Annotated in this window: 54 protein-coding genes, 2 tRNA genes and 2 pseudogenes (1 of these 58 cut by a window edge); 24 read left to right on the top strand and 34 right to left on the bottom strand. The window is 64.1% G+C overall.

The window, feature by feature from the left end; all coding sequences use genetic code 11:
• The 5 genes from BLU54_RS17120 to queC all read right to left on the bottom strand — a co-directional run.
• Nucleotides 1–534: the 5' portion of a DUF3005 domain-containing protein gene (locus tag BLU54_RS17120; RefSeq protein ID WP_170845201.1), read on the bottom strand. 90 nt of this gene lie to the left of the window's left edge; only the first 534 of its 624 coding nucleotides appear in the window; it begins with the start codon at nt 532–534; the stop codon falls past the left edge of the window.
• Between the two features lie 489 nt (nt 535–1,023).
• Complete coding sequence (locus BLU54_RS23835; protein ID WP_170845200.1) at nt 1,024–1,200, bottom strand: hypothetical protein; 177 nt, start codon at nt 1,198–1,200, stop codon at nt 1,024–1,026.
• A 93-nt stretch (nt 1,201–1,293) separates the two neighbouring features.
• Nucleotides 1,294–1,737, bottom strand: coding sequence for a 6-carboxytetrahydropterin synthase QueD (queD, locus tag BLU54_RS17110; RefSeq protein WP_091911098.1), 444 nt, complete (start codon nt 1,735–1,737; stop codon nt 1,294–1,296).
• An 11-nt stretch (nt 1,738–1,748) separates the two neighbouring features.
• The gene (gene queE, locus BLU54_RS17105; RefSeq protein ID WP_091911095.1) at nt 1,749–2,381 is read right to left on the bottom strand and encodes a 7-carboxy-7-deazaguanine synthase; all 633 of its coding nucleotides are present in this window, start codon (nt 2,379–2,381) and stop codon (nt 1,749–1,751) included.
• Nucleotides 2,378–3,154 (bottom strand): 7-cyano-7-deazaguanine synthase QueC, encoded by a 777-nt coding sequence (queC, locus tag BLU54_RS17100; RefSeq protein WP_091911092.1) that lies wholly within the window; start codon nt 3,152–3,154, stop codon nt 2,378–2,380. Before queC ends, queE begins: the two co-directional genes overlap by 4 nt.
• A 402-nt stretch (nt 3,155–3,556) precedes the next feature.
• On the opposite strand from queC, the gene BLU54_RS23830 reads away from it, so the two are divergent.
• The 6 genes from BLU54_RS23830 (at nt 3,557) to BLU54_RS17075 (ending at nt 10,444) form a co-directional block, all read left to right on the top strand.
• Nucleotides 3,557–3,724: a hypothetical protein gene (locus BLU54_RS23830; RefSeq protein WP_170845199.1), complete on the top strand. Its 168-nt coding sequence runs from the start codon at nt 3,557–3,559 to the stop codon at nt 3,722–3,724.
• 365 nt (nt 3,725–4,089) lie between these two features.
• On the top strand, nt 4,090–4,605 hold the full coding sequence (locus BLU54_RS17095; RefSeq protein ID WP_170845198.1) for a sigma-70 family RNA polymerase sigma factor: 516 nt from the start codon (nt 4,090–4,092) through the stop codon (nt 4,603–4,605).
• Between the two features lie 23 nt (nt 4,606–4,628).
• Nucleotides 4,629–5,702 (top strand): FecR domain-containing protein, encoded by a 1,074-nt coding sequence (locus BLU54_RS17090; RefSeq protein WP_170845197.1) that lies wholly within the window; start codon nt 4,629–4,631, stop codon nt 5,700–5,702.
• Nucleotides 5,703–5,976: 274 nt separating this feature from the next.
• Nucleotides 5,977–8,544, top strand: coding sequence for a FepA family TonB-dependent siderophore receptor (locus BLU54_RS17085; RefSeq protein ID WP_328586143.1), 2,568 nt, complete (start codon nt 5,977–5,979; stop codon nt 8,542–8,544).
• Between the two features lie 22 nt (nt 8,545–8,566).
• Nucleotides 8,567–9,619 (top strand): alpha/beta hydrolase, encoded by a 1,053-nt coding sequence (locus BLU54_RS17080; RefSeq protein ID WP_091911087.1) that lies wholly within the window; start codon nt 8,567–8,569, stop codon nt 9,617–9,619.
• 417 nt (nt 9,620–10,036) lie between these two features.
• On the top strand, nt 10,037–10,444 hold the full coding sequence (locus tag BLU54_RS17075) for a VOC family protein (RefSeq protein ID WP_091911084.1): 408 nt from the start codon (nt 10,037–10,039) through the stop codon (nt 10,442–10,444).
• Between the two features lie 63 nt (nt 10,445–10,507).
• Here the strand turns inward: BLU54_RS17075 and BLU54_RS17070 are convergent, their stop codons facing one another.
• Nucleotides 10,508–11,392, bottom strand: a complete 885-nt coding sequence (locus BLU54_RS17070; RefSeq protein ID WP_091911082.1) for a LysR family transcriptional regulator — start codon at nt 11,390–11,392, stop codon at nt 10,508–10,510.
• Nucleotides 11,393–11,546: 154 nt separating this feature from the next.
• Between BLU54_RS17070 and BLU54_RS17065 the strand changes: the two genes are divergently transcribed.
• The 7 genes from BLU54_RS17065 (at nt 11,547) to BLU54_RS17035 (ending at nt 17,701) form a co-directional block, all read left to right on the top strand.
• Nucleotides 11,547–12,185: a glutathione S-transferase family protein gene (locus BLU54_RS17065; protein WP_091911079.1), complete on the top strand. Its 639-nt coding sequence runs from the start codon at nt 11,547–11,549 to the stop codon at nt 12,183–12,185.
• Between the two features lie 25 nt (nt 12,186–12,210).
• Nucleotides 12,211–12,981 (top strand): enoyl-CoA hydratase/isomerase family protein, encoded by a 771-nt coding sequence (locus tag BLU54_RS17060; protein WP_091911077.1) that lies wholly within the window; start codon nt 12,211–12,213, stop codon nt 12,979–12,981.
• A gap of 70 nt (nt 12,982–13,051) precedes the next feature.
• Entirely contained in the window at nt 13,052–13,726 is a 675-nt protein-coding gene (locus BLU54_RS17055; protein WP_091911074.1) for a peroxiredoxin-like family protein, read from the top strand.
• Between the two features lie 45 nt (nt 13,727–13,771).
• Complete coding sequence (locus BLU54_RS17050; RefSeq protein WP_091911071.1) at nt 13,772–14,488, top strand: SDR family oxidoreductase; 717 nt, start codon at nt 13,772–13,774, stop codon at nt 14,486–14,488.
• 528 nt (nt 14,489–15,016) lie between these two features.
• On the top strand, nt 15,017–16,033 hold the full coding sequence (locus BLU54_RS17045; RefSeq protein WP_091911068.1) for an ABC transporter substrate-binding protein: 1,017 nt from the start codon (nt 15,017–15,019) through the stop codon (nt 16,031–16,033).
• 3 nt (nt 16,034–16,036) lie between these two features.
• Nucleotides 16,037–16,873, top strand: coding sequence for an ABC transporter permease (locus BLU54_RS17040; RefSeq protein ID WP_091911065.1), 837 nt, complete (start codon nt 16,037–16,039; stop codon nt 16,871–16,873).
• A 6-nt stretch (nt 16,874–16,879) separates the two neighbouring features.
• Nucleotides 16,880–17,701 (top strand): ABC transporter ATP-binding protein, encoded by an 822-nt coding sequence (locus tag BLU54_RS17035; protein WP_091911062.1) that lies wholly within the window; start codon nt 16,880–16,882, stop codon nt 17,699–17,701.
• Between the two features lie 184 nt (nt 17,702–17,885).
• On the opposite strand, the gene BLU54_RS17030 is transcribed toward BLU54_RS17035, so the two are convergent.
• The 5 genes from BLU54_RS17030 to BLU54_RS17010 form a co-directional block, all read right to left on the bottom strand.
• A complete protein-coding gene (locus BLU54_RS17030) occupies nt 17,886–19,115 on the bottom strand; it encodes an MFS transporter (protein ID WP_091911060.1) in 1,230 nt (409 codons plus the stop codon).
• Between the two features lie 45 nt (nt 19,116–19,160).
• Nucleotides 19,161–20,183, bottom strand: a complete 1,023-nt coding sequence (locus BLU54_RS17025; protein ID WP_091911057.1) for a zinc-binding dehydrogenase — start codon at nt 20,181–20,183, stop codon at nt 19,161–19,163.
• Nucleotides 20,180–21,331 carry a flavin monoamine oxidase family protein gene (locus BLU54_RS17020; RefSeq protein ID WP_091911055.1) on the bottom strand — a complete coding sequence of 384 codons (1,152 nt, stop codon included), beginning with the start codon at nt 21,329–21,331 and terminating at the stop codon, nt 20,180–20,182. Before BLU54_RS17020 ends, BLU54_RS17025 begins: the two co-directional genes overlap by 4 nt.
• A gap of 4 nt (nt 21,332–21,335) precedes the next feature.
• Nucleotides 21,336–22,004, bottom strand: coding sequence for a cupin domain-containing protein (locus tag BLU54_RS17015; RefSeq protein ID WP_091911053.1), 669 nt, complete (start codon nt 22,002–22,004; stop codon nt 21,336–21,338).
• Between the two features lie 195 nt (nt 22,005–22,199).
• Nucleotides 22,200–22,973 carry an SDR family NAD(P)-dependent oxidoreductase gene (locus tag BLU54_RS17010; RefSeq protein WP_091911051.1) on the bottom strand — a complete coding sequence of 258 codons (774 nt, stop codon included), beginning with the start codon at nt 22,971–22,973 and terminating at the stop codon, nt 22,200–22,202.
• A 208-nt stretch (nt 22,974–23,181) separates the two neighbouring features.
• On the opposite strand from BLU54_RS17010, the gene gcvA reads away from it, so the two are divergent.
• The gene (gene gcvA / locus BLU54_RS17005) at nt 23,182–24,096 is read left to right on the top strand and encodes a transcriptional regulator GcvA (RefSeq protein ID WP_091911049.1); all 915 of its coding nucleotides are present in this window, start codon (nt 23,182–23,184) and stop codon (nt 24,094–24,096) included.
• Nucleotides 24,097–24,207: 111 nt separating this feature from the next.
• On the opposite strand, the gene BLU54_RS17000 is transcribed toward gcvA, so the two are convergent.
• The 7 genes from BLU54_RS17000 to BLU54_RS16970 all read right to left on the bottom strand — a co-directional run bounded on the left by BLU54_RS17000 (nt 24,208) and on the right by BLU54_RS16970 (nt 32,765).
• Nucleotides 24,208–25,017, bottom strand: a complete 810-nt coding sequence (locus BLU54_RS17000) for a class II aldolase/adducin family protein (protein ID WP_091911047.1) — start codon at nt 25,015–25,017, stop codon at nt 24,208–24,210.
• Nucleotides 25,014–26,471, bottom strand: coding sequence for an amidase (locus tag BLU54_RS16995; protein WP_170845196.1), 1,458 nt, complete (start codon nt 26,469–26,471; stop codon nt 25,014–25,016). Before BLU54_RS16995 ends, BLU54_RS17000 begins: the two co-directional genes overlap by 4 nt.
• Nucleotides 26,455–27,837 carry an MFS transporter gene (locus BLU54_RS16990; protein WP_091911407.1) on the bottom strand — a complete coding sequence of 461 codons (1,383 nt, stop codon included), beginning with the start codon at nt 27,835–27,837 and terminating at the stop codon, nt 26,455–26,457. The genes BLU54_RS16995 and BLU54_RS16990 overlap by 17 nt, the downstream gene beginning before the upstream one ends.
• A gap of 93 nt (nt 27,838–27,930) precedes the next feature.
• A complete protein-coding gene (locus BLU54_RS16985; RefSeq protein WP_170845195.1) occupies nt 27,931–28,854 on the bottom strand; it encodes a LysR family transcriptional regulator in 924 nt (307 codons plus the stop codon).
• Between the two features lie 261 nt (nt 28,855–29,115).
• Nucleotides 29,116–30,606, bottom strand: coding sequence for a M81 family metallopeptidase (locus tag BLU54_RS16980; protein WP_091911039.1), 1,491 nt, complete (start codon nt 30,604–30,606; stop codon nt 29,116–29,118).
• Between the two features lie 85 nt (nt 30,607–30,691).
• Nucleotides 30,692–32,029: an MFS transporter gene (locus BLU54_RS16975; RefSeq protein ID WP_235838001.1), complete on the bottom strand. Its 1,338-nt coding sequence runs from the start codon at nt 32,027–32,029 to the stop codon at nt 30,692–30,694.
• Nucleotides 31,974–32,765 carry an aspartate/glutamate racemase family protein gene (locus tag BLU54_RS16970; RefSeq protein WP_170845194.1) on the bottom strand — a complete coding sequence of 264 codons (792 nt, stop codon included), beginning with the start codon at nt 32,763–32,765 and terminating at the stop codon, nt 31,974–31,976. Before BLU54_RS16970 ends, BLU54_RS16975 begins: the two co-directional genes overlap by 56 nt.
• A 90-nt stretch (nt 32,766–32,855) precedes the next feature.
• Between BLU54_RS16970 and BLU54_RS16965 the strand changes: the two genes are divergently transcribed.
• On the top strand, nt 32,856–33,764 hold the full coding sequence (locus BLU54_RS16965) for a LysR substrate-binding domain-containing protein (RefSeq protein ID WP_091911033.1): 909 nt from the start codon (nt 32,856–32,858) through the stop codon (nt 33,762–33,764).
• Nucleotides 33,765–34,158: 394 nt separating this feature from the next.
• Here BLU54_RS16965 and BLU54_RS16960 read toward each other — a convergent pair whose 3' ends face one another.
• From BLU54_RS16960 to def, 9 genes are all read right to left on the bottom strand, one after another.
• Nucleotides 34,159–34,524, bottom strand: a complete 366-nt coding sequence (locus BLU54_RS16960) for a TonB-dependent receptor domain-containing protein (protein ID WP_091911031.1) — start codon at nt 34,522–34,524, stop codon at nt 34,159–34,161.
• Nucleotides 34,525–34,646: 122 nt separating this feature from the next.
• Nucleotides 34,647–34,722 (bottom strand) — tRNA-Phe (locus tag BLU54_RS16955).
• Between the two features lie 113 nt (nt 34,723–34,835).
• Nucleotides 34,836–35,546 carry a response regulator gene (locus BLU54_RS16950; RefSeq protein WP_091911028.1) on the bottom strand — a complete coding sequence of 237 codons (711 nt, stop codon included), beginning with the start codon at nt 35,544–35,546 and terminating at the stop codon, nt 34,836–34,838.
• Nucleotides 35,547–37,880 (bottom strand): sensor histidine kinase, encoded by a 2,334-nt coding sequence (locus tag BLU54_RS16945; protein WP_091911025.1) that lies wholly within the window; start codon nt 37,878–37,880, stop codon nt 35,547–35,549.
• A complete protein-coding gene (locus BLU54_RS16940) occupies nt 37,870–38,457 on the bottom strand; it encodes a DUF4390 domain-containing protein (RefSeq protein ID WP_407919439.1) in 588 nt (195 codons plus the stop codon). The genes BLU54_RS16945 and BLU54_RS16940 overlap by 11 nt, the downstream gene beginning before the upstream one ends.
• Before the next feature lie 163 nt (nt 38,458–38,620).
• Complete coding sequence (rsmB, locus tag BLU54_RS16935; protein ID WP_091911022.1) at nt 38,621–40,186, bottom strand: 16S rRNA (cytosine(967)-C(5))-methyltransferase RsmB; 1,566 nt, start codon at nt 40,184–40,186, stop codon at nt 38,621–38,623.
• A gap of 480 nt (nt 40,187–40,666) precedes the next feature.
• Nucleotides 40,667–41,530 (bottom strand): zinc metalloprotease HtpX, encoded by an 864-nt coding sequence (htpX, locus tag BLU54_RS16930; RefSeq protein ID WP_091911020.1) that lies wholly within the window; start codon nt 41,528–41,530, stop codon nt 40,667–40,669.
• A gap of 230 nt (nt 41,531–41,760) precedes the next feature.
• Nucleotides 41,761–42,762: a methionyl-tRNA formyltransferase gene (gene fmt, locus BLU54_RS16925; protein WP_091911017.1), complete on the bottom strand. Its 1,002-nt coding sequence runs from the start codon at nt 42,760–42,762 to the stop codon at nt 41,761–41,763.
• An 85-nt stretch (nt 42,763–42,847) separates the two neighbouring features.
• Entirely contained in the window at nt 42,848–43,345 is a 498-nt protein-coding gene (gene def / locus BLU54_RS16920) for a peptide deformylase (RefSeq protein ID WP_091911015.1), read from the bottom strand.
• A 245-nt stretch (nt 43,346–43,590) separates the two neighbouring features.
• Here def and BLU54_RS24575 point away from each other — a divergent pair.
• From BLU54_RS24575 to BLU54_RS16905, 5 genes and pseudogenes are all read left to right on the top strand, one after another.
• A pseudogene (locus BLU54_RS24575) lies at nt 43,591–44,040 on the top strand (DNA-processing protein DprA); the annotation flags it as partial.
• Between the two features lie 252 nt (nt 44,041–44,292).
• Nucleotides 44,293–44,655 (top strand): annotated as a pseudogene (locus BLU54_RS24285) (DNA-processing protein DprA); the annotation flags it as partial.
• Nucleotides 44,656–44,979: 324 nt separating this feature from the next.
• Nucleotides 44,980–45,189, top strand: coding sequence for a DprA-like winged helix domain-containing protein (locus tag BLU54_RS24280; RefSeq protein WP_235838011.1), 210 nt, complete (start codon nt 44,980–44,982; stop codon nt 45,187–45,189).
• A gap of 336 nt (nt 45,190–45,525) precedes the next feature.
• Nucleotides 45,526–45,903, top strand: coding sequence for a thioredoxin family protein (locus BLU54_RS16910; protein ID WP_091911398.1), 378 nt, complete (start codon nt 45,526–45,528; stop codon nt 45,901–45,903).
• A 182-nt stretch (nt 45,904–46,085) separates the two neighbouring features.
• Nucleotides 46,086–48,695, top strand: a complete 2,610-nt coding sequence (locus tag BLU54_RS16905) for a DNA topoisomerase III (protein ID WP_091911013.1) — start codon at nt 46,086–46,088, stop codon at nt 48,693–48,695.
• A gap of 483 nt (nt 48,696–49,178) precedes the next feature.
• On the opposite strand, the gene BLU54_RS16900 is transcribed toward BLU54_RS16905, so the two are convergent.
• Entirely contained in the window at nt 49,179–50,177 is a 999-nt protein-coding gene (locus BLU54_RS16900; RefSeq protein ID WP_091911010.1) for a LysR family transcriptional regulator, read from the bottom strand.
• Between the two features lie 537 nt (nt 50,178–50,714).
• Here BLU54_RS16900 and BLU54_RS16895 point away from each other — a divergent pair.
• On the top strand, nt 50,715–51,722 hold the full coding sequence (locus tag BLU54_RS16895) for a D-2-hydroxyacid dehydrogenase family protein (RefSeq protein ID WP_091911008.1): 1,008 nt from the start codon (nt 50,715–50,717) through the stop codon (nt 51,720–51,722).
• Nucleotides 51,723–51,795: 73 nt separating this feature from the next.
• Nucleotides 51,796–51,871, top strand: a tRNA-Lys gene (locus BLU54_RS16890).
• A gap of 559 nt (nt 51,872–52,430) precedes the next feature.
• Here the strand turns inward: BLU54_RS16890 and BLU54_RS16885 are convergent.
• Both BLU54_RS16885 and imuA read right to left on the bottom strand, forming a co-directional pair.
• On the bottom strand, nt 52,431–52,685 hold the full coding sequence (locus tag BLU54_RS16885; protein WP_091911006.1) for a hypothetical protein: 255 nt from the start codon (nt 52,683–52,685) through the stop codon (nt 52,431–52,433).
• On the bottom strand, nt 52,682–53,362 hold the full coding sequence (imuA, locus tag BLU54_RS16880) for a translesion DNA synthesis-associated protein ImuA (protein ID WP_268874527.1): 681 nt from the start codon (nt 53,360–53,362) through the stop codon (nt 52,682–52,684). Before imuA ends, BLU54_RS16885 begins: the two co-directional genes overlap by 4 nt.
• 163 nt (nt 53,363–53,525) lie before the next feature.
• Here imuA and BLU54_RS23460 point away from each other — a divergent pair, with 163 nt between their 5' ends.
• Both BLU54_RS23460 and BLU54_RS16870 read left to right on the top strand, forming a co-directional pair.
• On the top strand, nt 53,526–54,371 hold the full coding sequence (locus tag BLU54_RS23460) for a histidine kinase (RefSeq protein ID WP_139169739.1): 846 nt from the start codon (nt 53,526–53,528) through the stop codon (nt 54,369–54,371).
• Complete coding sequence (locus BLU54_RS16870; RefSeq protein ID WP_170845191.1) at nt 54,352–54,687, top strand: STAS-like domain-containing protein; 336 nt, start codon at nt 54,352–54,354, stop codon at nt 54,685–54,687. The genes BLU54_RS23460 and BLU54_RS16870 overlap by 20 nt, the downstream gene beginning before the upstream one ends.
• Before the next feature lie 163 nt (nt 54,688–54,850).
• Here BLU54_RS16870 and BLU54_RS24570 read toward each other — a convergent pair whose 3' ends face one another.
• The 4 genes from BLU54_RS24570 to BLU54_RS16855 all read right to left on the bottom strand — a co-directional run.
• Nucleotides 54,851–55,357, bottom strand: a complete 507-nt coding sequence (locus BLU54_RS24570) for a lysis system i-spanin subunit Rz (RefSeq protein WP_407919441.1) — start codon at nt 55,355–55,357, stop codon at nt 54,851–54,853.
• An 86-nt stretch (nt 55,358–55,443) separates the two neighbouring features.
• Nucleotides 55,444–55,950 carry a glycoside hydrolase family protein gene (locus BLU54_RS16860; protein ID WP_091910996.1) on the bottom strand — a complete coding sequence of 169 codons (507 nt, stop codon included), beginning with the start codon at nt 55,948–55,950 and terminating at the stop codon, nt 55,444–55,446.
• A complete protein-coding gene (locus tag BLU54_RS23455) occupies nt 55,943–56,191 on the bottom strand; it encodes a DUF7940 domain-containing protein (protein ID WP_139169738.1) in 249 nt (82 codons plus the stop codon). Before BLU54_RS23455 ends, BLU54_RS16860 begins: the two co-directional genes overlap by 8 nt.
• A 39-nt stretch (nt 56,192–56,230) precedes the next feature.
• Nucleotides 56,231–56,467 (bottom strand): hypothetical protein (locus tag BLU54_RS16855; RefSeq protein ID WP_170845255.1); only part of this gene is annotated, 237 nt, incomplete at its 5' end.

Raw genomic sequence — 56,467 nt, 5'->3', positions numbered from 1 at the left:
GGGCTGGCCGACCGAGTTCGCCCTGTCGTCTTCCTCGACGACGCCCTCGTACACGACGGCGCTGCCATCGCGGGCCATGATCGCGGGCTGGTTGCCACCTGGCCGGCTGTCGATGCCGCCCAAGCCAGCCGGCGGCGTCGGCACCGCGTCCTCGGTGCTCGCATTGCTGACGATCACTTGGTCGACATCAGCCCGCCCGAAGCGCGCATCGCGACCCTTGCCGTCGGTGTCGACGGTGCTGTCCGACGCATTGTCGTTGAATTGATCGGTCCCGCGCGGCTGCGCGCCTTCGATCGTCTTCGACTTGCCCAGGGTATGGTCGGTCTCATTCCCGTACGGCTGGTCGGTGCTGCCCGAGGCCGTCGGCTCGCCGCCGTGGTCCTTGCCCGCCGGATCGCCGTGGCTGCCGCCCGAGGCGTTCGCCACTTCGCCGGGGCTCAGATGCGAAGTGTCGTGCTCCGGCCGCTTGACCGGGCTCTTTCGTGCCTGCTCTTCCTGTTCCTGGCGCGGCGGATTGTTCTCTAGATTGCTCATCGATAGCCTCCTGATGGACCGCAAACGGTCGCGCGCGAGCGCGCGTTGCGCGTCACGTCCGACCCTGCTCATGACGTGCGACGAGCAAAAGTCGGACCCGCGAACGATTCCGGTCAGTCTGACGCGCCCCTTCGCGGTCACTTTGCTAGAGACCGGCTCGATGGCGACCGCCGCGTTGCGTGCGTCGCCGCGCTGCGTGCGGCTGCCGCTTCAGCGCACGAAGGCTTGCTGCGCCAAGGCGCCGGCATGGCGAGGCGCCGTCGTCCAGAGACCAGCGCGGCAGCTTCGGCAACGACGCGCGTTGCCGTGCTCGGCCCTTGTGCCGGATGTCACGGCGGCACGTCGGCAGTGGCGGCATGGCTGGCTCGGCGAACGCCGGCCAGCCAAAATGAAAAAGGAGGCGCAAGGCCTCCTTTCTTTACCGATGGCATGACGCGACTCCCACCGCAGCGCTGGCGACCCACCGCGGCAGGCGACTCATGGCAGGGATCACCCGGTCGATTCGCCCGGGCCGACCTCCTCGCCGTTGTCACCGATCTTCGTGACGTTGCTGCCAGCCGGCGTCGGATCGCTGGCCGGGAAGGTCAGTTCGACGTTTTCGTCGATCTTGCCTTCCTCGTCCTGCTTGGCGCGGTCCGGATGCGGATCGATCTTGGTATTTCCCATCGCGAGTTCTCCGTCATTGAAGGGGCACACAGCATCTTGCAACGCGCGTGCCCGTCACCGTGCCCGCCAAGCAACGGCGGCTTCGCCGACGCCTCAGGCTTGCGCGTCGGCCCAGCAGTTCGGCGTCTCGTAAAGGCGGAGGCGCGTCAGCGTCAGATGACGGCCGTAGTGTCCCGCGAAGACCGGCGCGAGAATCTCGAATGCGAGGCGGGCAAGGTTTTCCACGGTCGGGATGCGATCCAACACCACCGTCTTGTGACCCGGAAGCGAGGCAAGGAAGTGAGCGACCTCGGTGTCGCCCTGATAGACCAGGAATGCGTGATCCCAGCGTTCGACGAGGTGTTCATTGGCAAGCGCCTTCACCGCCGAAAAGTCCATGACCATGCCGCGCTCCGGCGAGCCTGCCTGATCGTCGAGTTCGCCGGTCAATGTGATCTCGATCGCATAGCGATGGCCGTGAAGATTGCGGCACTGGCTGCGATGGTCCGGAATACGGTGGCCGGCATCGAACTCGAGCCGGCGGGTAATGGTCAACACTGTGCTGCGCCTCAGGGAATGTTCAGATATTTGTGCGTCTGCATCGACAGGCGCCAACGCGGATGCGCCTTGCACCATTCGATCGCCAGCCGCGTGTTCTCATCGCGGCGCGGATTGTCCATCGGTTGCACCAACAGATGGGTGAACGCGAGCGATTCGTACCAGTCCATCGGCTGACCGGCCTGCGGCATCACCACCTTCAACTCGTCGCCACGGACCACGACCAGTTCGCTGCCCGCCTTCGGGCTGACACAGATCCAGTCCACGCCAGCCGGTACCGGCAGCGTGCCGTTGGTCTCGATGGCAATCTCGAAATCGAGCGCGTGCAGCGCCTCGATCAACGGCGTATCCAACTGCAGAAGCGGCTCCCCACCCGTCAACACGACGAAGCGGTTGCCCTGGCCGGTCGGCCAGAAGCCGGCGACCCGCTCGGCCAGCGCCCGTGCGTCGCGGAACTTGCCGCCGTTGACGCCATCCGTGCCGACGAAATCGGTATCGCAGAAACGACAGACCGCGTTGGCACGATCCACCTCGCGTCCCGACCAGAGGTTGCAACCGGCAAAACGGCAAAAGACCGCGGCACGGCCTGCATTGCCGCCCTCACCCTGCAAGGTGTAGAAAATTTCCTTGACCGCGTATGTCATCGACCTTCACCTGTCCCCGCGTCCGCATCAGGGAATGCCTGCACGGTGTCGCGCGCGGCCGCGTACTCGCGGTAGCCGCGTGCACGCAGCGCACAGGCCGGGCAGGTGCCGCAACCATGTCCCCAGTCGTGCAGTTCGCCGCGCTCGCCCAGATAGCAGGTGTGCGTGCCGGTGCGAACCGCCTCCACCAACGGCAGGCCGCCCACTGCCTCGGCGAGTTGCCACGTTTGCGCCTTGTCGAGCCACATCAACGGCGTCTCAAGCACGAAGCGCGTGTTCATGCCGAGGTTCAGCGTGGCCTGCAGCGACTTGATCGTATCGTCGCGGCAATCCGGGTAACCCGAAAAATCCGTCTCGCACATGCCGCCCACGATCACACGCAGGCCGCGCCGGTACGCCAGCGCCGCCGCGGTCATCAGAAACAGCAGATTGCGGCCCGGCACGAAGGTGTTCGGCAGGCCGTCCTGCCGCGCCGCGATCTCGATATCGCGCGTCATGGCGGTCTCGCTCAGGCTACCCAATAGCGCGAAATCGAGCAGATGATCGTCGCCGAGTCGCGCTTCCCATGCCGGGTTCAGCGCCAGCAGTGTCGCGCGGAACGACTGCCTGCACGCAAGCTCGATGCGGTGCCGCTGGCCATAGTCGAAGCCCACGGTCTCGACGCGTTCATAGCGCGACAGCGCCCACGCCAGGCAGGTCGCCGAGTCCTGGCCGCCGGAAAAAAGCACCAGCGCGCCGCCACCAACAGGCGCTGAGAGAGGGGAGGAAATCATCACTACCAGTCTTGATAAACAGATCGATCGGCGAGGCAGGGTGCCGGCCGGAAAACGCAGCGGGGCGCCGGTGTAACGCGGCCGATACGACCTGGCCGTACAGGGCGCGGCCGCAGGCCGGGCAGACCGCCCGTGTGCCAGTGCAAAGCCAGTCAGTACGAAGCCGCGGGCACGCTCGTGCGGCATCAACGCAGTCGCACGCAATCGGAACGTCGGCGCGAGGCAGCCGGTCAGTCGCCGTGCAGCCCGCATTATCGCTCCACGCCGGGATTTCGGCAGCCAACGGTGCGGGAGCGGTAGCCATTGCCTGCCTCCAGCCACGGAAAACGCCCCGAACGACACAAAAGTGACGCTTTCGGGACACGATGTGGCATCGCTTGTAACACGCAGACGCGCCACCGAATGTTTCAGACCGACGCAGGTCGTCAACTCGCGCTTCAGGCAGGCTGTCCCGCACGGCGCCTGCGCGTGCCCGGGAAGCGGTTGCCCGCGTACCAGCGCACGGTCCGCGATCCGGTCCGCGATCCGGTCAGCAATCCGGCCCGCAATGCCGTCGAGGACGCCAACTGAAATCGGTATTGACCATCGCCACCGGGAAGCACGCGGCAGTGCTGCTGCGACATGCCACCGGTCTGCTCGCGGGCCGTGGCGCGATGCAGCGCCACGGCCAATCGACGGCTGCCGAGGCCGCGCTAAAGGCAGTCGTGCCGCTTCGTCCAGATGGGGTCACCGCATGCAATTGCAACCGCAACGGCAGTGTCCCGGCCAGGCAGCACCTGCTCGCCCACGCACATCGACTTCTTCCCGCCCGGCGAACCGGCCGGAGCTGCGCCGCCGGTCCGTCCGGTAAAAACGGATTTGCAAGAAAACGACTTTTCTCTCAAAATGCTAATGATTCTTATTAATATCTGTAGCGGTGATATGCCGACGTTGTGATGGCCATGCTCAATCAGGTCTCCTCGCAGGACGTCGAGACGCTCTACTTCAATCACCACGGATGGTTGTTGGGGTGGCTACGGCGCAAGCTCGACAACTCCTTCGATGCCGCGGATCTGGCACACGACACCTTCGTTCGCGTACTCAGGAAGCGGGAGCTCGAAGCGCTCCGTGAGCCACGCGCCTACCTTTGCGCGATCGCACGCGATCTTGCAGTCAGTCACTGGCGCCGGCAGGCGCTGGAACAGGCGTGGCTCGAAACGTTGGCAACACTGCCGGAGCCAATCGTGCCCTCCCTGGAGCAGCGCGCGCTGATCCTGGAGACGCTGGAACAGATTGCCCTCATCCTCGACGCGCTGCCAATGCGGGTGCGGCAGATCTTCCTGCTTTCGCAGATCGACGGCCTGACCTACCCGCAAATTGCGGCGCAACTCGGCGTGAGCATCAACGTTGTTCAGAAGGCCATGGTGCGTGCCCTGATGCAATGCTACAAGGTGCTGTACCGGGGCGGATAGGGGCGGATGAGGCCCGCATACCGATGACAGATTCAAGACATCCGCCGCGCATCGCTGCCGGCCGCGGGACTGTTTCCAGCGCCGGTCTCGCCGGCTCAGGCGAACCGATCTCCGAGGCCGTCGTCGAACAGGCCATCACCTGGTACGTGAAGCTCGCAACTGGCGTCGATACCACGCGGCAACAGGCTGCGTTCGCGCGCTGGTACGCGTCCGATCCCGAGCATGCGCGCGCCTGGCAGCGTGTCGAAGGCATGAGACAGCGCCTGCAAGGCGGTGAGCGGAACGATTCCGCAGCGCTGACGCATGTCACGCCGACCTTGCTGACCTTCTTCAGTCGCCGCAAGACGCTCAAGCGCCTCGCCTGGCCCGGCGTGATCGGCGCCGGTCTGATCATTGCCGACAACGTGGTGCCATGGCGTCGACAGCTAGCGATCGCGTCCGCCGACGTCCATGCGCCGGTCGGCGAAAGCCGTAGCGTGACGCTGCCCGATGGCACCCAGCTCAAACTCAACACCGATACCGCCATCGACCTGCGTTTCGACGCCCGCGAACGGCGCATCGTCCTGCGGCACGGCGAAATCCTGGTGGCGACGCACAAGGATGCCGCCGGCCGACCGTTCATCGTCACGACGCGCGACGGCGACTTCATGCCGGTCGGCACCCGCTTCACGGCGCGCGCGGTCGACTCGGCCACGCAGGAATGCTTCACTCGCCTGCTGGTCGTCGAGGGCGCGGTAAAAGCGCGGAGCCGCCAGTCGCGCTCGGTGGGTTCGGTGTTGGTCCGAGCGGGGCAGCAAGTCTCGGTCACGCGGCAAGCGGTCGGCGCCGTCACGCCCGCCAATGGCGAACTGCTCGCGTGGATCGACGGCATGTTCGCCGTCGAAAGGATGCGGCTTGAGGATGTGCTGGCCGAGTTGGGTCGTTACCGAAGCGGGTGGCTGCATTGCAGCCGGGAGGTCGCCGACTTACGCATCACCGGCGTTTGGCCGCTCGATCAAGCCGACGCGACGGATCGCATACTCGAATCGCTTGCCCGCCGGCTTCCCGTGCGGCTCCGTCGCTTCACACGGTATGCGGTGGCCATCACTGCGGCCTGAGCAGTGGCCCGCGCCGCGCGACCCCGGAACAATTTGTTACAAACAAGACGGCAGGTTTTTTCATCTCGCGCGGCTTATCTGGCAGAAGCCCTGCGGTATGAACTGTCGCAGTTCCTCCAGGTGCTTTCATCCGACCACAAGCATCTCGGGAATTCGCGTCATGACGGTAAAGCAGCATCACTCAGCCAATCCATCCGTTCCAGCGGCAACGGCGGCAACGGTCGCACGACGCGGGCATGAACGTGCAACGTGCCGGCATGCGCTTCGCAGGCCGATGGCCCGTACTGTTTTATGGGCAGCCGTCAGCGGGGCACTGGGCTTGCCGCCGACGCTCGCGCATGCCCAGGTGGCGTCGGCGGAAACCGAAGCCCGCCATGCGTTCGACATTGCATCCGGGTCACTCGACCAGGCACTGCGGCAGTTCGGCCAGCAGGCCGGCGCGACCGTGTCGGTCAGCGCCGACGTGACCGCCGGCCTACGCAGTCCGGCCGTGCATGGTAGCTATACCAATGCCGAGGCGCTGCGCCTGTTGCTGTCACGCTCGCGGATGCGCGCGGTGCGCGACGCGCACGGCGAATACACGTTGGAAGCAAGCCCGGCGCCGGTGGAGCGAACCGCCGCACCGGGCGGCGCACCAAGCGCGGCCCTCATCGATGATCCCGAGGTCGGCATGCTGCCCGAGGTGGTCGTGGTTGGCACTGCCGAGCAGGCATCGAAACAGGCGCCAGGGGCATCCATCATCACGCGGGACGACATCGAAAGGCGCCCGCCGGTCAACGACCTGGCCGAGATCATCCGCACGCAGCCTGGCGTCAATCTGACCGGTAACTCGACGAGCGGCCAGTGGGGCAACAATCGCCAGATCGACATCCGCGGCATGGGCCCTGAAAACACGCTGATCCTGATCGACGGCAAGCCGGTCGCGAGTCGCAACTCCGTACGCTATGGCTGGAGCGGCGAGCGCAACACACGGGGCGACACCAACTGGGTCCCGGCGCAGGAGGTCGAGCGCATCGAGATCATCCGCGGACCCGCCGCGGCGCGTTACGGCTCCGGCGCGATGGGCGGCGTGGTCAACATCGTCACCAAGCCACCAACGGATCAGTGGCACGGATCGGTGGGCATTTATGCGGACCGTCCGCAGCACTCGGTCGATGGCTCGACGCAGCGCGCGACGTTCGACTTGAGCGGACCGCTTTCCGATCGCTTCTTCTTTCGCCTGTACGGCAACGCCAACAAGACGGGCGCGGATGCGTACAACATCAACCAGGGGCACACCACGCCGCGCTCCGGGACGCAGGCGGGAACCTATCCGGCGGGCCGGGAAGGCGTTCGAAACCGCGACGTGTCCGGCCGCCTGACCTGGAAACTCACGCCCGACCAGACGATCGACTTCGACGCGAGCTATAGCCGGCAAGGCAACATCTACGCGGGCGACACGCAGAACACCAACAACTTCAGCACCTCGAACACCGGGGCGCTCGCGACGACCTCGCAGCGCGTGCTGAACTACCTCGGCGCCGAAACCAACATCATGTACCGGGAGAACTACGCCGCAACCTACAACGGCAAGTTCGACTTCGGCACCGTGAAGGCCTACCTCCAGTACGCAAAGACGCGCAACGAGCGTCTCGAAGAAGGTCTCTCCGGCGGCGTGGCCGGCCTGTTCGCGAGCGATACCTACCAAACCGCCGTGCTGCAGGACTACACGGCGCACCTCGAAACCAACCTGCCGCTGAAGACGGCAGGTGTCGAGCACGTTCTCACGCTCGGCACGGAGTGGACGCTGTCCACCTTCACGGACCCGGGCGCGGTGACGCAGTCAACGTCGACAGGCGGCAGCATCGCTGGCGTTACCCAGAGCGGGCGCAGCGACCGCATGTCTTCGCACACCAAGGCGCTGTTCGCGGAGGACAATATCGCGATTACCGACAACACGATTCTGACGCCCGGACTGCGGTTCGACGACAACAGCGCCGCGGGGCCGAACTGGAGCCCGTCCCTGAACCTGTCGCACGCGCTGTCGCGCAACTGGACAGTGAAGGCGGGCATTGCACGCGCCTACAAGACGCCGAATCTCTACCAGCTCAACCCGAACTATCTGCTCTACAGCAGCGGCAACGGATGCTGGGGCGTTTCGTCGGCATGCTACCTGATGGGCAATGCGAGCCTCAAGGCGGAATCGAGCGTGAACAAGGAGGTCGGCGTCGAATACAGTCGTGACGGCCTGCTGGCCGGTATCACGTTTTTCCGCAACGATTATCACAACAAGATCGATGCCGGCCTGGCGCCGGTGGGCAACGCCAGCGGTGGCAACGGCGCGTACATCTATCAGTGGACCAACGTGTCGCGCGCGCTGGTGCAAGGCTGGGAAGGCACCTTCCGGCTGCCCATTTCCGCCAGTCTCGATTGGTCGAACAACCTCACATACATGATCACCTCCAAAAACAAGGAGACGGGCGAGCGGCTTTCCATCATCCCGAAATACACCTTGAATTCGACGCTCGACTGGCGCGCCACCAGCCTGCTGAGCATGCAGGCGACGCTGACGTGGTACGGCAATCAGGCGCCGAAGAAATATGACTATCAAGGCAATCCGGTTGTCGGCTACGCCGGGCAACAGCGCGCGTCTTACGCATTGGTGGGCCTTAGCGGCAGCTACCAGGTGAAGAAGAATCTGCGTCTGGGCTTCGGGGTGCACAACATCTTCGACCGGCGTCTGTATCGCGAGGGCAATGCATCGGGCACCTCCAATGGCGCCAATGTCATCTCGGGCGCGGGCGCCGCTACCTACAACGAGCCGGGCCGCTCGTTCTGGGCGTCGCTCACCGCGTCGTTTTGAGCCAGACGGACGATCTTCACCAATGACACGCCATCCGCGCCACGCGACCGACCTGCCCCGCTCTGCGCAGCGGCGCAACCTTCTCACCGGCATTGGCGCCGCCGCGATGCTGGCCGCCTGCGCCGCGCCGCGTCCCACTGCACCGGGCGCGCGATTTGATCCCGGGCGACCGATGGGGCCCACTGTCTGGGACGCCGTGTCGAATCGTTATGCCGTCGACCAGTTGCCCTTCGTCTCGGCCGACGGCGCGCGACGCTATCGGGTCTGGCTGGCCACGCCACGGGGCGCGGTGCCGGCAAGCGGTCATCCGCTGATTTGCATGACCGATGGCAACGCGGTCGCCGACAGCCTGACGTCGTCGGACCTGGAGGCGGCCGCGCGCGCCGGCGACTTGCCTGTGATCGTGGCCATCGGTCCGGACAGCGATACGCGCTTCGACGTCGCGGCGCGCGCCTTCGACTACACACCGCCTGTGCGACAGGACGGTCCGACGTTCGAGGACGAGACACGTGGGCGTCTGGGCGGGGGTGCCGACCTGTTTCTCGACCTGATCGCGCGTCACATCATGCCTGCGGTCGCGTCACGCGTGCCGCTCGACGCGCGGCGCCTCACGCTATGGGGGCATTCCTACGGCGGCCTGCTCGTGCTGCACACGCTGTTCCGCCATCCAACGCTTTTCACCCGCTATGCGGCCGCCGATCCGTCGCTGTGGTGGCATCAAGGCTTCATCTTGCAAGAAGCGGAAGCGGCCCTGCCACTGCCCGCCGGGCAGGACACGACGCTGCTGCTGATGGCCGGCACTGCGCCGCAGCCGGCACACGGGCCGAACCCGACGGCAGCGGCGCGCCAAGCTCGGGCGCTGCGGGCAGCGGTCCCGCCAGGCGGTGCGCGCCGATTGGCCGAGCGTCTTGCGCAGCGAGCGCATCTCGCGGTGCTGTATCGCGAATTTCCGTCGCTCAGCCATGGGCCAATGCTGCCTGCGTCGCTTCGTCCGGCACTGGAACTGGCGGCGCGTGGCATTGCCCATCCCGATAACGATCCGGCCAAAGCCGGACGCGTCAAAGTGCTCGACTGAACGCCCGCGGGCCATTCGCGCGCTTTCTCATGCGCCCGTCGTCGGCCGACGCGAGTCAAACCCGGGCGTGTTGAGATGCCGGGCCGACCGTTTCCGACCCGCACGGCCGCTGCGTCAACGAAGGCAATTACCGGCGCACAAGGGCGTCTGCGCGCGCCTCGTCATCGGCCGTGATCACGCCGCCACGCCCGGCCGACCGGTGAACGAAACGCGAGTCCCCATGCGACGCGCTGTCCGGCGCGGGCGCAACAGCCCGTAACCGCAGGCTTGCAGCGCGCGCCACCTCGACGGAGAAATGCGAGGTTTCAAAATCCCCAATCGCTCGCAAAATTGAGTCTTCAAACGGCGTGTCGCCACTGCGGCGACACGGCCCGACTCATCGCGGTCCGCCGCGCATCCCCGATTGCGAGCATTGTCATGAACCTGTCCGCAGCAGCAAAACTCAACCACGTCAGCTTCCCCACACACGACGTGGCGCGCGAAGCGCACTTCTTCGAGCAGTACCTTGGTGCCAAACTCGAGTTCGTCGATCCTGGTTCCGATAGCGCGCTGCTGCGCCACGGCAACATGGACATCGTGTTGGAGAAGATGCCGATCGATGTCACCTGGCACAAGGACTTCCACATCGGCCTCGAACTCGAGACCAAGCAGGCAGTCGACGCGCTTCACCATGCGTTCCGGCAAGCCGGCATCGCATTGGAGTCGGAAGTGTTCAACCGGATCGGCCGGGGTTCGCGCTTCTTCGCACGTACCCCGGGCGGCATCCAGATCGAGATCAACACCCGCGAGGACCGCGAGGCGAAATGGGATCCGAGCACGAAGTGACGCCGGTTGCCAGCGCGCGCGCTGTCTTCACCGCGTGGCGCGACGGACGCGCGTGCCGTCGTTTCACGCCTCCCTTCGCATCACCGTCTCCACGAAATCGGCGAACAGGCGCGCCTTGCTCGTCGCAAGGCGTCCCGTCGGAAACACCGCCCACAGGTCGATGTCTGGAAGCGACCAAGGCTCCAGCAATCTCACCACCCGTCCATCGGCCAGCTCGGGCGCGAACATCCAATCCGACGCTATGGTCAGCCCCATGTGCGCGAGCACCGCGGCACGGATACCTTCCGCGCCGCTGAAGCGCGTCCGTCCATGCACCAGCACCGACACCTCGGTGCCATCGCGGCTGAACTGCCAGACATTGCTGAGCTGGCTGAAGACGACCGTTTGATGGCCGGCCAGTTCTGCCGGGGCGAGCGGCATCCCGGCACGCGCGAGGTATTCGGCGGTGGCCAGCACGGAGCGTCGTGACGAGGCCAGCCTGCGTGCGACAACGCTCGAATCGCTGAGGGTGCCCATCCGCAACGAAACGTCGATCCCTTCGGCAATCAGATCGATGGTCCGGTCATCCAAAACCACGTCAATGTCCAGCGCGGGGTGGGCGTCGAGCAGTCTCGACAAATGCGGAATGACATGCAGCCGCGCGAACGTCGGCGCCGCCGAGACGCGCAGCCGCCCGGACAGTCCTGCGCCCTCGCCACGGGCGGCAAGGTCGGCTTCGTCCGCCTCCTGAATGGCGACGCGCGCGCGTTCGTAGAAGCGCAGGCCGGCTTCCGTCGGCGTCAAGCCGTGCGTCGAGCGCAGCAAAAGCGTCACATTCAAGCGCTGCTCGAGTTGCGCCACGGTTTTAGAAACCGCCGGTTGTCCAACGCCCAGTAACCGCGCCGCGCCCGAAAACGAACCCGCTTCAATCACTCGCACGAACGTGGCCATCGCAAGCAAACGATCCATCTCATTCCCCAGAGGAATAGAAGCTATCGCCAAATGATATCTGCCATTCCTTCGATCACACGTCCAGAATCGTTTTCAACGGCTGACCGCCGCACGGCCCCTCCACCGAGCCATCCGCCGAGCCATCCACCGAGCCATCCACCGAGGAAGCAGCATGTTCGAGGTTTATGCCTTTGCCACGCCGAACAGCGTGAAGGTGCTCATCGCACTTGAAGAACTGGGAGCCGACTACGCGCTGCACGGCGTGAACGTGAAGAACGGCGAGCAGCAGCAAGCGCGCTTTCTCGCGCTGAATCCGAATGGGAAGGTGCCTGTCCTGCTGCACACCGATGAAACGACGGGCGAGCGCTTCGCGCTGAGCGAATCGGCTGCGATCCTCGTCTACCTCGCGCAACGCCATGGCCAGCTGTTGCCGGGCGACGAGATGAAGCGAGCTCGGGTCTACGAGAAACTGTTCTTTCATGCTTCCAGCGTGAGTCCGAGTTTCGGCAATGCAGGCTTTTTTGCACGGCTGGCGGCCCAGCCCCAGCCACTCGCGCAGCAACGCTTCTCCGACGAAGCGTCACGCGTGACCGCTCTCCTGAATCGCCTGCTCGCCGACCAGCCGTTCGTTGCCGGCGACGCCTACAGCATCGCCGATATCGCGCATTTCGGATGGTTCTGGCGACGCGCGTTTGCCGGCATTGAAATGGACGCCTATCCGTATCTCGCACGTTGGTACGAGACCGTGGCGCAGCGCCCTGCCGTGCAGCGCGCCGTTACCCGCGTCAACGCGCTCGTCGTTGCCAACTGACGCCCTACCACTGGAGCCCCTCCCCATGTCTCGCTTCGATGACTATCGCAACGCCTATCCGAATGCCCGCCTCAGCCGCTCCCCCGACGGCGTGCTCGAAATCGCGCTGCACACCGCCGGCGGCAAGCTCGTCTTCAACGGCCACACGCACGCACAGTTCGTCGACCTGTTTCATGACGTCGGCAGCGATCCGGACAACCGCGTGGTGATTCTCACCGGCACTGGCGATGCCTTCATGGACGAGATCAGCCCCGAAGGCTTCGACTTCTTCACGCCGCGCGGCTACGACAAAATCTACCGTGAGGGCAAGAAGGTCTTGATGAATCTGCTGGATATCGAAGTTCCGCTGATCGTCGCCCTCAACGGTCCGGTCTTGCTGCACTCCGAATACGCGTTGCTAGCGGACATCGTGCTGGCCACGCCCGACACGGTGTTTCAGGACAAACCGCATTTCGATTTCGGCATCGTGCCAGGCGATGGCGTGAATCTGCTCTGGCCCGAGGTGATCGGCAGCATACGAGGCCGCTATTTCATCCTGACGCGGCAGCAACTCGACGCGGATACCGCCAGGGAATGGGGCGCCGTGAACGAAGTCGTACCGCGCGACCGCCTGTTGTCACGCGCCCGCGAGCTCGCCAATCAACTCGCGCAATTACCGCCGCTGACCGGCCGCTACACCCGCATCGCCCTGACGCAGAAGCTGCGCCGCATCGTCGACGAAGGTGCGGGCTACGGCCTGGCGCTGGAAGGCATCAGCGCCGCCGACGTGGCGCGCTCGATGGCCGCGCAGACCTGAGCCCACCCACCAAGCGGCACGCGCGCCGGGCCGCCGCACTCCCGCCATCATGTCTGCCGAGGATTTACCCATGTCCCTTCAAAGCAAGCTCGACGCATTCAAAGCCGATTTCGAGGCCGGCAAGCCGCCTTACAACGTGCCGCCCGCGGTCATTGCAACCATGCGCCGTGCCACTGCCGAACTGATCGCTTCCGGCGTGGCGCAGCATGCACGCAAGGCAGGCGATCGCGCGCCGGCATTCACGCTCGATGCCCCGGACGGTACGCAAGTGTCATCCGCCGACCTCTTGCGGCGGGGACCGCTGGTCACGACGTTCTATCGTGGCGTGTGGTGCCCGTATTGCAATATGGAGTTGCAGGCACTGCAAGACGTATTACCGGACATCGAGGCAGCGGGTGCAAGCCTGGTGGCGATCTCGCCGCAATTGCCCGTCAACAGCCGCAAGTCGGTACGTCAGAACGCGCTGACCTTTCCCATCCTCTCCGATCCGCACAACGACGTAGGCGCCGCATTCGGTCTTCGCTTCGCGCTGCCCGATTACTTGATTGCGCTTTACAAGTCGCTGAGAAACGACCTGCCGGCTTTCAATGGCGATCCAAGCTGGACGTTGCCGATGCCGGCTCGCTACGTGATCGCGCCCGACGGCACGATCGTCTACGCGGAAGTGAATCCCGACTACACCCATCGTCCCGAACCGTCGGAGATGTTGCCGGCGATTCGCAAGGCCGCCGCTGGCGCGCGATGACGCATTCATGGCCGCCGCGCATGGCGGGCCGCAACGGAGCCACTCATGTCCCGTACTTTTCTCGTTACCGGCGCCAGCAAGGGCATCGGTCTCGCACTTTCGGCGCGGCTGGCCAATGCGGGTCACCACGTCGTTGGTATGGCGCGCACCGCGCCAAAGGATTTCCCAGGCACATTCTTCCAGGTCGACCTGGCCGATGACGACGCCACCCGCGCCACGCTCGACACTGTCACGGCACGCTTTGAACTAGCCGGCGTGGTGAACAATGTCGGGCTTGTCCGACCCGCGCCGCTGGCCGACGTCACGCTGCCGGCGCTGGACGAAGTCATGCGCGTGAACCTGCATCCCGCGCTCCTCACCGTGCAAGCGGCACTGCCCGTGATGACAGGCCATCGATGGGGCCGCATCGTCAACGTGTCCAGCCTGACGATCCTGGGCATGCCGCAGCGCACCGCATATGCGGCCGCCAAGTCCGCCTTGGTCAGTTTCACGCGCGGCTGGGCGCTGGAGTTGGCCGATACCGGAATCACCGTCAACGCCGTCGCACCCGGCCCGACCGAAACCGAGTTGTTCCGTGCGAACAACCCGCCCGGCAGCGATGGCGAGCGACGCTATCTTTCCGGTGTCCCGATAGCGCGGTTCGGCAGGCCCGACGAAATCGCCGCGACCATTGCGTTCCTGCTCTCCGACGAAGCCGGCTTCATGACTGGCCAGACCTTGCACGTCGACGGCGGCGCATCGCTGGGTCGCGCCGCGTTCTGAGTTTCGACGAGGCGCTGCGGCGGCGCTTGCGGCAAGTCGGACACGCGCCGCCAAACAGCAAGCCGCCCGCGCCTCGCGCGTCGGGGCACGCGTACCGTGACGCAACGCTTCGTCGCGATCGCCCGCAACGCAGGGCGAGCAGTTCCGTGGTGCACCACGGTTTTGCTGGGGGGGGTGCGCGGCCTGGATGCGCCGGAGGCGCGTTTATCTTTGGTGCACCCTGCTGCACCAACGTGGCGCCACGCACTCAAAAAGGTGCGGCGAATACGCCATCACCCAGTGATCTCGCATGGAATACGGCGAAAACTTTGGCACACCGCTTGCAAGGTTGTATCCAAGATGCCGGCTGCATTGTCTGACGGTCCGCGATTAACGCGCTGCATGCCCGATGTCGGCTCCGCCTGCCAAATACGTGCCATACCACGCATTTGATCGAGCGGCGGAACCCGGCAAACGGATGCGCCGCCGGCGCGTGACGCCAACGCTGACCACGTCCGTCTCCCTCCCCGTCACGAACCGAAGAGCCTCATGAAGAATTCCGTCTCCAGCGACTCCCCGACCGTTCTTTCCGTTCGCCGTCGCCAGTTGCTGAAGGGCGCGACTGCCGCAGCGGGCAGCCTGGCTTTGCCGGCATACGTCCGTGCGCAGAGCAGTCCGAAGATCCGCATCGGCTACTGGCCCGTTGCGTCCGGCCTGCCCTTCTATGCCGCCGTGGAAAAGGGTTACTTCAAGGAAGCCGGTCTGGACGTCGAGGCGCAGAAACATGCGTCCGCCCAGCAGGCCATGGAGGCGATGCTGTCGGGCCGCGCAGAGGGAAGTGCCAATGGTGTCGCCACCGCGGTGCTCGCGGTCGGCGAGATAGCGCAGCCGGGGTTGATGAAAATCTTCTGCTCGAACCCGACCAATGCGCGGTATGTGCTCGACGAGTTCATCGTCGCCAAGGACAGCACGCTGAAATCGGTGGCCGACCTCAAAGGCATGCGCATCGCATGCGGACCCGGCGTGCAGAATGTCACCATCGCCAAGACCATTCTGGAGCGCGCGGGCCTTGGCAGGATGTCGGTCAGGGAGCTACCGATCGCGCAGCACGTGGCCGCCATCGCTGCTGGTCAGGTCGACGCGGTGTACACGCTTGAACCCACCGGCACCGTCGGTCGCCTCAACGGCGCAACCCGCGTGCTGGAGGCGGGCGTTGTTGCCAAGTACATCCTTGGCGATCCGATGGCCCCTTGGTTCGGCGGTTCTGCCACGCTCACCAGTGAGTTCATCAAGGCGCATCCGGACGCGGCGCGCAAATTCATCGCGGCCTATCGGCGCGGCGTCGAGCTGGTCAAGAAGACGCCGGCCCAGGCACGGCCTTATCTGAAAGGCTATACCGCAATCGAAGGCGCGCTCACCGCGGAGGTGCCGATGTCCGACTATGTCTATTACGACGAGTTCAAGCCGCGCGACATTGCCTACTTCCAGCAGTACTTCGACCTGTTCACCGAGAAAGGCATCTTCGCGAAGAAGCTGTCCGTCGAAAGCATGCTCTACAAGGGGTGAACCATGCGTGCAAAAGGCAGTGACGCCGCCAGCGGCACCCCGGGCTGGAGCGCGCCCGCCTCGTCCGACGCGGGCCTGCCACGCAGGCCGTTGCTCGAGCGGGCCCTGCCATTCATCGGTCCACTGGTCCTGTTCATCGTCTGGGATCTGGCCGTGCGCATGGGATTCATCAAGGCCATCCTGCTGCCGAGCCCGGTCGACACACTGGTCGCCCTCGCAACCGGACTCGCCGGCGGCGACCTGATGATCGACTTCATGGTCACCGTGCAGCGGACATTGCAGGCCTTCTGCATCGCCAGCGTCGTCGGCGTGCCGCTCGGCGTCCTGCTGGGCAGCAACGAGAAGGCGTATCGCAGCGTGGAGTTTCTGATCGACTTCTTCCGCTCCACCCCCTCTTCGGCGCTCATCCCACTGTTCATCCTGATCTTCGGCGTGTCGGACATCAACAAGGTCGCGATCGCCGCCTTCGGCGCCTTTCTGATCGTTGTCTTCAACAGCGCTTACGGCGTGATCAATGCGCGCAAACAACGGGCGATGGCGGCGAAGGTGATGGGCGCATCCCGCTGGCGCATCTTCAAGGACGTACTGCTGTGGGAAAGCCTGCAGCCGAGTTTCGTCGGGCTCCGCTCCGCCGTATCGATGGCGCTGGTCATCGTGATCGTCGCGGAAATGTTCATCGGCTCGGAGAACGGCCTGGGACACGCGATCATCGACGCCCAGCAGGTTCTCAACGTGAAGACGATGTATGCCGCCATCCTCGCCGCGGGCGCGCTGGGATATATCCTCAATATCGTCTTCCTCGTGCTCGAGCGACGCATCGTGCACTGGAGCGGGAGATAGACAGACATGAACACTGTCCTGAACGCGGCAGCCCATGCCGACGTGCCGCCGCCTCGCTTCGTGCCTGGCCCGCCGGGAACGCACATCACGATACGCGGACTGACCAAGTACTTCGCCGGGTGGCCGCTGTACGAAAATTTCGATCTGGACATTCCGAAGGGCAAGATCGTCTCGGTGTTCGGACCCAACGGGTGTGGCAAGAGTACGCTGATCAACATGATCGCCGGGCTCGTTCCCATCGACCGCGGCGAGATCCTGTTCGACGGCAAGTCGCTGAAGGAAACCAAGATCGGCTACGTTTTCCAGAACTATCGCGAGGCTTTGTTTCCCTGGAAACGCACCATCGACAACATTGCCTACCCGTTGCTGCTGGAAGGCAGAAGCAAGGCCGAAGTGGACCGCCGCATGGACGAACTGGTCGCGTCGTTCGATGTGAAGTTCGATCTGAAGCGCTATCCGTACGAGCTGTCCGGCGGTCAGCAGCAGACCGCCTCCATCATGCGCGCCCTGGCGCCGCGCCCCGAGGTGCTGTTTCTCGATGAACCGTTCTCAGCGCTCGACTTCGAGATGACGCTGTTCATCCGCGAGAAGCTGCAGGAAGTGTTCATGCAGACCGGCACCACCATGCTGCTGGTATCGCACGATCTGGAAGAAGCGGTCTATCTGGCCGACGAGATCCTGTTGCTCACCAAGCGGCCGACCCGCGTCGCCGAAATTCTGGCTTACGACGACGCGCGTCCACGTACGGTCGAGACCCTGTCCCAAGCCAGCTTCGTCGCGGCCAAGAAGCTGAGTCTTGAAATATTCCAGCGCGAGGTACGCCGCTGAGTCAGCCGATACATGCTGCGCTCTGCCCGTCCATTCGCTGGCGGCGGAGCGCTGCGCCCGTCCGCTCTGGCGGCGTCCGAACACCCGGCCGGGACAACGGGTCGGCGGCATCGATAACGAACATTTCGCGTCAAAAACGCGACACGCATGCCGCGCCAGGGTCCGAGGACGCCGCACGCTCACCTCAACCGGGGTCGGCGGTCCGCCTGCGTTGGCATGCAATGATGCCCAGCGCGACGACCGCCAGCGCGACCGGCACGAAAGAAACCCGCAGCACCGCGTTCCAGCCATAACCCGCCAATAGCCCACCGGAGGAAAACGACCCAATCGCCATCAGTCCGAACACGATGAAGTCGTTCAACGACTGGACACGCATTTTCTCTTCCGGCCGATGACATTCCAGCACAAGCGCGGAGGCGCCGAGAAAGCCGAAGTTCCACCCCAGGCCCAGCAGAACCAGCATTCCCCAGAAGTTCGTCACGTCGACACCGGCCAGGCCGACGACAGCGGAAGCCGCGGTCAGGAAGAGCCCGGTGACTGCGACGCGGACAGCGCCGAACCGCGAAATCAGGTTGCCTGTAAAGAAGCTGGGGCCGTACATGGCGATCACGTGCCATTGCAGGCCCCAGTTCGCCGACGTCTGGGCGTGCCCGCAAAGACGCATAGCCAAGGGGGCGGCGGTCATCAGGAAATTCATCACCATGTACGAAGCAGCGCCGCAGATCACGGCGGCGACGAAGCGCGGTTGCGACGCAATCCTTGCCAACGGTCGCCCGCCAGCGGCTGCGTCGGCGCTTGGCTTCGGCGATTGGACACCAAGCAGCAGAACCGCCGACACGGCTGCGACCGCCGCCTGCACCAGAAAGGTTGCCGCGAACGCGTGAGGCGGCCACCAATCCATCGACCAGGTCACCAGTTGCGGGCCGACCACTCCCGCTGCGACGCCGCCGCCCATGACAAGCGACAACGCGCGCGCGCGACGTTCGGGCGACACGCCATCGGCGGCTGCGAAACGGAAGGACAGCACCACGGCCGCATAAGCGCCGCCCAGAAAGGTCGCAAGACAGAACAGCCAGAACGAACTGGACACGACGGCAAGCATGGCCAATACGCCGGCCGCCACACCTGCCGCGGTCCCGGTCAGGAAAGCCGCGCGTCGCCCCCGGCGCCGCGCAATCGCGCCGACCGGAAAAATGCACGCCGCCATGCCCACGACGAAGATCGAAACCGGCAACGTTGCCAGCATGCTGCTGGGTGCCAGCACATTGCCGACGATGGCGCCGGTCGCGTAGATCACCACTGAATTTGCGCCGGCGAGCGCCTGCGCGAGCGCGAGCCGCCAGATGTTGCCGCGCTGCACCGCCTCCGGGAGAAGGCCAGGCGAAGCGATGTCGAGTGAGCTGCTGTTAGTCATCGTGGGTCGTCTTGTCTGCAAGGCAAATGGGCGCATTCAGCCCCGTCACACCACCGGCCGCATGGTCAGGACCATGCGGAACTTCACGTCGCCGGACTTCATCCGCTGATACGCTTCGTGAGCCCGTGCCAGCGGCAACGTTTCAATACGGGGCCGCATACCGGTCAGGACGCTGAAGTCCAACGTTCGCTCGCCGTCGTAAGGCGAGCCGGTAATCGAGCCGAACACATGACGTTCACCGGTGACCAGATGCCCGGCGGACACCGTTAGCGGATCTCGGCCCGCGCCGAGCAGAACAAGACGCCCCTGCGGCGCCAGACCACCGAGCATCGCCGACACGGTGGCGGCATCGCCAATCGTGCTGAGAATGACTTGCGCGCCGCCCATGTGCCGGAGCCTGGCGACAGCGTCTTCCTGCGTGGTGTCCACGTAGAGATGCGCGCCCAAGGCCAGCGCGTCCTCGCTAAGGTCGCGGCCGCGGCCTAGCGCTACGACCCGGTAACCCATGTGGCGCGCGTACTGCAGCGCCATGTGGCCAAGACCGCCGATACCCAGCACCGCCACCGTGTCACCGGCCTGCGCGCCGGACTTCCTGAGCGCGTTGAAAGTGGCCACGCCAGCGCAGAGCAGCGGCGCGGCCTCGTGTGCGTCGAGTTCGTCGGGGATTGCTACCAGCGCGGTCCCGCGAGCCACCATCATTTCGGCATAGCCGCCATCGCAACTCGCACCGACGACAGGCTGATGCAGGCATAGCTGGAAGTGTCCTTGACGGCACTGCGCACACGCGTTGCAATGGCCGCCCAGGCGGCCGACACCCACGCGCTGACCAATCCTCCAGATCGACGGTACGCGCGCGCCAAGGGCTTTGATGCGGCCGACGACTTCGTGGCCTGGCACGCGCGGCTGCTTCGGATCGGCTTTTTCAATATCCGAGATGTCGGCGCCGCAAATGCCGCAGGCTTCGATGTCGATCAAGGCCTCGTCGCTACCTGGCACCGGCGTCTGACGTTCGACCAGTTGCAGTACGCCGGGCCGCGTCACCTGCATTGCGCAATACGTGGCTTTCATGATCTCCGCTCCCGTCGATCTGCGTGCTGGCGTTCCATACGCCGAAGGTAGGCCTGTACGCCGCTCCCCGCAGCGTCGATGGCGCCCGCGAGGTAGCCAGGGAACTGGCGCGACCACTCGCTCGCGATCCCCGTCAGCCGGCTTTGCCAGATGCCGGACGACGCGCTGGGCGCGGGCGCCTGCAGATGCTGCGCCGCGCCGTGCTCGTCGGCGGTGGTCGCCGTATAGGGTTCGCGCGCCCAATCCTTGATGACTTCCGCAATGGGCTTCGCCGCCTGCGGACCGAACAAGCGTGTCAACTGCGCTCTGCATAGACTGCGCAGCATTTCGTCCCCAAGATCGCGCCGCGCGTGAGCAGGAACGCCAAAGAATCCGAAAAGAGCCGCCGCACCGCCCGGTATCGACGCATCATGTAGCTCCGCCAGCGGCCCACGCGCGCTGCGGCCCTCGCCGGACAAGCCCTGCTCACGCCAGAAAGGCGCGTCGTAAGCAGCAATGTATTTGGCGTGCGACGCCATCCAGGTCGGCGTCGCACGCCACTCGTTCAGCAGTGCTTCAGGGAGCGCCGGGAAAAAATCCAGCGTTGTGCCGGCCAGACGCGGTGGCAGCGCAAGCAGGACGTGGTCAACCCGGTAGGACGTACGTTGAGCGCCTGCACCGTCCGTGACGATATCGACATGCCGCGTCGTAATGTGCAGCCGTCTCGCCGGCTGATTGATGACGAGCCGACCTGACTCGAGTCTGCGCCGTAATGCCGCCACCAACGCGCTCATGCCGCCCGCGAGACGCATCGAACGCGGGGTGGTGCCATGGCCGCACATCCGCACGGGGGGCGCCTGCGGCGACCGCTCGACGACCATGTCGCCCGCTTCATATTGTTCGAAGCGTGACATGCCCAGGTCGCTGATCAGTCGGTCAAGTTCGGCTTGATACGCGGGCCAGAACCAAGCCGGTCCCAGGTCGCCTCGTTCGGCACAATCGAGAGCCGCCCGCCGCTGTCCGCAGAGGGGGACCGACGCAATGCGCCCGCCGAGCGTTTCGCGCGCTTCGAGAAGCAGGTAGTCGTCAATGCCGGCCTGTTCGAGCAAGAAGGCGGCATACAGGCCGCTCAGGCCACCGCCGACGATCGCAACGCGTGCATCCAGCATCGTGCTAAGCCTCCAGCGCGGCGTCGACATGCGCACCGATTCTGAGATAGACGGTCACGCCGCCCTCGTCCGCCACGAGCGTCGGGTAGTGACCTGCTGGCAGACGGAGCCAACTGCCGCACGGAAAGCACTGCCCGCCCGCACGCAGCACGCCATCGATCACGAGCAGTTCGGCGCCCGCCACCGGATCGGTCAGCAGCGCGCTGCCTGCCTCCACGCGTTGCAACGCGACGCGTTCAGATTCGCTCGCAAACAGCGGGCACACCATCCGACCATCATCGCGATGCCAGTTCGACGATGCGCGCGTGTCGATGCGCACGGGTGCCTCGCGAGGCGAGCGCATCTGCTGCAGCTTGACGAAGATCACGGCGCCGTCGCCGCTGCACGGCTGATGGGACGAGCCCGGCGGATTGCGCAGATACCACCCGGCTGGATAGTCTGCTTCTTGTTCGGAGAACGTCCCGGAAAGCACGAGAATCTCTTCGCCTCCTGGATGCGCGTGCCGCGGAAATGACGATGCTGCGGCATACCGCACGATACTGGTGGCTCGCGCGTTCTCGCCACCGAGCCTGTCCAGCATCACGCGCTCGACGCCGCGCTGCGGCGACGCGACCCACCGATACTGGTCGGGCGTAACGGTCGCGCGGCTTGCAAAATCAGCATTGACGAGCATTGGGCTTCCCCGGAACCGAACGGCCCGACCGCTTCGAGATCAAACGCTGTCGGTCCTGGCTTGTCCTGTATCTTTCTTGCAGGCGCGTACCTGCGGCGGCGCTGCCGGCTTGCATGGCCCTGGCGATGGACGCTTGAAGCTTCATCAAGCAGCCACCGCAACAAGCCACATGAAGCAGCCACATCGAGCAGCCACTCAATTGCGCCCGGCCATCACGCCGCCATCGGCGTCCCAGACCGCGCCAGTTACCCAGCTCGCCTTGTCCGAAAGCAGGAAGGTGATGACTTCGGCGACGTCTGCCGGGGTTCCGATGCGGCCGATCGGATGGAAGGCGTTGAAGCCTTGCAGTGCGCCGTGCACCTCGGCCTTTGGGATGAACCCCTCGTAGATCGGCGTCTGCACCACTGCCGGCGACACCGCATTGACACGAATGTGTCTCGGCGCCAGTTCCATTGCCAGTTGCTGAGTCAGTGCATGGAGGCCTGCCTTGGCCATCGAGTAGGCGGACGATGGCGTGGCGGCGATCGCCTGCTTGGCCCACATCGAACCGATGTTGACGATGGCGCCCGGGCACGCCCGAGCAACCATGTTGGCCGCGACCCGTTGCGTGATGAAGAAGAACGCCTTGTTCAGCATCGCATACCGCTCGTAGTCCGTCTCCGAGTGATCCAGAAACGGCTTCGGAAAGAACACGCCGGCCGCATTGACGAGCAGATCGACGTCCGCGTGTTGCTCGTCGATCGTTTCGAGCATCGCCGCCAGTCCTTCGGTGTCCGTAAGGTTGGTAACGAGCGATGCCACCGTGCCGAACGCAGACAGCTCTCGTCGCGCTTCGTCCGCCTTGTCCGGCCGGCTGCCCACGAGCACCACGCTACCGCCTTGTGCCAGCACCATGCGGGCGGTCTGCAACCCTATGCCGCTTGTACCGCCTACGACCAGCAACTTTCTTCCGTCGAACTGCTTATCCATTGCAAAGCTCCTCTATCGAGATCGTGCGACGCAGCGGTGCACGCGCTGACGGCAACGCTCATGTCGTCCGGTACACGCTTCGGGTCAATCGAGAGCACCTCGCCCTCGTCCACCGCCCATGTCGCCAACAGAGAGACATTCTGCTCAGGCGTCGTCGCGACCGCAAATGAGATAAAGTTCGGTCCATTGAAAGCAAAACTTTATCGGCATGAAGTCGCCCGTTCATCTCAATGCCCTGCGGGCCTTCGAGGCCAGTGCGCGCCATCAAAGCTTTTCTGCGGCCGCGGCTGAACTCCACGTAACCCCGGCGGCCGTCGGTCAACTGGTCCGCACGCTCGAAACATGGCTCGGTACGCCGGTTTTTCATCGCGGCAACAGCGGTCCTGCCCGACTGGTCGCCACTGAGGCGGCGCAACGCGCGTTGCCGGAGATCCAGGCAGGCTTCGATCGACTCAGTCTGGGCCTGGAACGGCTCAAGGAAGGGTCGGCAACCGGCGTCCTGACGGTTGCCATCAGCCCCGCGTTTGCCGCCAAGTGGCTGCTGCCACGCATCGATAGCTTCCAGAGTGCGTGGCCCGACACCGATGTGCGGCTGGACACGAATCTCAAGCCCGTGGATTTCGTCGCCCAGGGCATCGATATCGGGGTTCGCTACGGGACCGGCAACTGGCCAGGCTTGTCGGCGGAGAAGTTGATGGACGAGGAGATCTATCCGGTGTGTTCGCCGGAGCGTCTACGCGTCAACCGGCAGCTGCGGCGGCCCGACGGCCTCGCCGCCGAGACCTTGATCCACGATCTGTCGATCGACGGTCACGCCGGTTTTCCGACCTGGGAGATATGGCTCGGCAAGGCCGGCATCGCTGGTGTGAGTGCCAGGCGCGGCATGAAGATCAACAACTCGGCGGCAGTTTTGCAAGCGGCGATCGAGGGCCACGGCGTTGCGTTGGCGCGCAGCGTGATGGCTCGCGACGACCTCGCCGCCGGCCGCCTGGTCCGGCTCTACCCTCGTATCAAATTTGCTTCGGCGCTTGCCTACTATGTGGTCTACCGTCCGGAATGCGCCAGCTCGCCGAAGCTGACCGCCTTTCGGGGCTGGCTCCTCGACGAGGCGGCTCGGCAATGAGCGTGGTCGCTTGCCGACACCGCGTCGGTTGAACCAATATCGCAAGCACCGTGTCGCACGCCGACGTTCCGCGTCGCATGCCCATTGGGCGACAGCGCCTGAACGCGTGATTCAGCTGAACAGGTCGGCGTCCGAACGTGCCACGGCATCGTAGATCGGCTGGAAATGCAGCCAGGCCATGAACGGCGTACCGAGGTGATTGCGGGAGTGCAGCGCCGCTTCCCGGCTGATCTGCTTGACCGGATGACCGGTCGCCTCGGCCTTCAGCTGGATTTCGCAGGCGCGCTCCATCGCGATGAACCACCATGCGGCTTCGTCGACGCTCTCGCGTCCCGCGGAGAACAAGCCATGATTCTGGTGGATCGCGGCCTTGTTCGAGCCAAACGCCTGCGCGACCGTACGGCCTGCATCGCGCTCGACCACCACCGCGCCGGCCTCCTCGGCGATCAGCGCATGATCTTCGTAGAAGCACGCCGCGGTCTGTGTGATCGGGTCCAGGGGACGGCCCAGCGCGGCCCAGGCCATGCCGTTCGTCGTGTGGGCATGGCATGAGGCAACGAGATGCGGGTTTGCCTCATGAATGGCGGCGTGGAGCACGAAGCCTGCGCGGTTCACGGCCCAGCTTCCTTCGAGCACCGTGCCTTCATGATCGACCAGCAAGAGATCCGAGACCCGCACGCGCCCGAAGTCCATCGCGAACGGGTTGGTCCAATACAGGTGTGGATGCTCCGGATCGCGCACCGTGACGTGGCCCGCGAAGCCGTACTCATAGCCATATCTCGCAAACACACGGCACACGGCAGCCAGACGTTCCTTGCGATGACGCCGCTCCTGGTCGACGGTCGCGAACTGCGGATACTGCGGAAAATAGAGACCTTCCTGTTTCGGCCGGTAGACGGTGGTTGCTTCGCGTATGTTCATTGCTGAGTTCCTTGTTGCGATTGCGAATCGGGTCGCTGAAACGGACGCATGTCGATCGCCGCAGGGCGTCCGATGCACGTTTCGATGGCTTCGGCGACAGCTAGGAGCCGGGCCTCGCTTCCCTTCGGAGCCGCGATCTGAAGCCCGACCGGCAATCGGCCGTCGGTGATCAGCGGCACGCTCACCGCGCACATATCGAGATAGTTGATCGGTTGCGAATTCTGGGTGAGCCCCATCGTGAGCGCCCAGTTGCGAGCCGGGTCGCGCAGGTCATCGATGCTGGGCGCGACGGCGGTGGCGGTTGGCATCACCCAGGCGTGCACCGTGTCGAAGCGCGCGGCAATCGAGTTCACGTCGAACGCCCGGCGCGCCTTTGCGTCCTCCAGGTCGGCTTCGCTCACCGCAAGTCCACGCTCGCCGCGCGCGGCGACCACCGGATCCATGCGGTCGCGATGCGTGGCAAAGCGATCGCGCCCGAGTAGCGCGATCAACTGCGCCGGCAGCACCAGCGGAAAGTAGGTATCGCGCCCTGCCGCAAGATCGGCCGCCTCGACGTCCCGCAGGGTCGCACCGGCTGCGACGAGCTTATCGAGCGCAATCGCCGTTGCCGTTTCCACCCGCGAATCGAGATTGCGAAAGAAGTAGTCACGCGGCACGCCGAGCACCGTGCCGTTCAGCGTGCGTGTGCGGGGTGCCGCCATGCAACTTCCCTCGATCGTCGCGTAGGCTAGCGACGCATCGCGGGCGCTGCGGGCAAACAGCCCGACGGTGTCGAGATGGGGCGCGAGCGGCAGAATGCCTTCGATCGACCATTGCCCGGTGCCGGTCTTCAGTCCGACCAGCCCGCATAGCGCAGCCGGTACCCGTACGCTGCCGCCAGTGTCGGTACCGAACGCCAGCGCACACAGGCCAGCGGCGAGTGCCGCAGCGGAGCCCGAACTGGAGCCCCCGGTGGTGCGCACCGTCCGCGCGTCGGCGGGGTTGCGCGGGGTGCCGCGTGGCATGCTCTGGCCGGTGATGCCCAACGCGAATTCCACGGTCCTCGTCTTGCCGAGGATCACGCAGCCGAGCGCACGCAGGCGTGCGACGAACGGCCCTTCGTTGACCGGAAGCAAATCGTCGATCGGCACGTTCGAGCCTGCCCGGATCGGCATGCCGGCCACGAAGAAGTTGTCTTTGAGCGCCACCGGCATGCCGGCAAGCGGACCTAGCGTTTCACCCGCGCGCCGGCGCGCATCGATCGACCGCGCCTGGTCCAGCGCGCCCGCGGCGTCTACGTATTCGAACGCGCCGATGCTGGCATCGAGCGCAGCGATTCTTCCCAAGTAAGCGCGGGTCACTTGCTCGGCCGTCGATTGCCCAGCGTCGAACGCCTGTGCGAGGCCGTGCAGACTGCCAGCCTCGACCAACGGGTCGGCCGCCAACGCAACGCGCGCCTCAACGTCCCAGCGCACGATCGCCCTCCACCGTTGCCCGGCGGCTCGTTGCATCGCGTGCGTCGAGCGATGCGGCCCCTTCCGCGTCCAGGTCGCGCCGGTGTGTTTCGGGACTGAGCCAGGCCGTCACCAGACTCACGCATGCCGACAGTGCCACGAACGCCCCGATCGGCCAGATCGAACCGCTCCACGCCATCAGACCGGTCGCGATCAGCGGCGCGGTGCCGTTGAACAGCGCGCCGCCAAACTGGTAGCCGATCGAGGCGCCGGAGTAACGCACGCGGGTATCGAACAACTCGGCGAAGTAGGCCGAGACTGCGCCGTACTGTCCGTAATTGCCTATCCCCAGGCCGAGGGCCATCGCCAGCCAGAAGCACCACGGATTTGCGGTCTTGATCAAGGCGATCGCGGGAAACGCGATCAACATCGCGAACGTCACATACGCCATGTAGACGCGGCGGCGCCCGAAGCGATCCGACAGCGTCGCCGCGATTGGCACCGACAGCAGGCCGACCGCGCCACCGATGACATTGCCCATCGTGCTGGTGCTGGTCGAGAAGCCGAGATGCGAGACCGCATAAGTCGCCGCGAAGAAGGAATAGGTGCTCGATCCCACCCCGTCGATGCAGCGCAGGAAAGCGACTCGGAGCACATTGCCCGGCTTGCGCAGCACTTCGACCACCGGTTGCTGCGCCGGTCCGCCCTTGCGCTTCATTGCATCGAACGCCGGGGACTCGGTGACCTTCAAGCGGATCAGCAAACCGACCGCGAGCAGTGCGAAGCTCATCAGGAATGGAACTCGCCACCCCCAGCTCATGAACGCGTCCTTCGGCAACAGTGCGAACGCGGAGAACACGCCGGTCGACAGCAGCAGGCCGGCGGGCGCGCCCATGTGCGCGGCGCTGCCGAACAGCGCTCGCTTGCCCGCCGGCGCGTGTTCGACCGCCATCAGCACTGCCCCGCCCCACTCGCCGCCGACCGCGATGCCCTGTGCCAGACGCAGCACCAGCAACGCGACGGGCGCCCAGATACCAATGGCACCGTAGGTCGGCAACGCGCCGATCAGCGCGGTCGAGATTCCCATGATGAACAGCGTGGTGATCAGGACCGACTTGCGACCGATGCGGTCGCCGATATGCCCGAACATCGCACCGCCGAACGGGCGCGCGATGTAGCCGAGTGCGAAGGTCGAAAACGAGATCAGCGTACCGATCAGCGGATCGTAGTTGGGGAAGAACAGTTTGCTGAATACGACCGCCGACGCTATCCCATAGAGGAAGAAGTCGTACCATTCGATCGCGGTCCCGATAAAGCTTGCCCACGCGACCGTGCGGGCCGCCTGTTCGCGCGCCCCGCCTCCGACCACACCGCTCGTCTCTGCCATGCCGCCACCCTTATTCATGTCATGTGGCGTCAGCGTACCCGCGAGCGGCGTTATCAAAAAAATCAGCAGATCATGTCACGGCATAAGCTCGCCTTATGCGCCCTGCTCGCCGACAGGCGAGGCACCGCCGACTTTACCCGGCAGGGTGGCGCGCAGGTGCGCGACAAAGGCATCGAGAATCAGCGAGCCCGGACGGCCACGATGTCTCAGCATCACACTGCCCGGCTCGATGGCCGGCGACAATGGGCGGCTGACCAGGCCGGGCAAAGGCAACGCCGCGAGCAACTCGGGCTCGACCAGGGCGATGCCGGCGCCGTGATACGCCAGCATGATGCCGGTGACCGACAAACCGATCTCGACCGTGATGCGCAGCTTGACGCCCGCCTCCGCGCACACGCGATCGATATACGGACGCAGCAACGTCTGCGGCAGGTAGGTGACAACCGGGTGGTTGGCGAGGTCAGTCAGCGCGATGACGCGCTGCGCGGCGAGCGGATGGTCCTCCGGTAGCACGCAGGCAATGCTTCCGGCCGCGAGCGGCTCGATATCGAGCGCGGCATTGTCGACCGGCCGATAGGCAATCCCGAGATCGACTTCCGATTGCAGCACGCGTTCGACAACCAGCGGCGAACTGAGGGCCTGCAACGCGATGCGTACGCCCGGCCGTGCCTTCACGAAGCTGGCCACCGCTTTCGCGAGCACGCCGTTGGCGATCGGCGAAGTCGCCGCGATATTCAAGACACCAGCGGAGCCGCCAGCCAGATCCTGGCTCAGGCGCTCCACCGACCCGAGGCGCTCGAAGATGGCGGCTACATCCGGCAAAAGCATGCGTGCCTCTGGCGTCGGGCTCAGACGACCATGCGCACGCACGAACAGCTTGATGTTGAGCCGGCTTTCGAGATGCTTTAGCACCGCGCTGACGGCCGGTTGGGTCACGTTGAGCAGCCGGGCTGCACCCGTGATGGAACCGGTCTGCATGATTGCATAGAAGACTTCGATATGCCGCAGATTGACCATGGTGCGATGGTGTCGGCCCGCGCAGGCGAGTGGGAGCGAGTGTCGCGGACACGCGACGCCGCGCCCGGCCATTCTAAAGGATCAGCCCCACCTGACGAGCCAGCCGACACCCGTCCGACCTCACGCCACCGCCACTGCCGCCGCGTACTGGCCGAGCGCCAGGCAGGCCGACCGACCGTGCACCACCGCCACGCAGCCTGGAACCGCCCACCGGCACGGGCTCCGGACCGCGCGCACCGGGCGAAACCAGGCACCGCCGCGTTACATCTCCACGTCGCCGTAAGGGTAGAACTTGCCCAGATCTAGATGGCGGTAATCGAGACCATCGAGCTTCACCGTTCCCAGGAACGCTTCGTCCGGCTCGGTTACCAGAATCTCCTTCGCAAAGCCGCTGTCGTCGAATCCTCGACGGAAATGCACGCGCGACTTGATCACGAAAGTCCTGTAGGCGTCTCGGTCGATGCCAAAGGCATTCAACTCGACAGGCTCCATCACCTGGGTCAGGTAGCGGCTGATGACGACCGCATTGTTGTCGCCGAAGCTTACGGTGACGAATGGAAGTCGCCCGTCGTCCTTCGGCTTGAGGTCCGGCACATATGAGATGGTGCCTCGAACGACGACCGGCGAGCCGGCAGAGGCGTCGACGCGTCCACCGACCGCCATCTCGAACGCGTCGCCGACCGCGACACGGCCGTCCTGGAGGCGGTCGAGCACCGTGTCATCGGCAATCGTCGCGAAAAGTGTTCGCGACACGCGTTGTCGAAGACTTTCGGCCAGAATCCAGGTCGCATAGCCCGATCTGTCGCTGTGGTCCGCGATCACGACCGGGAACTGTCCCGCGTCGACGGCCTGTCTGGCCCGCGATACGGCCTCGGGGATGCCGAGAATCTTGGCCGACGATAGCAGACTGTCCTTTTGCCGCCAGATGGTCGCCGACATGTCGGCGACGACCTTCTGCGCCAGCGCGGCGTTGCCGTTCGTCGTTACCTGCACGAACATGCCAGCGTCCGGCACGTCGGACCATGGGAAGCCGAAGAACACGTTCACGAAGACGTCCGGCTCCCGCGCCTCCCAAATCAACGCTCGATTGATGAGCGACATCCAGGCCGTCCCGCCGGTCCATTGCAAAACGGTCGGCGAGATCACTGGCACCTTGCGGGCCGCATGCGTGGGGGTGAAGTCGCCCCGGATCGCCCGCACCAACGTCCGCGCGGCCCGGCTGCCTTGCAGATAGGCGTCGTAGTGCGGATAGTATTTGACCGTGAAAGCGAGGTCGGCCGATTCAAGAAACGCTTCGTCCTCGTTGCCGTGCGGATCGAACGTCGCAGCGATGAAAGCGTTCTTTCCCACCACCTCCCGCACGCGTCGAGCCAACTCCGCTTCAGGGCGCGCGATGCCGGTGACCGCCGCCGCGCCATGCAGCGCGAGGAACACGCCGTCGAACGGGCCTTGCTCCTGCAATCCAGCGATCATCTTGCCCACGAACAGTTCGTACGCCTCGTTCGTGATCCATCCCGAGCCGATCCCCGTCTTCGGTTGCAGTGGGGACTCGATGCCCACGAGCTCTACGCCGCCGTACTCTCGCGCCACCTTCACGAAGCCACCCATATACGATTTCGGGTCGATTCGCAGAAGCGCTTCGCCTTGCGCGGGCGACCCCTCGTAGATGAAATCGTCGACCGTCGTCGGGTTCGACAGGAAGGTCACCGTTTCGTGAACGAAGTGCAACACCGCAATCCTGATATTGTTCATCTCGAATTCTCACGTCTTTCAACTGTCTCGGCGGCGCCCCGCGATGCGCGTGCTTCCCACGCGACATGCATGCGCGCCCGTTTCGTCACGCTTCGATGCTGCTCTGCCTCGGCCAGGTCGCTGCGACTCCGAACGCACAGACACCCGCACCCACGAGGAAAAGCATCGCGGGCACATATGAACCGCCGAAGTGCTGGATGAGCAGTCCCATTACCGCGGGAGAGATGGCCGCCGCGATCTGACCGCCGAAGTTGACGACACCCGCGGCTGTCCCAACCTGCGAGTCAGGCAGCCGCTTCAGCGGAATGGCGAAAACCGTGCCGTACACGAAGGTGTAGCTGACCATGCAGCCGGTCCAGCAGGCGAGCAGCAACCACAGATCCGACGACAGCACCATCGCCCCCATGAAGACGGCCATCATCAATGCGCCGCCGGCCAGGAACCGACGCTCCTTCCTGGCGCCGTACCGGTCCAGCAGCCAGCCGACGATGTTCAGCGAGACGAAGCTGCAGATGAACGGCAACGACGAAGCGAAACCGGCCGTCATCAGATTCACGTGCTTCGCCTTCACCAGGTAGGACGGCATCCAGGAGATGAGGCCGACCATCAGCAGGTTGCTGAAGAAAAACATGGTGGCAGTCCGTCGCATGATTGGCGTGCGAAACAGCGCGCGAACGCCTGGCCCGCGGCGGCTGTCTTTCCCAGGCCCGCGACGGGGTGCGTCCTTGATGACGAACCACAGCCCCACTGCCATCACCACGCCGACTGCACCGAGCACGTGATAGGCGAAGCGCCAGCCGTGAGAATGAACCATTGCGGCGATCCATCCCGTCCCGAAGGCACTGCCCAGAAAGGTTGCGCCGATGACGAGGCTTTTCGGCCGCGCCCGTTCACTTTTGCGATAAGCCTCCGCGATGGTCACCGAACTCGCCGGAGCAAAGCCGCCTTCGCCAACGCCGAACAGTGCTCGAATCACGATGAGCGACAGAAGCGACCATGCAGTGCCGGTGAGGGACGTGAACACGGACCATGACAGCACGCAGAACACCAACACCCTTCGCGAGCCGAAGCGGTCGGAGAGCCAGCCTGCCGCCAGGTTCATCACCGCATACGTGACATAGAACGAGCTGAGGACGAGACCCGCCTCGCGGGCATCCAGCGCGAACTCACCCGTGATCGGTACGATGGAAATGCTCATCGCCACGCGGTCTGCATTGGCAAGCACCCAGGCTGTCAGCAGCATGACGAGGAGCACGATCTTGCGCGTCCTCGAATAGTCGGTTGTCGCGGTTTCGACAGGTGTTCGATCGGCCCGCTCGTCACGCTTCGGGTCGGGAGACGCGAGTCCGTTCATGGCGGCGCCTTGTTCAGTCCTGTTCATGGTTGTCGTCCCGGTTGCGGATGGAGAACGCTTGCTCGGCAAGGCAGGTGGCGAGAACTTCCGCGGCGTCGACGACCGCGCCCCGGTGATAGTCGTCGCCATTCACCACCAGACCGAGCTCCGTGCAGCCAAGGACCACGCAGTCGGCTTCCTGCAGACAGCGTTGCACCACCTCGCGAATGTGGGCGCGCGCTTCGTCAACGTGTCCGGCCTTGATCGCGAAAATCGTGTCGTGAACGCACGCCATCTCTTCGGCAGGCCTTGCGACCACATCGACTCCTTCGAAGTGCAAAGCAGTTCTGTACAAACCGCTTTCATGCGTCGCCGACGTAGCAAGCACACATGCATTTCGCGCACCGACAGCCTTGACCGCCCGCGCCGTTTCTCGCGCGATATGCAAAAGCCGCAGGTCTGGAAACAGGCGGGCAAGGTCGTCGTGCCATAGGTGCGCCGTGTTGCACGCGACTCCGCAAATCGAGGCACCGGCCGCTTTCGCCGTGGCCAACGCCGAAACCAGTGCGGGAAGCGGCGACTCGCCTTCGCCTTTGAAAGCGGCGGTCCTGTCCGGCGTGCGGTATTGAACCAGGACGTGGGAGGGATAGTTCTGATCGCTGACAACGACGTTCATCTGCCGCATCTTGCGGCGGGAGGCGCTTAAAAAGCGCTCCGTCAAATCGATGCCCGCTTCCGGGCCCATGCCGCCGATGATGGCTACCGTTTCGGTACGGGGCTGCGCGACGCGCCGGCACCTGTCGGCCTCATCCTGCCTGTATTCCATGCGGGACCACCTTCGAGAAGTTTTTCGCATGGTAAGCAGCCGATAAACGACCCATAATGGTCATTTTTAATGGCTGCATGAGATTTTCGAATGAAAAGGTCGATCGGGCGCGCCATTCCGTCCAGCGATTCGCTGATCATCTTCGACACCTGCGTACGCCTGATGAACTTCACGCACGCAGGGAACGCCTTGGGTCTGACGCAGAGCGCGGTCAGCCGGCAGATCCTGGACCTGGAGCAGTTCCTGAACGTGGCGCTGTTCGTGCGCGCGGGTCGCAACCTGTCGTTGACCGAAGCGGGCGAACGATATTGGAAGAGCGTCACGCCGTTGCTGGATGAACTGGAAGCAGCCACGGTCGGCATCCAAATGCGTCAGACGCTTGCGAATAGCGTGAATCTGTCGGTGGCGGGAAGCTTCTGCAATCGATGGCTGATTCCGCATCTGCCGCAATTTCTGGCGCAGCACCCCGGAATACTCGTAAATGTGACGTCGCGCGTCGGACCAATCGACCTCGCCCGGTCGCAGTACGACGCCGCGATCATCAATTCCGCATCCGCGCCGCGCGGCTCGCCGACCGTCCGGCTGTTCCCGCTCCGTCTGGCTGCCTACGCCGCGCCGCGACTCGTTTGCGCTGACACGCCGTTGTCGGCGGACGCGCTCTCGCGGCTGCCATTGCTGCACCTGCGCGAGATCCCGAACGGCTGGCAAGCGTATCTGTCCGCCATGGGCTTGAACGATACCCATCCGCCCGCGGCCGGCAATTACTCGCTTCTCCTGCTGAGCTGCGAGGCGGCCCTCGCCGGGCTCGGCGCCGCGCTGCTGCCGGCGGAATTCGTGAGCGACGACGTGAAAGCGGGCCGCCTGGTCAGGCTATCGGAAGTGGAAATCTGGACGCCCTTCTTCTACTGGCTCGCCTGGCAGGAAACGTTGTCCGACTCCCCCGCCCTGCAAGCATTCAAGACATGGTTGTTGGCGTGCTGCGATCAGCGCGAGCACTGACCATGCACCGAGGGTCACCGAGGATCGGGAGCGGGCGCAATGGGAACGCTGGCGCCTCGTGTCAGGTCCGCATGCCGCGTTGCAGGTTTGGCTGTCCGGCCAGCGCGCCTCGCGTTCGCGGGCGCCACATGGACAACGACCGGCCAGCGAAAGCACAGGCCCCAGCCACATCAGAATCCGACGCGGTCAGCCGTCCCGCGACGCGGATCGAGGCGACATGCGGGACGGTGCGGGACGGTGCGGGACGGTGTGGGGCGGGACGGTGCGATTCGCACGCGACCAAGGTCCGGGTGGACGGCCTCGCAAGCGGCAAGGTGTGACGCCGACCGCCGGCAGCGGCCGCGTCACTTGCATGGTCATGTCACGCGCACTGGCGCACGCGCCTGCGCGATCGTCACCACTGATATCTCATGCCGCCCAGCACCAGCCGACCCGCGCCCCAGGTGCAGAACGTATCGGCGGTGCACGAGGCCATATAGCGGCGATTCAACAGATTGCTTGCATTGAGCGACGCGCTCCATCCATTCAGGCCGGGGAAAGACCGTCCGAGATCGTAGCGCAGCGCCAGGTCGACGAGCGTTGCCGACGACAACAGGAAGGTGTTCGTCGTGTTGCCATACGTGCCACCGAGAAAGCGCACGCCGCCACCAAACTGCAGCCCCCTGAGCGGTCCGTCGCGCAACGTGTAATCGGCCCACAGGGAAGCCTGGTTGCGTGGAATCCCGGGCGTGTTGTCGGGTCTACACCCAAACACAGACATTTGACGCGGGGGAACCGATTGGTCGGGGGGACGCCCCCTGCCAGAGCACGCGACGAGCGACGAAACCGCCCGCCGGAAATGAAAAAAGGGGTTCCGAATGCTCGGAACCCCTTTTTAAATCGTGGTGGCCTGGGACGGAATCGAACCATCGACACGCGGATTTTCAATCCGCTGCTCTACCAACTGAGCTACCGGGCCACGAGAGAAAGAGATTCTAGCGACAGGGACGCGAAATCGCAAGCGCTATTTTCAATGGCGGCATCCGCTGCGCTGCCAGCGCGCCATTCCCGCTCGGCGCGCCGCTGCCTGGGCTACTCGCCCTTGTTCTTGCTCAGATCGACGCGCAGGTGCCGCATCTTGCGATACAAGTGCGTCCGCTCCAGACCGGTGCGCTCCGCGACCCGCGTCATGCTGCCGTTCTCGCGCGCGAGGTGATACTCAAAATACGCGCGTTCGAACTCGTCGCGAGCTTCGCGCAGCGGGATATCGAAGGAGATCGCGGCCAGCCGCGCTGACGGCAGCAGCGCGGCGTCCGTCGTATTGGCCGGCTGCTGCGCGGCCGCGGCGCTCGGCGCCGGAACGGCAGTCACGGGCGCGGGACGCGCCGGCGTGGGCGCCGGCGCAGGCACCGTCGCTGGCACGGGCACGACCGGCGTCGCGCCGCGCGCAAGACCCTGCTCCACTGCCTTGAGCAGCTTCTGAAGCGAGATCGGCTTTTCGAGAAAGTTGAGCGCGCCGATCTTGGTCGCCTCGACGGCGGTGTCGATCGTCGCGTGACCGGACATCATGATCACCGGCATCGTCACCTGCCCTTGCGCCGCCCACTCCTTGAGCAATGTGACGCCATCGGTATCCGGCATCCAAATATCGAGCAGAACCAGATCGGGGGCCTGCTGCTGCCGATATTCGCGCGCCTGCTGCGCATTTTCGGCCAGCTCGACCACATGACCTTCATCGCTGAGTATCTCGGAAAGCAATTCCCGAATACCCATCTCGTCGTCTACCACCAGAATGGTTGCCATTTAACCTACCCTTGCGCTTTCTGTCGCCTGCACCAGCGGCTCCGCTTCGTCTGCCAGTTGGAGGAAAAGGATCGATACTTGAGCCCCCGCAATTGCATCGCTGTCAGGCAGCAAGCGATTACGGATGTCGATGCGTGCGCCATGCTCGTCGACGATTTTCTTGACCATCGCGAGCCCGAGTCCCGTACCCTTCGCCTTCGTCGTCACATACGGCTCGAACGCTCGCGTCAAAATCCTGGCAGGAAAGCCCGGGCCGTTGTCGGACACCGAGAGCCGGACCGCCGATCTACGGTGACCATGCGAGTCGGGATCACCATATTCTACTGTCTTCGTCTCCAGGACTACACGCGGTGACTGCCGATCGGCGACCGCATCCTGAGCATTCTGCAGCAAATTATGAATAATCTGGCGCAACTGCGTTGCGTCGCCCCGTATTACCGGCAGGTCGCCCAGGTGAACGTCGATCGCGCCTTTGCCTTCTTCGACACCGTACAGGGCCAGCACTTCGGCGATCAACTCGTTCAATTGCAGGTCGTGCAGCACCACCGGCGGGGTCCGCGCGTATTCACGGAAGTCGTCGACCATGCGTTTCATCGCGGCGACCTGGTTGACGATGGTCGTGGCCCCACGGCGCAGCACTTCCGCATCCGCGCTGTCGAGCTTCTTCTCCAATTTCATCTGTAGCCGTTCGGCGGAGAGCTGGATCGGCGTCAGCGGGTTCTTGATCTCATGCGCGAGGCGGCGTGCCACCTCGCCCCATGCAACCGAGCGTTGCGCCGAGATCAGGTCGGAGATGTCGTCGAATACGACCACATAGCCGGCCGTAGCCGCCGTCTCGGTGGCATTAAGCAATCGCGTGCCGCGTACCAGCAGTGTCAGCGCCTCCATCTCGCCCGGTACCGCAACGGCCATCTGCTGCTGCCAGTGTCCGTCGTCCTGACCTTCCTCACGCCCCGCGCCATGCGCGACGTCCCGCTCGGCGAAGGCCTTGCGCACCGACGCGGCGAACTCCTCGATCCCCGCGATTTCGTCGAGCGGCTGATTCAGACGCGCGTCGAACGGTTGCCGCAGGATGCGTTGCGCGCCGGCGTTCGCGGTCGTCAGTCGGAACTGCCAGTCACATACGAACACGCCCGCGGTGAGATTCGCCAGCACGCTTTCGAGATAGACCTTTGACTGTTCGAGCGCCGCGCGGTTGGTCTCGACCGCCTGGCGGGCTTCCGACAGCTGACGCGTCATCGCGTTGAACGCCTGGGTCAGTACCCCCAGCTCATCGTTGGTCTTGATTTCGCGCTTCGGCGTCAGGTCTCCTCGCGCTACTTCCTCGGTGCCGCGCGCCAGCAGGAACAACGGCCGCGCCAGCTGGTTGCCAAGTGCGAGGGCGATGATGATGCCGATGAAGGTGGCCAGGAACAGCGCCAGCGTCAGTGTCCCGATATACATCTTGCGCAGGCCGGTGCGGCCCAGCGCCTTTTCCTGATACTCGCGATACGCGCGCTGCACGGCCTCCGCGTTGCGGGCCAGCGAGACCGGCACGGGTTGAACCAGTTGCAGGTAGCGCTCGTCGTCAAGCAGCGCGGTGCTGGTCGACGGGATGCGAAGAATCACCCGCAAACGCAATGCGTCCCGCGGATTGGCTTCGTCCGACAGCGCGCCATCGATGGCGCTGAAACCGCCCTCCCGCGCGTCGCGCAACATCTCCGGCGAAGGCCGGTCGTTGACCAGGGAGCCGTTCAACAGCGAGGACGCTCGAGCCACCTCGGCGATGCCCCGGCTGCGGCTGTACGAAATGATCGACGCATCCTGAATGCCGTACTGATCGCGCAGACGCAGCAGGTTCAGCGTGGTGTTCTCGTCGCCTGCCTGGCCCAATTGCTCGGCCATCGAGCGCCCGCGGCTGCGCAGCTCGGTAAGCGCGTTGTCGAGCATGCCGCGCCCGAGCGTCAGGCCCGAGTCGAGCGCGGTCTCGACGTTCACATCGAACCACGTCTCGATACTGCGCGACACGAATTGCAGCGAGACCAGATAGATCAGGCCGCCCGGCAGCATGCCCACCAGCGCGAAGTAGACGGCCAGCTTGGTGAGCAGCCGTGTACCGAAGCGCCGCTGCCGCAGGCGTACGAGAATCAGGCCGGCCAACGCCGCGACGATGAACAGCAGCAGCAAGGCCATCGCCCAGTTCGCCGCGTACAGCCACGAGTAGTAACGATCGAAGAATTCGGTGTTGGCGCTGGCCAGCGCGAGCAACACGAGCAGGAGCACCGCGGTGAACGCGGTGGCTCCGATCAGCGCGCGCACCAGCAGGCTTTTCCAGCTTTGGGCGCTATTTAGCATGCTCGGGCGGCGTGAAGTTGAATTGCAGCCAATCGGACGCGAGCGACCAGTCACGATTGTTGACGGCATCGATCTGGAAGGGCTTCGGCATCAGCGCCGTGTCGAGCCGCATCCGGACCGCCGCCGTATAGGACTCTCCTGGCTTGACCATGTCGCGATCGATCACATGCCAGGCCGTGACGTGACGGATCACGCCCAGCGCCTCGGCCAGCGTCGCGCACGGCAGGCGCAAGCCGCCCACGCCGATCGAATACTGGCGGGTCAACGGCTCATAGGAAAGGCGGAAGGTGCGCGACGCACTCGACGCCTCCTGGTTGAACCAGTACCAGCGCGGCCGTGTGAGCGTGAAGTCGGTCGTGAAGTAAAGGGAGATGCCCTTGTGCAGCGCTTCGGCAAGGCCGGGGCTCAAGGAGAAATCGAACTGCGCGTCCAGGTTCCAGCCGGCGCTTCCGTCCGACTCCAGCGACACGCGTTGCACCGCAATGGTCTCCGCGATGGCTGGCACTGGGCCAAGCAGCGTTGACCACAACAGCAGCGCGGCCAGGTAGCGCAGCAGGATCCGCGGGAGTCGTTTCACAAATCAGGTCGGTGGCGAAACATTGGACACAGCGCCTGACATCGGCACCCGGCGCGAAACGGCCGCGGTGCAGCGCCTCGTACGCACGGCCTCGATAACGTCGACGCCCTTGCATGGCCTACGCAACGGGGCTTCTCTGCGCGGCAGCTTCGGCGCCAACGCATCATGCAGCGGTCTTTCGAAAACGCGCATAGAAGAAACCGTCTTGCCGAACTACCCGTCCGGCGACCACAGGGTCGGGCAAACCCTGGCCGGGCGCGCTCAATCGTACCGCATCTTTTTGCGCCTGTTCAAACCACGCCGCCTGCGCCTCGCCCTCCTGCGGGAAGATCGAGCAGGTGACGTAGAGCAGTTCCCCACCTACGGCCAACGTCGACCACAGCGCGGCAAGGATGCGACGCTGCGTCTCGACCAATGCCGCAATGTCACCCGGGCGCCGCAGCCAGCGGATATCCGGATGCCGTCGCACGATGCCGGACGCGGAGCATGGCACGTCGGCCAGGATCCGATCGAACGGCCGCCCGTCCCACCATTGCTCGGGGTGCGCGGCGTCCCCGACCCGCACCTCGGCCGCCAGCCCCAGACGGCTCAAGGTCTCGCCAATGCGCGCGGCGCGCTGCGGCTGCTGCTCCAGCGCGAGCAGCTCGATCGAGGCCAGTTCCAGCAGGTGGCCGGTCTTGCCGCCCGGTGCCGCACAGGCATCGAGCACGCGCATCCCCTCTGCCACGTCCAGCAAGCGAGCGGCCTTTTGCGCACCATAATCCTGCACGGACACGGCCCCCGACGCGAAGTCTGGCAGGCGATCCACCCCGACAGGCTGCGCCAGCACCAGTCCGTCTTCGCCGATGACTTCGGCGTCCAGACCCGCGGAACGCAAGCGGTCCAGATAGTCCGCTACCGAGGTCTGCCGCCGGTTCACACGCAGTGTCATCGGCGGCCGCTGGTTGTTGGTCTCGAGTATCGCCTGCCATTGTGCTGGCCACGCCTGCTGCAACCGCTCCTGCCACCAGAGTGGATGGTTCCAATGCGCCACGGGGTCCCGGGCCGCTTCCCCCAGCAAGCTGTCCCGTTCGCGCAGTACATTGCGAAGCACGGCGTTGACCAGCCCGCGCGCAAACGCCGTGTCGGCATTGGCGCCGGCCGCCTCGACTGCCTGGTCGACGATGGTGAACGGCGCATACGGTGGCGGCTCTTCACTCAGTAGCGAAAGAGCGCAGATCAGAAGCGCCGAGACGGCCGGGGCTGGCGGCCGTTGCACCTTGCGGTTGAGCATGAACTCGGCGCACCCCATCCGGCGCATGGCGCGAAAGGCAAGATCCTGAACCGCGCCGCGCGCCGGACCGGCCTGCGCCACGGCGCCAATGGCGTCCTGCAGCGATGCGCCCTCCCGCACCCGCTGGACGATGCGCGCCGCGGCGGCCAGTGCGAATGCCAGCGAGTCCGCTGGCAGTACGGCGTCCGCGCGGGAACGCGTCGAAGCATGCGGGCGCGCATTCGTAGTGGAACGCGCGTTCGCATTCGGGCGTGCACTCGAGCGCGCATTCGGGCGTGCATTCGGACGCGCTTCGGCCCACGAATCGGGCGACGAATGCGCGGCGGACTTCGGCGTCGAAGCGGCGTCCGCGTCGGAACGGGCGCCGGTGCGCTTGCCCGGCGCGCTTCGGGCGCCGCGCGGACCGCTGGAAGACGGGCGGCGACGGGAAGGCGAATCGGCCGGTCCTGAACTCATCCGTGATTGCTCTGGAAACGAGACGTTGAACTTGACCGCCCGGTGGGCCGATCGAAGCGGGAGAAATTGCGGCACCCTTGAGCACGCGCACGTAGCGACACATTTTTCGGCCGAACCGAACCACACGTATCAGGCCCGCCGGCGCCGGCGCCGGCGAATGGACGAAAACGGCAACTTCCTGCATCGGCACCGCACTGGCAACCGCCAGTCAGGCGGACCGGCCGGTATTCTACCGCGCCGGCTTCGCCAGACACCGCGCGCCGACACACCAGAAGGGACGAATGCGGGGGCAAGGCGTCTATGCGCGCCGTTACGCCTTTCCATCGACATTGATGCCTGCGTTGATGTCCGGGCCGCTTTCCATTCAGGCAATGGAAAAAGCCGGCTCGCGACGAATCGACGAGCCGGCTTCTATCTGCGCGGGCACTGCGGGAGCGCGGACAGCCGTCCGCCCATGCGTCGCTGCCTGGCGCGCTCCGGTCAGACGGCGGGGTAACGTCCGGTCCGCGCCATCTCCATCAGGCGGTTGATCCGTTCCTCGGTCGCCGGGTGGGTAGAGAACAGCTTCGCCACCGAGCCACCGAACAACGGATTGACGATCATCATTTGCGCGGTGGCCGGATGCGACTCCGCAGTGGCGAACGGCACGCCCGACGCATAACGATGGATCTTGTCCAGCGCCGACGCGAGCGCGGTCGGGTCGCCGGAAATCTCCGCACCGCCGCGATCCGCCTCGAATTCACGCGCGCGCGAGATTGCCATCTGTATCAACGACGCGGCAAGCGGCGCCAGCAATGCCACCGCGATCGAAGCAATCGGGTTGCTCGGACGTCCTTGTTCGTCCCGACCGCCGAAGAACATCGCGAAATTGGCCAGCGCCGAAATCGCACCGGCCATCGTGGCGGAGATGGTCGAGATCAGGATGTCGCGGTGCTTCACATGGGCAAGCTCGTGCGCCATCACGCCGCGCAGCTCGCGCTCGGAGAGCACCTGCAGGATTCCCGTCGTCGCCGCAACGGCGGCGTTTTCGGGGTTACGGCCAGTTGCGAAGGCATTCGGCGCGCTCTCCTGGATCAGGTAGACGCGCGGCATCGGCAGGCTGGCACGCGTCGCAAGCTCACGGACCATGCGGTAGAACTGTGGCGCGCTCGTCTCGTCGACCTCCTGCGCGTTGTACATCCGCAGGACCATCTTGTCGGAGAACCAGTACGAGAAGAAATTCATCGCCAACGCGATGAACAGCGCGATCATCATCCCGCGCTGACCGCCAATCATGCCGCCGACGACAACGAACAGCGCAACGATCGCCGCCATCAGCGTAGTCGTTTTCAGCCAGTTAAACATCGACGTCTCTCCTGATTAGACCCTCGGCAAGCATAGCGGACCGAACGGGCGATTGTAAGCAGAATGTTAGATTAGGCCGTTCGGGCGTTAATTCAATGGCTGCGACAAGCAACCGCATGGCGAGCATGGCGAGCGCTTGCACCGGCCGTCGCACTGACGATATGCGCCGTCAGCGGCGAGGGCGTGCGTCGAGCCGGCACGCATAGGCCATGCGGTCGACTGGTGAAGGCCTACTCGGGGCGGTTAGCCTGGACTTCCGGCAGTTCGAAGCGCTGCCCCGCCGCGAGAGGAAAGCCAGCAATGAAATCACCCACCGCCATGCGCTTGCCACCGGGACGCTGTGCCTGCGTCACACGCAGCGCGCTGCCCGCCGCGCACGCCACAATCAAGCCGCCGGCGTCCACCGACACGACCTCTCCCGGAGCGAAGCCGGTCTCGATGCGGCAAGGCGCAGCGGCCCAGATCTTGACCGGCGTCTCGCCCAAATGCGTAACGGCCCCTGGAAAGGGGTCGAAGGCACGCACGCGGCGGCCGAGCATCGTGGCGTCGAGGCGCCAATCCAGCAGTCCCTCACCCTTCTCGATCTTGCTCGCATACGTCACGCCATCCTGCGGCTGCGGGGTCGCGGCCAACACGCCATCGCGCTCAAGTTCAGCAAGTGTCGAGACGATCATCCTCGCACCGAGCAGCGCCAACGTATCGTGCAAGCTTGCCGTCGTCGCCTCACCGTCGATCGGCACCGTTTCTGTGGCGATCACGGCGCCCGTGTCCAGGCCGGCGTCCATCTGCATGATCGAGATGCCGGTCGACGGGTCGCCCGCCTCGATCGCACGGTGGATTGGCGCAGCCCCCCGCCAGCGGGGCAGCAGCGAGGCATGGATGTTAAGACAGCCGAAGCGCGGCAGATCGAGTATGTGCTGCGGCAACAGCAAGCCATATGCGGCGACGACCATGACATCGCACCGTGCGGCTTCGAGGCTTGCCAGCGCGTCCCGGGCCTCCTCGGGATATTTACCGTCCAGCCGGAGCGAACGCGGCTGGACGACGGGGATGTTGCTGTCCAGCGCCAACCGCTTGACCGGGCTGGCATTCAGCTTCATGCCACGCCCGGCTGGCCGGTCCGGTTGCGTCAACACCAGGACCGGGTCGAAGCCCGCCTGGACGATGGCTTTCAGCGCCTCGGACGCGAATTCTGGGGTACCTGCAAAGGCGACGCGCAAGCGCTGCTGCATCGGATCTACCTGTAACGGATGCCGGATCGGCGTGACGATGGAAGCGCCGGCCCACGCCGGCGTACTGCGGCGGAAGCGAAGCGCTTCAGGCGGCCAGCTTCTTCATCTTCGTCTTCACGCGACTTTGCTTGAGCGGCGACAGGTATTCGACGAAGACCTTGCCCAGCAAGTGATCCATCTCGTGTTGGATGCATACCGCGAGGAGACCTTCGGCCTCCAGCTCGAATGCTTCGCCCTTTTCGTTCAACGCCTTGACGCGCACCCGCTCGGCTCGCTCGACCCGATCGTAGATGCCGGGCACCGACAGGCACCCCTCCTCGCCCAGCACCCGCTCCTGGCTCGACGAGACGATTTCCGGATTGATGAAGACCCGCAGTTCATCGTGCGTTTCCGACACGTCGATCACGATCACCCGCTCGTGGACATCGATCTGCGTCGCTGCCAAGCCGACGCCTGGCGCGTTGTACATGGTCTCTGCCATGTCGCGCACCAGCGTCTTGATCCGGTCGTCGATCTTGGCGACCGGCTTGGCGACCGTGTGCAGCCGCTTGTCGGGATAGGTCAGGATATTGAGCAAAGCCATGATGAGACCGGATTCGTGGAGTGGCCTGGGCCGCCAACGGGTGGACGCCCTCGTAGCCCTGATCCTTTATATATAGGGGAGCCTTGGCCGATGACAAGGGCACCGTCGCTTCCGTACACGCGCAATGCCGGCATGCCCGGTAGCGCGCCCGGCGAACCTGGCGAGAAAGGCGTGCATATTAGCACCGTGCCGGCAATATCGCCCCTCGTCGGCGAGCCGCCGCCGCGCGGGACCGGGGCCTTGCCATGATGGCATCGGACAGCGACGCGGCGCTGCGCGCGTGGTTGGTTCTATCCCTCGCGCTGCCGCCGCGGCATGGAATTGCCCTGCTGCGGGCGGTGGGCGAGCCGGAGGCGGTGCTGGCGGCTGACGACGCTCTGCTCGTCGCCCTGATAGGCGATACCGCGACCGCCCGGCTACGCCGTGTGCAACGCCATCAGGCGGCCTGCCTGACCTCTGCCGTGCATTCCTGGCTGGACGCAGGAAACCGCTCGCTGCTGACGCTCGGCGACCCTGCCTATCCAACTCGCTTGCTGCATCTGTGCGATCCGCCATTGCTGCTTTTCGTAACGGGCGACTATACGTGCTTGAGCCGCCCGATGATCGCGGTGGTCGGCAGCAGGGCCGCCAGCGTGCAAGGCAGGATCGATGCGCGAGCACTCGCCGGCGCGTTGGCCGAGCGCGGCTGGACCATCGTTTCCGGCATGGCCCTAGGCATCGATGCGGCGGCGCACCGCGGCGCCATCGATGCGAGACAAGACGTGAGGCGCGGCGACGGTCGAGCAAAGGGACGGGGACAAGGCACGGAACCGAACACGGGCCGAGATGCAGGCCGGGATGCAGGCCGGGATGCAGGCCGAGAGGCGGGCCAAGATGCGGGACGCCACGGCGGACAAGACAAGCGACAAGACAAGCGACAAGACGCTGGACGAGATGCATCGCGCAGCGGGTCGACCGTGGCGGTGGTCGCGACCGGGCCAGACGTCGTCTACCCATCGGAACACCTTGGCCTGGCGTCGGAGATCGCTGAACACGGCGCGGTCGTCTCCGAATGGCCTCCCGGCACTGCCGCGCGCGCACTGAATTTCCCGCGACGCAACCGCCTGATCGCCGCGCTTGCGGAAGGCGTGGTCGTCGTCGAGGCGGCCGAGCGCTCGGGTTCGCTGATCACCGCCAGACTCGCAAACGAACTCGGACGTGAGGTTCTCGCCGTCCCGGGCTCGGTCCATGCCCCCCGCTCACAAGGTTGTCATCGTTTGATACGAGACGGCGCAGCCCTGGTTCGCGGCGCCGACGACGTCGAAGCGGAGCTTCTGCCGGAGGCGGTCCGTTGCGCCCGTCAATGGCAGGTCGGGCGGAGCGGAAGCCCCTGCGCGGCATGTGAGACGCCGATACCTTCACGACCCCCGCTTCACCCAGCCAATGTCCGATCCGACGCCGCGCGGCGGCCGCGCCGACATGCGCCGGGTACTCGCATCGCAGCCGACGTCTCGAGTGGCTCAAGTACAAACTCGGCACACGCGTCCGAGACAATGCGGCGCGGCGCCTCGCAGCTGGACGCGCGCGCGCCCGAAGTACGGGGCTGCAATGGCATCAAGAGCGATTCCCGGGCTTACCGAACCCACCGATCAGGCGTGCCGCCCCCCGTGGCCGTGGGCGCTGCCGCCTCCGTACTCGCGGCGCTCGGCCATGCGCCGACCACGCTCGACCAATTGCTTGAACGAACGCAGTTCGAACTGTCGCAAGTCAACGCGATACTGCTTGAGCTCGAACTCGCTGGCACCGTAGCGCGCGCGCCTGGCAACGTCTATGAACGCATCACGCCCCCGACGCCTCGTGCATAGCGCCTTGACCGCGACCGCTCACCGTCGTCATTGCCATCGTCCTCGCCGTCTCACACTCGATCATGCGGCGATCCGACCTCGTGGAGCGCCGGTCGCGCACCGCCGGGCGTCCATGGGATTTGCAGGCTCGTCGAACGCACCGCAGTCGCAGGCCTTTCGCACGCGTGTTCGTGCGCGCACTACGCGGCCTTTCATCCGTGACTGTCTGGCGCGCCGACGAGATTCTGTGCCCGCTGGCTTTAACGCGACGCATGGGATGGTTTTTCATCCCGCAAGACAGAAATGGCAGCAATGGGCTAAGCTGCCAGCGACCGCAGTTTGCTGCAATGCACGAAGATGCCCGCCTTCGACTACGATACGATCCGCGAAACCGCCCGACATGTCCTGTCCGACGTCGACAGGCCGCTCGTCGCTTGCCTATGCGCCGCCTGGTGCGGCTCGTGCCGCGATTACGCGGCGGTGTTCAATGCACTTGCCGAGCGTCATCCCGAATACTGTTTCGTCTGGGTGGACGTCGAGGACCACTCGGACCGCGTCGACGCCTTCGAGGTGGAGAACTTCCCGAGCATCGTCATCGAGGACAGCGTCGGCGTGCGCTTCAATGGCCCGGTCTTGCCGCATGCGGGCGTTCTGAGCCGCTTGCTGGCAGAGCGCGACGGCTTGCCGGTCATCGCCGATGCACCGAGTCTGCGGGACGCCCTCTCCGAAGCCTAGCTCGCCGATGCGGCAAGGACAAGGCGCTCGGCGGGACGGATTCCAGCCTGCGTCGATGGCGACAGGCATGAAAGCTGCGCGCCGCTGTCGACTGTGTTTCCGCCCCCTCGTGCGGCGACTTGCGTCGCAAGCACCTTATGTTATAAAGCGTTCGTCCAGGCGCCACCCCTAGCACAACCTTCATGGCCAAAGCACTGATCATTGCCGAGAAACCGTCTGTCGCGAGTGACATCGCGAAGGCGCTCGGCGGTTTTACCAAGCACGACGACTACTTCGAGTCCGACGAATATGTCGTCTCGTCAGCCGTCGGCCACCTGCTGGAAATAGCCGCGCCTGAAGAGTACGAGGTCAAGCGGGGCAAATGGAGCTTCACCCATCTGCCGGTGATTCCGCCCCACTTCGCATTGCAACCCATCGCTAAGAGCGAGTCGCGCCTGAAAGTGCTGTCGCGCCTGCTGAAGCGCAAGGACATCGATCGTCTGATCAACGCCTGCGATGCCGGACGAGAAGGCGAGTTGATCTTTCGTTACATCATCCAGCACACGAAGGCGAAGCAGCCGGTGCAGCGCCTATGGCTGCAATCGATGACGCCTCAGGCGATCCGCGACGGCTTTGCCAAGCTGCGCAGCGACGAGGACATGATGCCGCTGGCCGATGCCGCTCGCTGCCGCTCGGAAGCGGACTGGCTGGTCGGCATCAACGGCACTCGCGCGATGACGGCGTTCAATAGCAAGGGGGGCGGTTTCTTCCTGACCACTGTCGGGCGCGTCCAGACACCAACCCTATCGATCGTGGTCGAACGCGAGGAGAAGATCCGCCGCTTCGTGCCGCGCGACTACTGGGAAGTAAAAGCGGATTTCGTGTGCGCCGCGGGTTTCTACGAGGGGCGCTGGTTCGACCCGAAGTTCAAGCGCAACGAGCACGATCCTGAACAACGCGAAAGCCGGCTATGGACCGCAGCAGCTGCCGAATCGGTGGTCGCCGCCTGTCGTGGCCGGGAAGGCACGGTCACGGAGGAGTCGAAGCCGTCGACCCAGATGTCTCCCGCGTTGTTCGACCTGACGAGCCTGCAACGGGAGGCCAACGGCCGCTTTGGTTTTTCCGCGAAGAACACGCTGGGCCTCGCACAGGCGCTTTACGAGAAGCACAAGGTACTGACCTACCCGCGAACCGACTCACGCGCGCTGCCAGAGGATTACCTCGGCACCGTGCGCGACACGCTCGGCATGCTCAAGGAAAGCAACAACTACCATCGTTTCTCGAAGGAGATCCTCGACAAGAGCTGGGTCAAGCCGAACCGCCGGATTTTTGACAACAGCAAGATCAGCGACCACTTCGCGATCATCCCGACCTTGCAGGCACCGAAGAATCTGTCGGAGCCTGAGCAGAAGCTGTATGACCTGGTCGTGCGCCGTTTCCTCGCGGTGTTCTACCCTGCCGCGGAATTCCAGGTCACCACCCGGATCACCGAGGTGGCGGGCCATCATTTCAAGACCGAAGGCAAGGTGCTGGTCAACCCGGGCTGGCTGCAAATCTACGGTCGGGAAAACCAGGGCGACGATGCCAACCTTGCACCCGTCGAGAAGGGAGAAACCGTCAAGACCGACAAGATCGCAGCGCAACAGTTGGTGACGCGTCCGCCCGCGCGTTATAACGAAGCGACGCTGCTTTCAGCGATGGAAGGTGCCGGCAAGCTGGTCGGCGACGACGAGCTGCGCGAGGCAATGGCGGGTAAGGGGCTTGGTACGCCGGCCACACGCGCCGCGACGATCGAAGGCCTGCTCACGGAAAAATATCTCGTCCGTGAAGGCCGCGAGCTGATTCCCACGGCCAAGGCGTTTCAGTTGATGACGTTGCTGCGCGGACTGGGCGTTCAGGAGTTGACTCATCCTGAATTGACCGGCGAATGGGAGCATAAGCTCGCGCAGATGGAGCGTGGCGGTCTGCCACGCAACGCCTTCATGCAGCAGATTGCACAGATGACGCAGACCATCGTGCGGCGCGCCAAGGAATACGACTCGGACACGGTGCCTGGCGAATATGCGGTGCTGGGCGAGCCGTGTCCAAAATGCGGTGGGCAGGTCAAGGAAAACTACCGCCGTTTCGCCTGCGTCCAATGCGATTTCTCGATCAGCAAGATTCCCGGCGGCCGTCAGTTCGAAATCGACGAAGCCGAGACGTTGTTGCGGGACAAGCAGATCGGCCCGCTGTCAGGTTTTCGCAGCAAGATGGGCCGCCCCTTCTCGGCCATCCTGAAACTAGCCTACGACAAGGAAATCGAGAACTACAAGCTGGAGTTCGACTTCGGGCAGGATCAGGCGGACGAAGCGGGCGAGGCGCCTGATTTCTCGAACCAGACCTCGCTCGGCAACTGTCCAAAATGCCAGGCACGCGTCTTCGAGCACGGCATGAACTATGTCTGCGAAAACTACGCCGCCGTGCCGCGTACCTGCGATTTTCGCTCTGGCAAGGTCATCCTTCAGCAGGAAATCGATAGCGAACAGATTCGGAAGTTGCTCGCCGACGGACGCACCGATCTTCTGACGGGTTTCCGCTCGTCTCGCACGGGCCGTAACTTCAAGGCCTATCTGGTCAAGCAGAGCGACGGCAAGATCGGCTTCGAATTCGAAAAGCGAGACCCCGCCGCCGCGAAGAAAGCACCGGCACGCAAGACTGCCGCCGCCAGCTTTCAGGGCGACTCGGCGCAAGCCGCCTCTCGACCTGCCGCCAAGAAAGCCGCCGCGAAGAAGACCGCCGCGCGCAAGACCAGCCGGAAAACAGAGACAGCCTGATCGTCGATCCCGGACGAACACTGAAGGGCGATCGGCAAGACGGTCGCCCTTCTTGTTTTTGGCATGCGAAAGCCTTGTCCGATCGCGACGCCGAGACGTTTCAGCAGGAGGCGTATGCGCAGACCGCTATTTGCGGGCCGCAGGCGCCAGTGAACGAGGGGAACCGCGCTTCGAGAACGGCCTGCCCTCAGACCTGCGCTCAACGAGGCGCACGGGGCACAGTGTGCCTATTAAGTTGCCTTGTCTAACGTGGCCGACGACTTGCTCAGACCCGCTCGAATGTCGGGCAGTACATTCCGGCCGTTCGGCCGGAAGTACGGGCAGATGCGCAATCGACGACCTGTCGATCTTACGTGGGCTTGGCGGCAGCGCGGCTTGACATGTCAGCCGATGCGCCCCCGATCACGGCCTGGGAGACCGCCTATCGAGCCGTGGCCGCGGCCCGCGGACCATGCGAAGCCATGGCACTGCCAGCACGCCTTGTCAGGAATAGACGCGTACGGCCGATTCGACTTCGTCATCGCGCCGGGGTGGGACAAAACTCGTGATCGGGCTTGCATCGATCAGCCACTTCTCGCCCAGCATGCCGTTCGGCGTCTGCGAGAAGTGCTCCACCAAGTGATCGATGAACGTCCGCAGCTTCGCAGGCATATGGCGTCGGCTCGGGTAAATCACATTGATGTCGAAAGGCGCGAGCCTGTAGTCGGGCAGCAGGCGGACGAGTCGTCCATGCGCCAGATCGTTGCCGACCAAATAACTCGGCAGCACCGCGATGCCCATGCCTTGCAGCGTGAACTGCCGCAGCATCTCGGTGTTGTTCGTCGTGATGACGCTGCGGGTCCGTACACGGACTTCGCCGTGTGGGCCGGTGAAGATGTACTCATCACCAGTCGGACTGGGTGACAGCGTCAGGCAGTCGTGATCGGTCAGACCTTGCGGCGTCTCCACTACGCCACGCTTTTCCAGATACTCCGGCGCCGCGCAGACCACCAAGCATCCAGTCGTCAACCGCCTGCTGACCACACTGGCGCTTCGAACGGTACCGGCAATCGCGATGCCGACATCGTAGCCCTCGTCGACCAGATCAATGACGCGGTCCACCAGCGTCAGATCGGGTACGACACGCGGGTAGCGCTGCGTAAAAGATTGCAATGCCGGCGCAAGATTGTGCATGCCAAATACGACCGGGGCCGCAATGCGCAGCGTGCCGACCGGCTCCTGCGTTCGCGCACTCACCATCTGCTCGACGTCTTCGATTTCCTCGAGGATCTGCTTGGCTCGCTCCAGGAATACCTGCCCCGCCTCTGTCATCGAGAGACTGCGGGTCGTACGGTGCATCAGGCGCGTGCCCAACCGTCCTTCAAGATCAGCGACGTGACGCGTCACAACCGCATTGGACAAATCGAGATGCGTGGCAGCGCGCGCGAAGCTGCCGAGTTCGGCTACCTTCACGAACACGCGCATTGATTGCAGTTGATCCATGAGACTACTCCATCCGGCAGCTTGCTCTACTGGCAAGCCTTGTCATCCACGACCGTGCCGCAAGAATCGTGCACGCACTGCCGGATCGGGGCGGTCCGGGTGCTTTGATTGAGGCGATTGTACGCGCGGCAATCAATGCGTGCCGGCGCGCCACTTTACAGTAAGCCTTCTGCAGACAAGATCACCGCTATAGCCCGCAGTTGCAGTGAGATTGTTGGCTCTTGCAATATCGAGCACTTGCAGCCGCATTGCGCGGGATTACCTGCCTGCCGTACGCGTCAATGCGCCACATCCATCGGGCTGAAAAACAGCGGTCAGGCTTTCCTGATCGTTGGACGCCTCATCGATGAGCAATATGCAGGCGCCAAGATGTTGGTCAGGGGACTGCGGTTAGGACCTGCTAGTATTGCTGCTGCGACGTGATGCCCACTTCAATGCCCGCACCGCTTACCCAGCGGCGTCCCGACTGCCCGCGGCAAGTGTCCGGCGAAAGCGTCTTGCGCATCGATGCGCGTCCGTTCGCGCTACGGAGACAGCATGAAGATTGCCATCCTCGACGACTATCAAGATGCAGTGCGGAAGCTCGATTGCTTCGCTTTGCTCGACGGTCACGAGGTCAAGGTGTACAACCAGATCGTCCGCGGTGTTGGGCAACTGGCCGCGCGACTCGCGGAGACCGAGGCCCTGGTGCTGATCCGCGAGCGAACCAGGCTGCCCGCGACGCTTCTCGAAAAACTACCCCGCTTGAAGGTGATCTGCCAGACCGGCCGAGCCGGCTCGCATGTCGACGTCGACGCTTGCACGAGGCTTGGCATCGCGGTCCTCGACGGAACTGGCTCTCCCACCGCTCCTGCCGAGCTCACGTGGGCGCTGGTGCTCGCTGCGCAACGCCGCATTCCACAGTATGTCGCCAATCTGAAGCAAGGCGCATGGCAGCAGTCGGGACTGAAGGCAGCCGCCATGCCCCCTAATTTCGGGATCGGGCGCGTGCTGCGCGGCAGTACGCTCGGTATCTGGGGTTACGGCAAGATCGGGCGGCTGGTCGCCGGTTACGGCGCCGCGTTCGGCATGCGAGTACTGATCTGGGGCAGCGAAGCGTCGCGCCGCCAGGCGGAAGCCGACGGCTATGCCGCCGCGCCTGACAAGCAGTCTTTCTTCGCTAACAGCGACGTGGTCAGCGTGCATCTACGCTTGAACGATGCAACACGCGGCATCGTGACCCGAGAAGATCTGGGAACAATGAAACCGGATGCCTTGTTCGTGAACACGAGCCGAGCCGAACTCGTCGAAGACAACGCACTGGTTGCCGCGGTCTCGGCAGGCCAGCCGGGCATGGTCGCAGTGGACGTCTTCGAAACCGAGCCGATCCTCCAGGGTCACAGCCTGCTACGCATGGAAAACGTGATCTGTACGCCGCACATCGGTTACGTCGAACAGCAGACCTACGAGCAATATTTCGGGACCGCGTTCGCCCAGCTCAACGGTTTCATCGCCGGCGGACGCGAAGGCCTGGTCAACCCCGCCGCACTCGACGTGCGCCGATAGCACCGGAATTGGAGCAATGTGGTGGCCAACGCTTGACAAACGATTCTTCATCGGCTAATATTTCGCTCTCTTTGGGGCGTTAGCTCAGTTGGTAGAGCAGCGGACTCTTAATCCGTAGGTCGAGTGTTCGAGTCACTCACGCCCCACCAGAAGAATCAAGGATTTAGCGGTCGATAGAGTTTTCCGCAATCGACAGTCATTTCCGCAAAGCAGCCCGCTACCGTGCGGGCTTTTTTGCATTCAACCAAAGCAGGGCGTACCCATGTCGACTACGCTTGTATTGGGGTTGAGCGTCTTCAGCACGATTGCGGCTATCGCCGCAGTATTCGTTGCGGCTGCGGCGCTCTCAGATGAGCACCGGGCGCGCCTTTCGAAATGGACAAAGAGTATTGCCTCATTTCTCTTCTGTCATGCGTACGCGGTGGTTGGCTGGTGGTATACGTTTGTATTTGTGAGCGAGTCTGGCCCTGCAACACGATTGCAAATCTACCAACTCGTTGTGTGGGCGCCGCTCTCGCTTGTGTATAGCGTTTTCTGTCTTCGGCTTTGGTTGCAGCTTCTTCTACGAAGCCGTCATGACTGACTGACATCCTGCCAACCAGCAGCGCGCAAAGCTGAAATTCCGCCGAATGTCGAAACGCGGCGGGCTACGCGAGTCCATGACTGCAAATGCGTGCGCAGTGGGACTGCTACCTGACGCCTACGTGTTCAGATAGGCATAAAACCGTCACCAGGCCAGCAACCGCGTAACAGGCCCTCTTGCTCCAGCTGCACCATCTCTCGCTTGACGTCCTGGCCGGCGTCAGTCAGTGCCACGCGATGACCGCGAGGGGTAGTCAGCCAAGTGGCTAAGCCATCAGCCAGCAGCATATCGATGACCCAGCTTCCCCCTCGGTAGATAGGTCGATCGACATCGACCCGGCGCATGGTGTCGAGCACGCGAACGAACGAAACCCGTCTCATCGCGCCTCCTGTGATTCGAACGACGGAACGGGCTGCAGCGGTGCAAACTCGCGGATGCGTGCCGGCGCGGGCTGAATGCGGAGACGCACAGGATCGTCGAGCGCGGGGCCGCGGCGCTTCACAATCTGCACGTCGACCCCGTCTGGCGCCGGCGTCAAACTGAGCCGCAGCGGTGCCGGCGAATTGTGGTGAAGCGATGAGCCCCAGCGGAACAGGAAAAAGAGGGCGTTGCCGGTCTGCGCGGCGAGTTGCAACCGGCGCACGTGTTCGGGTCGGATCTCGGTCCGCCAGAACAGCAGCGCGCCGCACGTCCCAGCCCTCAGAATCTGCTCCGCCGTCCACAGCGCATCGCCGGTCGTCTGTGCGTCGATCCAGTATAGGTTTTCGGTCGGTACTCCCCAGTTGGCAAACGCCAGCGAGTTGGGAACGTGCGGGGCACAAAGCATCATCAGCGGCCGATGGCCGACGGCGGTGAGTGCCGGACGCAGCAGGCGCATCTCGCCGATCCCATGCTGCTGGACATGAATGTCGGTCGTCTCTCCGTTCGGCCAGCCGCCGCCGGGCAGCTCGGCGTCGAGAGCCGCATAGCCCGACGAGACCGTACGCATTGCGTTGCGCGCTAACTGGTCCCCTCGCCACAAGGTCGGATGAATCGCCGCCGCGTCAAAAGACAGCATTTTTACTCGCATGAATACTGTACATAAATACAGTATAATGGCGGCTAAAGATTTCGATCAAGTACGCTACTAACAATCGCCACCAGGTAAAAATTCCCGCTGTAAAGATTTTGCCCAAGCAGCCGTTTACCATCTCACAAGTTTTTTATGATAAGGAGACGGGGTGGAGCTCACGGCACTTGGGGAAATCTTCTCGTGGATCGATGAGGTGCATTGCTTGACAAACAATATGGAATGCACCGCACCAAGATTTTTTCGCCCCTACCACTTCGTGTTAGCAGCAATGGAGCTGAGACGAATCGGCGCACCTGCTGTAAGACTACCCAGGGAATTTGAGGGCTACGCGGCGCGAATGCACTTCTGGGACGCTATTGGTCTCAGAGCGCCGGTTTACGTCAACGAATATAATGCTGCCGGCCGCTTCCACCCGCTGGAACGCTTGGAAGACGAAGAACAGGTCGACCAGGTGAGCGAAGCTCTGACACACATTCTTGACAATGGTGGCGACACAAGCGCTAAGGCTGCGGTCCAAGAATTGCTGGGAAATTGTTTCGCGCACGCTGAGTCTGACATGGGACTGCATGGTTTGGCATGTGCTCAGTTCTGGGCACGCGGTCGTAAGGCTCAGATTGCGATCTGTGACAGCGGGATTGGCATTCGACGGTCTCTGCTACAGCGCGCTGAGTATCGAGAAAGCCTCGCGACGTCTAATGCATGCGAATTTGCGACAAGATATGCTGTAACAAGCAAGCCAAACCGGGGACACTCGGGCTACGGACTAAAACTTGCGCGGGACTTGATGGGAAACAATGGGGGTTGCTTATACATTGTTTCGTACGATGAGTTCTTCATGACTCGCGGCGCGGCAGTGCTCGCCGGCCAAACCCCACGGACGTTCAACGGTACGCTCATTGTTTTGGAATGGAACACTGACGTCCCACTGAGCACGCGCGAGGTGTACGAAAGTTGGCCACAAATAGAGGGAAATGATGACGACTTCGGCTTTTAGAGTAGTGGTGCAAGACAGTTTCAAGCTGTCTACCCGCCCTCATGGCGCGGCGGCTCGGTCATACCTTCTGGAAAAGCTGACCGAGCATGATGTTGTAGTGATCGACTTCGAAGGGGTCGATCCGTCACCATCTTTTGCAGATGAATGTGTTGGCATGCTGTGCAAGATCCTCGGGGTTGAAACCTTCAAGCGTCGAGTACGGCTTGTTAACCTTTCCGACACGGCGAGAACTATCGTCAGGCATGTAGTAGCGACACGAGTGCTAGCCAGTCAAGCGCCAGCCTTCAATGACGTGCGACACGCCGCTACTGCTTAGCTCGACAACGCATCGCAGAGAAGGTCAATCAGCCAATTGCAGGCCGCGATTGCGTCAGTACTGAGAAGGAAACGCTCATGATCGTTCCCGACACTTGCTCGACAACTTGAACGAAGCAGGACCGCGCCGACTCTCGTAACGCCGGCGCGGTCGCCCTTTCTTGTTATTGCGTCGAGTCGGCCGCGTGGCCGGCTGGACAGTCCGCGGTCTGCGGACGAACCGTGCAGACGTAGGCTTGCAGGTAACGCAGCTGCGCTATGGCGCGATCGCCGTCGACGACGATTCCTGCCAGAGCTGCCGCAGTCGCTGGGTCAAGCTCGGCGCTGGCGGCGCTGTCATCGCCCACGGCGCCGGCGGCGGGAGAGTCGGGCATGCCACCGCCACCGGTGTGGGCGGCTGCGGCGCAGCTGGTTGCACTGAGCCGCACGCGGCGAGTGCCAGCGGCCAAGTCAGCGCGAAGGCGCGCATTCTCCGTTTCATGATTCGCTCTCTCCTTCGTCAGTTGCGCGTCTAGTTGGCTGAGCTGCTGCGCCTGGCGCGATTGCGTGGCCACCGCCTGACTCGCGGCTTGGGTAGCCACCGCCGCTGCGGCCGCAGCAGCCTCTGCGCTACGTGTGTTGTCTCTTGCATGCGCGGCTCGCTCCGTCGCCAGATCCGCGCTCGCGCGCATGCTCGTGAGCCACCAGGCACCTGCGGCACCCAAAGCAGCACCCAGGCATAGGACCGCTGCATAGCGTTTCCAAGGGGCGCCCATCGTCATCCCTCCCCGCGACACGCTGCGCGTTCGGCCTCGCGCCGCTTTACGATGCCGCTACACCGGTTCGCCGCGATCGCGCAGTCCTTGCCGGCCACAAACCGCCAACGCAGGAATTGATCGCATGCGGCCGGAAAGTCACGCACGACATATAGCTTGCGCAACGTCGAGGCTCGGTAGTTGGCAAGACCGATGTTGTAGGCCAGATCAATCGCCGAGACTTGCTGCCCGACGCTCAGTTGCTCGAAACCCGGCGTCACATCTTTCACCGCCTGCGCATAGCCCGCCAGACTGGTGTCGAGCATGTCGGTGCATTCGGGCAACGTGTAGCGGCGCATCTCGACGTTGGTTTCGCCGAAACAGACGGTCTGCACGTTCCGCGCGAGTGTGTCGCGGTACGGCACCAATGACACGCCCTCTTTCGGCGCAGTGAACGCTATTGCCGCCACAGCGACGGCGGCGCCGACAACGCCCGCCAGCTTGGCTTTTCGGTTCACAGTGTTAGCCATCGTTGCGCTCCGTCAAGGCCGGTTGCTTAATCGATCGCGCCGCGATGACGAGGCCGATACCGACAATCGGAACCCATTGCTTGCCGCCCGACGGAAATAGATCGAGCAGCACGGGCGCCAGGGTCGGCCATTCGTGCGCCAACGCGGGCACCACGGCGAGCAGCATTGCGAACGCACCCGCCACGTGCACACACCACCACTTTTTCATCACCGCCCAGGGCGCGGCCAAAGTTACTTTCATAGACCCTCAGAAAAGGAAAAGCGGCCGAAGCCGCTTTGTTTATTTGCCTGTCACGAGACGCCGTATCACGTCCTGCTCTCGGTCCAGACGGTCGATCGTCTGCTGCTGCAACTGGTTGGTTGTCTGCCCGTTTTGCGTCGTACTGATTAGCCAAACGACACCGGCAATCAGCCCCCCTTGCACCAGCGTTACGACAAAACCGGCGACCAGCAGACCGCCTTTGATGCGGTCCATAAACGCACTCGCCTTGCGGTCGAGCGCCGCGACGTCCTCCGT

The sequence above is a fragment of the Chitinasiproducens palmae genome (genome assembly GCF_900095735.1).
GTDB lineage: Bacteria > Pseudomonadota > Gammaproteobacteria > Burkholderiales > Burkholderiaceae > Chitinasiproducens > Chitinasiproducens palmae.
This window is presented reverse-complemented; position numbering and strand designations above follow the sequence as displayed.

Bases quoted from the DNA above. Each gene is read 5' to 3' on its own strand.
- BLU54_RS23835 (WP_170845200.1), bottom strand. From the start codon at position 1,200: ATGGGAAATACCAAGATCGATCCGCATCCGGACCGCGCCAAGCAGGAC.
- queE (WP_091911095.1), bottom strand. From the start codon at position 2,381: ATGACATACGCGGTCAAGGAAATTTTCTACACCTTGCAGGGTGAGGGC.
- queC (WP_091911092.1), bottom strand. From the start codon at position 3,154: ATGATTTCCTCCCCTCTCTCAGCGCCTGTTGGTGGCGGCGCGCTGGTG.
- BLU54_RS23830 (WP_170845199.1), top strand. From the start codon at position 3,557: ATGTTTCAGACCGACGCAGGTCGTCAACTCGCGCTTCAGGCAGGCTGT.
- BLU54_RS17095 (WP_170845198.1), top strand. From the start codon at position 4,090: ATGGCCATGCTCAATCAGGTCTCCTCGCAGGACGTCGAGACGCTCTAC.
- BLU54_RS17090 (WP_170845197.1), top strand. From the start codon at position 4,629: ATGACAGATTCAAGACATCCGCCGCGCATCGCTGCCGGCCGCGGGACT.
- BLU54_RS17085 (WP_328586143.1), top strand. From the start codon at position 5,977: ATGGCCCGTACTGTTTTATGGGCAGCCGTCAGCGGGGCACTGGGCTTG.
- BLU54_RS17080 (WP_091911087.1), top strand. From the start codon at position 8,567: ATGACACGCCATCCGCGCCACGCGACCGACCTGCCCCGCTCTGCGCAG.
- BLU54_RS17075 (WP_091911084.1), top strand. From the start codon at position 10,037: ATGAACCTGTCCGCAGCAGCAAAACTCAACCACGTCAGCTTCCCCACA.
- BLU54_RS17070 (WP_091911082.1), bottom strand. From the start codon at position 11,392: ATGGATCGTTTGCTTGCGATGGCCACGTTCGTGCGAGTGATTGAAGCG.
- BLU54_RS17065 (WP_091911079.1), top strand. From the start codon at position 11,547: ATGTTCGAGGTTTATGCCTTTGCCACGCCGAACAGCGTGAAGGTGCTC.
- BLU54_RS17060 (WP_091911077.1), top strand. From the start codon at position 12,211: ATGTCTCGCTTCGATGACTATCGCAACGCCTATCCGAATGCCCGCCTC.
- BLU54_RS17055 (WP_091911074.1), top strand. From the start codon at position 13,052: ATGTCCCTTCAAAGCAAGCTCGACGCATTCAAAGCCGATTTCGAGGCC.
- BLU54_RS17050 (WP_091911071.1), top strand. From the start codon at position 13,772: ATGTCCCGTACTTTTCTCGTTACCGGCGCCAGCAAGGGCATCGGTCTC.
- BLU54_RS17045 (WP_091911068.1), top strand. From the start codon at position 15,017: ATGAAGAATTCCGTCTCCAGCGACTCCCCGACCGTTCTTTCCGTTCGC.
- BLU54_RS17040 (WP_091911065.1), top strand. From the start codon at position 16,037: ATGCGTGCAAAAGGCAGTGACGCCGCCAGCGGCACCCCGGGCTGGAGC.
- BLU54_RS17035 (WP_091911062.1), top strand. From the start codon at position 16,880: ATGAACACTGTCCTGAACGCGGCAGCCCATGCCGACGTGCCGCCGCCT.
- BLU54_RS17030 (WP_091911060.1), bottom strand. From the start codon at position 19,115: ATGACTAACAGCAGCTCACTCGACATCGCTTCGCCTGGCCTTCTCCCG.
- BLU54_RS17025 (WP_091911057.1), bottom strand. From the start codon at position 20,183: ATGAAAGCCACGTATTGCGCAATGCAGGTGACGCGGCCCGGCGTACTG.
- BLU54_RS17020 (WP_091911055.1), bottom strand. From the start codon at position 21,331: ATGCTGGATGCACGCGTTGCGATCGTCGGCGGTGGCCTGAGCGGCCTG.
- BLU54_RS17015 (WP_091911053.1), bottom strand. From the start codon at position 22,004: ATGCTCGTCAATGCTGATTTTGCAAGCCGCGCGACCGTTACGCCCGAC.
- BLU54_RS17010 (WP_091911051.1), bottom strand. From the start codon at position 22,973: ATGGATAAGCAGTTCGACGGAAGAAAGTTGCTGGTCGTAGGCGGTACA.
- gcvA (WP_091911049.1), top strand. From the start codon at position 23,182: ATGAAGTCGCCCGTTCATCTCAATGCCCTGCGGGCCTTCGAGGCCAGT.
- BLU54_RS17000 (WP_091911047.1), bottom strand. From the start codon at position 25,017: ATGAACATACGCGAAGCAACCACCGTCTACCGGCCGAAACAGGAAGGT.
- BLU54_RS16990 (WP_091911407.1), bottom strand. From the start codon at position 27,837: ATGGCAGAGACGAGCGGTGTGGTCGGAGGCGGGGCGCGCGAACAGGCG.
- BLU54_RS16985 (WP_170845195.1), bottom strand. From the start codon at position 28,854: ATGGTCAATCTGCGGCATATCGAAGTCTTCTATGCAATCATGCAGACC.
- BLU54_RS16980 (WP_091911039.1), bottom strand. From the start codon at position 30,606: ATGAACAATATCAGGATTGCGGTGTTGCACTTCGTTCACGAAACGGTG.
- BLU54_RS16970 (WP_170845194.1), bottom strand. From the start codon at position 32,765: ATGGAATACAGGCAGGATGAGGCCGACAGGTGCCGGCGCGTCGCGCAG.
- BLU54_RS16965 (WP_091911033.1), top strand. From the start codon at position 32,856: ATGAAAAGGTCGATCGGGCGCGCCATTCCGTCCAGCGATTCGCTGATC.
- BLU54_RS16960 (WP_091911031.1), bottom strand. From the start codon at position 34,524: ATGTCTGTGTTTGGGTGTAGACCCGACAACACGCCCGGGATTCCACGC.
- BLU54_RS16950 (WP_091911028.1), bottom strand. From the start codon at position 35,546: ATGGCAACCATTCTGGTGGTAGACGACGAGATGGGTATTCGGGAATTG.
- BLU54_RS16945 (WP_091911025.1), bottom strand. From the start codon at position 37,880: ATGCTAAATAGCGCCCAAAGCTGGAAAAGCCTGCTGGTGCGCGCGCTG.
- rsmB (WP_091911022.1), bottom strand. From the start codon at position 40,186: ATGAGTTCAGGACCGGCCGATTCGCCTTCCCGTCGCCGCCCGTCTTCC.
- htpX (WP_091911020.1), bottom strand. From the start codon at position 41,530: ATGTTTAACTGGCTGAAAACGACTACGCTGATGGCGGCGATCGTTGCG.
- fmt (WP_091911017.1), bottom strand. From the start codon at position 42,762: ATGCAGCAGCGCTTGCGCGTCGCCTTTGCAGGTACCCCAGAATTCGCG.
- def (WP_091911015.1), bottom strand. From the start codon at position 43,345: ATGGCTTTGCTCAATATCCTGACCTATCCCGACAAGCGGCTGCACACG.
- BLU54_RS16910 (WP_091911398.1), top strand. From the start codon at position 45,526: ATGCCCGCCTTCGACTACGATACGATCCGCGAAACCGCCCGACATGTC.
- BLU54_RS16905 (WP_091911013.1), top strand. From the start codon at position 46,086: ATGGCCAAAGCACTGATCATTGCCGAGAAACCGTCTGTCGCGAGTGAC.
- BLU54_RS16900 (WP_091911010.1), bottom strand. From the start codon at position 50,177: ATGGATCAACTGCAATCAATGCGCGTGTTCGTGAAGGTAGCCGAACTC.
- BLU54_RS16895 (WP_091911008.1), top strand. From the start codon at position 50,715: ATGAAGATTGCCATCCTCGACGACTATCAAGATGCAGTGCGGAAGCTC.
- BLU54_RS16885 (WP_091911006.1), bottom strand. From the start codon at position 52,685: ATGAGACGGGTTTCGTTCGTTCGCGTGCTCGACACCATGCGCCGGGTC.
- imuA (WP_268874527.1), bottom strand. From the start codon at position 53,362: ATGCTGTCTTTTGACGCGGCGGCGATTCATCCGACCTTGTGGCGAGGG.
- BLU54_RS16870 (WP_170845191.1), top strand. From the start codon at position 54,352: ATGACGACTTCGGCTTTTAGAGTAGTGGTGCAAGACAGTTTCAAGCTG.
- BLU54_RS24570 (WP_407919441.1), bottom strand. From the start codon at position 55,357: ATGCGCGCGAGCGCGGATCTGGCGACGGAGCGAGCCGCGCATGCAAGA.
- BLU54_RS16860 (WP_091910996.1), bottom strand. From the start codon at position 55,950: ATGGCTAACACTGTGAACCGAAAAGCCAAGCTGGCGGGCGTTGTCGGC.
- BLU54_RS23455 (WP_139169738.1), bottom strand. From the start codon at position 56,191: ATGAAAGTAACTTTGGCCGCGCCCTGGGCGGTGATGAAAAAGTGGTGG.